Origin of the sequence: Shewanella sp. SW1 (assembly GCF_025653545.1) — a bacterium.
In the GTDB taxonomy this organism is placed as follows: Bacteria; Pseudomonadota; Gammaproteobacteria; order Enterobacterales; family Shewanellaceae; genus Shewanella; species Shewanella oncorhynchi.
The window spans coordinates 1-50,323 of record NZ_JAKKSG010000032.1; the positions used below are offsets into that span (position 1 = coordinate 1).

Sequence of the window (50,323 nt, forward strand, 5' to 3'; positions counted from 1 at the left end):
GCAGACCAGCTTTGAGCGCGACCAGCTTTGAGCGCCTGAGATGACGGCACTAAGCACAAGAAAACAGATGTCAATGACATCATGTTCTTGATTTATATGGGAACGGCAATCAGCAATGTTATCGAGATGTTTGAGCATATATAGGTCAAAAGACAAAGAAAAAGTGACCTATTTGATCACATTGGCGGGATCAATCAAGCTATTTCTTATCTCATTGTTTTTAAGGGTTATGCATAAAAAGCGATCGAGTATGATCAGCCCCTGATTTTATATTGGATTGATTGTTATCATATTTTTTATTTTAAAATGTTATTTTTATTTTCATTTAATTATGTTTTTCAAATAAATTTTCATTGCTAAATGCAGTATTTTTCACTACTATTATTTGATAATCATTGGAGATATATTTTGCGTAGAATCCACTTAATCATGATGTTTGTTTTACTGACGTTTGTCGGTCAAACTTTTGCGTCTGTGATTATGCCTGGTACTATGCCAATGAATTCAATGACGACTTCAAATATGCCTGCTGAAAATGGCAAAGCATGTCATGACGCTAGTATGCAAATGAACATGAACATGGATATGAGTGATGGTGCGGATGATAGTTGCTGCGCCCAAGCGTGCCATTGTCCTGTCGGATCATGTTTATCAGTCGCTTTAACGATGGCGATGCCAACGCTTAAATCAGAAGTCAATTTAGTTAATGCTGCAACAATGTTTACCTCAGCACTAATGCCTCAGTATCGTTCTTCTTTATACCGTCCTCCAATATTTGCCTAACATAGGCACAGTTACGCCTTTTTTTTGCTAGCTGTCCTAGCCAATCATGTAGTTTCAATTTTTTAACCTTTTGGTTAATAAACTGACATTAAACCGCGTTGTTTAATGTGACGAAATTTGATTTGGAGGCAATATTATGTCTGCTCTATATCGCAATTCTATTAGTTTTTTTCGTGTCATAGGTACTATTTTTATTCTGCAAACTATGGGAGGGATATTAATTGCCCGTGCAGCAGAGCCCGGCACTACGGAGCCATTACTCACCGTTTATAAAGATGCTAATTGCGGCTGTTGTGAGAAATGGCTAACGCATATTAGTGAGCGTGGATTTAGTGTTAGTGCCCACAATATTAACAACCTTTATGAGTTTAAACAGTCAAAGGGCATTCCTGCTTCAATGCAATCTTGCCATACCGCTGTGTCATCTCAAGGTTATGTGTTTGAAGGGCATGTCCCTGCAAAATTCATTAGTCGTTTTTTAGCCACCCCTCCTAAAGATGCTATCGGCTTAACCGTACCCGCTATGCCAGTGGGCAGCCCTGGCATGGAGTACCAAGATAAATTTATGCCATATCAAGTCTTACTGTTGAAAAAAGATGGCAGTAGTGAAGTTTACGCCCAAGTGAACTCGCTTGAGGAGTCTGTACAATGAAATCGCAATACATGATAAAACCCATGATTCAAATGACAAACAGTGAACTCAACAACAGCCGACGCCGGTTTGTGTTTGGTGCATCCGCCATGTTGGCATTGATGTCGATCCCTTTCCCTAAAAATGCCGTTGCCAATGCGTTAAGCCAATCGTTGAGCCAGCTCTCTGGCAAAGTGTTTGACTTATCAATTGACTATAAAATGGTTAATTTTACCGGGAAATCTGCTCGAGCTACTGTGGTAAACCAATTACTGCCCGCGCCGTTATTACGTTGGAAAGAAGGTGAAACAGTCACCTTAAGAGTAAAAAATAATCTCGACCATGATAGCTCTATTCACTGGCACGGTATTATTTTACCCACCGAAATGGACGGTGTGCCTGGCTTTAGCTTTGATGGCATTAAACCCGGTGAAACATTTGAGTATCAATTTACCGTCCAGCAAAGTGGCACATATTGGTATCACAGTCATTCAGGCTATCAAGAACAAACCGGTTTATTCGGCGCTATTGTGATTGATCCAGCGACCCCCGATCCGGTTATATATGACCGTGACTATGTGATCATGCTGTCTGATTGGTCTGACGAAGCCCCTGAAAACATTTATGCCAAATTAAAGAAACAAGCCGATTACTATAATTACCGTGAGCGTACGGTAATGGATTTTTTCTCTGACGTGAATAAAAATGGCTTAGCCAATACGTGGAACGCTCGTTCGATGTGGAATAACGCGCGCATGAGTGACAGAGACATATCTGATGTTACGGGTTCAACTTACACCTATTTAATGAATGGCAATCCTCCGCAACAGGGCTGGCAAGGGTTGTTTGAACAAGGTGAGAAGGTGCGCTTACGCTTTATAAATAGTTCTGCTATGACCATATTTGATGTACGTATACCGGGTCTCAAAATGAGTGTTGTCGCCAGTGATGGTCAGAACATTCAACCGGTATCTGTGGATGAATTTCGAATCGGTGTTGCTGAAACCTATGATGTGGTTATTGAGCCAGAGGTTGATAATGCCTATTGTATTTTCGCTCAAAGTATTGACCGCACCGGCTTTACGGTAGGTAACCTTACCTCAGATGCCAGTTTACATGCTCCTATTCCCCCAATGGATCCAAGGCCAGTCCTTGGCCACAGTGATATGGGCATGGATATGAGTGATATGGATATGAGCGGTATGGATCATAGCAAAATGGACATGGGCGCTGGTGATATGTCAGGCATGGATCACAGCAAGATGGCTATGGGTGGCGGTGATATGTCAGGCATGGATCACAGCAAGATGGCTATGGACGGCGGTGATATGTCAGGCATGGTTCATAGCAAGATGGCTATGGGCAGCGGTGATATGTCAGGCATGGATCACAGCAAGATGGCTATGGGTGGCGGTGATATGTCAGGCATGGATCACAGCAAAATGGCCATGGACGCTGCGAAAGCGACAGTCTCAGGACTAGGGCTTGCAGGCTTTGGCAGTAACAATGAAATTAAACACATTGACACCGAGTTCGGCCCACAAGTGGATATGCGTGCAGATGCGCCAAAAAGTGGTTTACACGATCCCGGGATTGGATTGCGTGACCATCAACAACAATTTAATCGCAAAGTATTAACTTATGGCGATATTAAAGGCTTACATCCTACCTACGACACGCGCCAACCTAGCCGCGAAATTCAACTGCATTTAACCGGCAATATGAACCGATATATGTGGTCTGTGAATGGGGTGAAATTTATGGACGCCGCGCCATTAGAGTTTGAATACGGAGAAAGACTGCGGATCACCTTAGTGAACGACACGATGATGACTCACCCTATGCATTTGCATGGTATGTGGAGTGAGTTAGAGACAGGCGACCCTGATTTTATTCCCCGTAAGCACACGGTATTAGTTCAGCCGGGTTCTAAGATCAGTTACTTAGTCACCGCCGATGCAAAAGGGCAATGGGCATATCATTGCCACTTGTTATTCCACATGCCAGGCATGTTCAGAAAAGTCGTGGTGAAATAAGGGGAATACAGATGAATAAAACGAATTTAGTGGCATTGGGACTGTTGAGTCTGAGCGCCTCATTGGCTAGCTCAGCTGTGTTTGCCGGCGGTAATGATGATCCTCTATTAACAAAAGTCATGCTGGATCAATTTGAAAAAGGCGTGGATCCGCAAGATCCTACCCAGTTTAGTGCACAAGCCTGGTTAGGTTACGATTTGAATAAGTTGTGGCTTAAAACCGAAGGTGAATATTCAAATAGTGATAAGCAAGACCTTGAAATTCAGGCTCTTTACAGTAAGCCCATCGCACCATACTGGGATGTACAATTCGGTATTAAAACCGATATCAAACCGACGCCGAACCGTAATTGGGCTGTGATTGGGGTTCAAGGGTTAGCGCCATATTTTTTTGATATTGACGCGGCCTTATTCATCGGTGAACAAGGCCGTACGGCTATGCGGTTGAGTGCGGAATATGAACTGTTAATCACTCAAAAATTGATACTCACACCTGAAGTAGAAGTTAATTTATTTGGTAAGGACGATGCTGAACTTGGAATAGGCTCAGGCTTATCTGACGTCAGTGCAGGGCTGCGATTGAGATACGAGATTGTTCGAGAGTTCGCACCCTATATCGGTGTTGATTGGCGTCAGAAGCTCGGTAATACCGCCGATTACGCCCGAAGTGAAGGGGAAGATACACAAGAAACCCAGTTTGTTATTGGTTTTAGCGCGTGGTTCTAAGACCTCGTTCGTACACTGAGTTATAAGCTTGGCGCCAAGATGTTAGCTAAGCCAATATTAAATCATTTATGTAAACCGTTTTTCGATCGTTAAAAACAATATAAAAGGAAATATCATGAAATTATTTAACAACGTTTTAGTCGTAACAAGTCTATTCCTGAGTGCTTCAGCATTTGCTCATGTCGGACTGGGCAGTTCTATGCCCACTAACGGTGCCATGCTAAGTCAAGCACCAACAACGCTTGAACTGACCTTTACGGCTCCGGTACGTTTGGTCAAATTAACAATGCAAGATGAGAAGCAGCAAAGCGTACCGCTAACATTACCTTCAAGTGCGACCAGCCAAGCAGCATTTTCATTCGCTCTACCAGCATTAAGCGCAGCTAATTACACGGTTAACTGGATGATCATGGGTGATGACGGTCATAAGATGAAAGGCAACATGAGCTTTATGCTTCACGACTCTGGCATGAACACTCGCAGTGCACCGCCTATGACAATGGAGCATGAGACTAGCGAGCACACTGCACATCAATAAGTGGATGAGTAAACATGATATTAACCGTATTTGAAATATCGGTGTTGATATCTAAATGGGTTATCTATCTGAGTGTTGCCGCTGTTATTGGCGGCACATTGATGCAATACCTCATTAAGGGTCAACTTAATCTGAGCATTAGCGTTGCAAAATATACCGGCCTAGGTGCCGTATTGGGATTGATTGCCGTTAGTATCAATTATTTTGCGCAAGTAGGGGCTTTTGCTGAAAACGGCTTGATGGGAATATTTGATGCGCAGATGCATGCTTTTCTGTGGCCAACCCAGGTAGGGCAAACGGTGCTTTGGCGCTTAATCGGTTTTGGGTTAATGCTAGTGGCTAGTGGTTTACTGTTACATAAGAACCGTTATATCAAAACGTTTTCTGCGGTATTAGCGATTCTCAGTTGTCTGTTAATTGCTGTCACGTTTACTTTTATTGGCCATAGCACTGAACTGGGATTGCTTGCTCAAGGCTTAATATTGATACACGTGTTGATCATTGGCAGTTGGATAGGCGCTTTTTATCCATTATGGAAATTATGCTGCACCGATGACCACATCGTCATAAAAAATGTCATGGATACATTTGGTCGTTTAGGCATAGTGATTGTCATTCTAGTGTTGCTTTCAGGCATGGGAATGGTGTGGATGTTGTTTGATAGTCCCACTGAATTAATCAGTTCCGATTATGGTATTGCGGTCACCATCAAGCTCTGTTTGGTGGCTATCATTTTGCTTATAGCAGCATGGCATAAATTGGTTTTAGTACCTAAATTAACGATTGCGAACACATTACTCGCAAAACAAAAACTACAAAAATCGATTGGATTAGAAGCATTAATAGCAGTACTGATATTAGCGACAACAGCGGTACTTTCGAGCGTGCTAGGTCCTATGAGCCTTGGATAATCACTATAAATTAACAGAGAGATAAAAATGAAAAATAGCCCTTTAACAATACTCATAACGACCGGGATATTACTGATGTCCGCAGGACAAAGCTCATTGAGCTTCGCCCATGGTGATGAAACTCACCCTATAGAACAAAAAGCGTTTATCGGTGTTGATTCCGCCGCGGGTAATGTCGTCAAACAATTTCATGCTGCATTACAAACGGGCAATGAGGCTATTGTTAGGCAGTCATTAGCAGCCAATGTGCAAATTTATGAAGGTGGAAAAGTAGAACGTTCACTTACGGATTATGCCAATCATCATATGCTTGCGGATATGGCTTACTTAAAAGGGTTAACCATAACGCCAAAAGAACACCAAATAACGATTACGGGTGACATTGCTATTTCAACGTCAATAAGTCACGCCCAAGGTGAATATAAGGGTAAAAGTATTGACTCGATGACCATGGAAACGCTTGTGTTAATTAAACAAGTGGATGGTAGTTGGAAAATAACCCACGTGCACTGGTCGTAACTAATAAGAATTTCATCAACCAGATAAAGGATTATCTTGAGTTCCTTTGTAGGTAGTGTTCCCAAGAAAACCACAAAGACTCACGTCATGTTAATGCATGATATTTTATGGAAAAGGATTTCCATTTTTTATATAAAAAAGACCGGAGTAATTCCAGTCCTTTTACAAGCCATATTTAAATGTTAATTTTAAATAAGTTTCATAGTTGTAATGCAAGTTCTATCGTTATTGAAAGTAGACAATACTTCTCTCGCCACTCTTTTGCTTCCGTCTTTTGCTTCATAGTAAATATTAAATGCTAAATTTTTATCTTTTGGAACCCAAAAGTCTATAAATCCATCACGTTGTGTCGTCATTTTTTTGTCTATTAATGTTTCACCTGTGTCAGTATCAATCATGACAACTTTCATTGTTTGATTTCTTATCTCTCCGGTACAACCTGTTAAAACATGATTCGTACATGGATGAGAACTATTAATGTACGGAGCTATTGAAAGAAAGAATTGATCTTTTGGTATTGCTACAGAACTACTTTTACCATCTGAAAAAGTTGCAACTATTCTATTTGGTAGAACTTGTATCATTATCCCTTCATTATTTTTGTATAGTGTATGTGCTGTTGTAACAGCACTCTTATAGTCTAAATTTTTAAACGTTTCTGCATTTATTATTGTGGCATATGATTGACTTGAATATGCAACTATAAGTGCTAATAGAATGTGTTTTTTAATCATGGTCTGAGTTTTCCTATATAGTTTATAAAATATTTTTATTTAAACGTGCCTCGCTTATTTTTATTGTAACGATTGTGGTTTTATATATATTGATCTAATTAACATTATTGATATTGGCCTGATGTTTTTGGTCGTTTGTTTTTTTGTTTTTTTGTTTTTTAAATATATGCTTTAACGCTCTATTCTCCTAGGTTTTTAGCTCAGGTTTTAAACTTGCGTCTTCATTTAATTTTTCTACCTAAGTTTTTAAACTTGGGTTTTAAACCTATGTTTATTTTAAATTAATATTTATGTCGGTTTGATATTTTTTTTGCGAAATAGATCACTGTTAAAAATGCTCTAGTTTGTATTATCGATTGGGTTTGTAATTTATTTGTTTATCTTTGATTTTAGTTTTACTTAATATAGTTTCTTATTTGTAACTTAACGTTAATAAGGTTTGTATGTTTAAATATAATAAATATGTTTTGGTGCTATTAGCAATGAGTAATAATGCACTCTCTAATGATGATATTGAGAGTTTTTCTGAATGGATACACAATGGTAATGTTGGAGGTACAGCGAGATCGTACTATTTCGAACAAGATTTTGACGATTCAAATACAGAGAATAGCTCGATTTGGGTGAATGGTGGTAATGTTACTTTTAATACATCAGAGTTTAATGGGTTTAAATTGGGAGGAGAGGTACAGGGGTCATACGTTAGTAATATCAATGATGATGATGATACAACTGCGGGAGATATGAACGCACAAGGTCTTGTATTATCGGAAGCTTTTTTGAAGTATCAGTTTGGTGATACTGTGTTTTCTGGAGGTAGACAACACTTTTCATCACCCCTTATCGCTAACTCAGGTACAAGATTGATAAATGAATCTTTTGAAATGTATCAGGTGTCTTCAAGTCATTTTGATGGTACTGATATTTCGATTGGATATGTGACTAAATATCAGACTCGAACAGATAAATCGTTTTATGTTGATAATGAATTTGTTGATTTTGATTTTAATGGTTCTGGCTCTCCTGGCGATTTTTATAAAATAGGTAATGATGGCGTTTTTTTCGTACAAGTTAACAAGCGAATTGCTAAAAAATTCAAAGTTAACTCACAGTACGCAAATGTAATAAATGAAGTCCAAGCACTTTATGCGGATGTCGAATATACATTGCCAACTAACTTTAACAGTTATATTGCAATGCAATATTACAAAACTAAGTGGGATAAAAATGAACTAGTCGATAATGATCTTTTGGGCTTTAAAGTAGGTTTCAGTCAGGGAGGAGTAGATTTTTTTGCTGGTTATACATTAGCTGGAGGAAATGAAGGAGAAAATAGAGTTTTTAGAGGCATTGGTCAAGGAGCTTATTATCAGTTTACTGCCACTACTAAAACTGCGGGTGTTGGGGCATTTGAATCTGGAACAAATTCGTATCAATTGGGGTTAGGTTCTGCTATCTCTAATCTTAAAGGTAAAATATTTTATACATCTTTTGACAATCCCATAGTGGGAAAAGATTTAAATGAATGGACGGTTAATCTTGCATATCAATTTGATGGTAAACTCGAAAATATCGGTATATCAATTGATTTTTCAATATTGGATTATGAAAACAATCAAAAAGACGCTACAGATTTAAGAACGAAATTCATTTACAGCTTTTAAAGGTTGTAAATGTTTTTGACAAATGTTAATTCCCTAATAATTATATTGTAATTGTAAATTCAGGTCGTGTTAATGGGTGTGCTTGGGTTTACAATTTTATATGAAAAATACGTCTAGATGATTAAAGTTGAAAAACTTGTTATTTGATAATTTATCAATATCTACGTTTACAAAAAAATTCATCTTGAATGTATTTTAGAACCAGGGGGTTACACAGGGTGAGATTATGCTTTGTAAATTCTGTTAACATTTAGCTATTTTGTTCTTAAGTCGACTTAATGCGAGATTATTGATTGATATAAATCATCCATAATCGAATGAAATTCGTTCGACTGGATAGGTTTGTTAACCAATTTAACAATGTATAATCCGGCCCTGGGGGGTTACAAACATAAGCAGGGCGAGATCGTGAATATATTTTAACCGTTTTGAGCTAAATTTGACGGACGGCATCGATTATGATCTTATGCTCTCTTTTTCTTATAGAGAGCATAAGAGCATGTACCTTGAAGCCTTCACATCACATTTCAACTCGATTGCTGACAGCCGACAATCTGCCAAAGTGACTTACCCGTTGCATGATGTATTGTTCGTCACTCTGTGTGGTGTGATTGCTGGCGCCGAAGGTTGGTCTGAGATCCACGATTATGCTGTCGGGCACCATAATTGGTTTAAAGAAAAGGGAATTCTGACCGAAGGTGTCCCTGTCCGGGGGAAGCACAACCTATATTTTCATTTCCATAACTGAAACAAGTCCGGCAGTGTTTATTTCTCCGGGAGTTGGCTGGATATTCATTTCCTGGCGTACTCTGACGCCGGGTATTGATGAAGCAATCCAGCCTTCCTGATAAGTATCGAATGGCTTCTGTTTGCTGCATGACAGGCTAATGACATCTTTGTCATTTAAATCTTTATTCTCAGTGTTGGGGCTCCGGAATCCTTTGCTCCAGTCTGGGCACGGATAAGATAAAACGAGTTGAGCGTACGTCCGATTCCACCTGCACTCTTCCGTGATGTGCTTCCACGATTGACTTCACAATTGCAAGGCCGATGCCGCTGCCTTCTCCTTTTCGTTGTCTGGACGGATCCACCCGATAAAAACGGTCAAAAAGCCTTGATAAATGCTCTTCAGGGATTGGTTTCCCCGGATTTTCAATCACCAGGTCAAAAAAGCTCTCTTGCTCTCTTATTGAGACGGTGATTGCCTGTCCCTCCGGGGTATAACGCAGGGCATTGGATAACAGATTATTGATCGCTCTTCTGAACATTTGTGGATCTCCCTCAACCAGGCAGGGCATCCCGTTAAATTTGAGCGTGATATTGCGTTCTTCGGCCCAGGCTTCGAAAAACTCGAAGACTTTCATGACTTCTGCTCTGAGGTCAAACCGGACCCTGTCAGGTATAAGCTGATTATTGTCCGCCTGCGCCAGGAACAGCATGTCGCTGACCATTTTGGTCATCCGGTTATACTCTTCAAGACTGGAGTAGAGGACATCCTCAAGTTCCTTCTGGGTTCGATCCTGACTCAGTGCGATTTCAGTCTGCGTCACCAGATTGGTGATGGGCGTTCTGATCTCGTGCGCGATATCGGCAGAGAAATTGGCCTGGCGGGTAAAGACATCCTCAATCTTTCCAATCATATGATTGAACGAGATAACCAGCTGTTCCAGCTCAATGGGAACGCGTGTCGGTTCCAGCCGCGTATCAAGATTCTCGGAGGTGATGCTTTTAATGGCATTGCTGACATTACGAAGGGGCAGGTGCCCCTGACGGACAGCGATGCGAATGATCAGAACAATCAGCAGGCTTATCACGACGGCAATCGCAATCAGATTTTTTTTCAGCGCATCGAGGTAATGGAGATGGAAATTAATGGAGAGGCCAGTCAGCATGACATAGTTCTGCTGTTTGCCCTGAAATATCGCCTGGCCAGAGGAGGCGATAATCCGGTATGTTTCCATCTTCATTTCAGACCCGGTATCCATCGGTCTCGCAGGATCCTCCACCGTCCAGAGAAAGACATCCCGTGCGTGGCTGTGCTCGCTAAAATCTGCTGAATTCACGGCCGGGCGTAGTGCTGCCCCCTGCGCTGAACTAAAGAGCACCTCACCCCTGGGATTGAGGAGCAAAAGGGCAACGTTGCGGTAGCTGGCAATCGATTCCTTTATTTTGCTTACTTTTTTTTCATCTGGATCTTCCGGGGACTGGAGTATACGGTTCAGTGTGGTGCTGATTTGTTGAAGATCGCTGACATCCTGCTCGGCAAAATGATTTTCAACAGAATGCAGCATAAACCAGGTGAAGGCGATAAAAGCCAGTATCGTGGACAGGCTGATAAAAAAGGTCAGCCGCAGGGAGAGTGAGAAAGGGTGCCTGGAAGGTTTGCTATGCATCCGGGACCTCCAGCATATAGCCCACGCCCCGGACTGTCTGGATCAGCTTTGTCTCGTAATCGTTGTCTATTTTAGCGCGGAGTCGCTTTACGGCGACATCAATCGCGTTAGTGTCGCTGTCAAAATTCATGTCCCAGACCTGAGAGGCAATCAGGGAACGGGGAAGAACCTCTCCCTGATGGCGAATGAAAAATTCCAGCAGGCTGAACTCTTTACTGGTGAGCACAATGCGGTTTCCGGCGCGACTGACTTTTCTGGATACGAGATCAATCGAGAGACCAGCCACCCTAAACTGGCTTTCCGTGATCATCGTGTTTCCCCGCCTCAGAAGGGTTTTCACCCGGGCTAGCAGTTCGGCAAACGCAAAGGGTTTAACCAGATAATCGTCCGCACCCAGTTCCAGTCCTTTGACCCTGTGTTCGATCGTGCCGAGGGCCGTCAGCAGTAAGACCGGCATACCCTTTCCGGCAGTGCGCAGCATCCGGATGATATCCCAGCCGTTCATATCAGGCAGCATGATGTCCAGAATGACTAAATCATACTCGGCTGTCATGGCGAGATGATATCCGGTAAGACCATTATCAGCGTGATCCACTACGAACCCTGCCTCTCTAAGCCCTTTGCTGAGATATTCACCTGTTTTAATTTCGTCTTCGACGATCAATATTTTCATCTTGCTCCCCGGCTGGCTGCTAAGGTCATTCTATTGCGCCCACGATCATTATCAACGGATTACAGCAAAAATGACAACATTGTCATTATCCTGTCACCCGACAAACAGAGAGCGTTCGGTAAAGTACCCCTATCAATACTCTGGACTTCATTTGAACCATTTACCAGGTCTGCCTGGACGAGAAGCGTTATGTTCAAATTAAAATTACTCAGCATTAGCACGATATTCATCCTGACCGGTTGTGTCTCTCTGGCACCTGAATATCAGCGCCCGGCAGCACCGGTACCCCAGCAGTTTTCACTGTCCCGAAACAGCCTTACGCCAGCAGTGAATGGTTATCAGGATACGGGCTGGCGTAACTTTTTTGTCGATCCCCAGGTTACCCGGCTGATCGGGGAAGCCCTTGCTAATAACCGTAATTTGAGAATGGCTGCCCTGAAGGTTGAAGAGGCCCGGGCCCAGTTCAACGTCACGGATGCAGATCGTTATCCCCAGCTGAATGCCTCATCCGGGATCACCTACAGCGGTGGTCTGAAAGGCGACAAGCCGACCACACAGGAGTACGACGCGGGTCTGGAACTCCGCTATGAGCTCGATTTTTTCGGCAAGCTCAAGAACATGAGTGACGCTGATCGCCAGAACTACTTTGCCAGCGAAGAAGCCCGTCGGGCTGTACATATCCTGCTGGTCTCCAGCGTTTCACAAAGCTATTTCAGCCAGCAACTGGCGTATGAACAACTCCGTATCGCGCGGGAAACGCTGAAAAATTACGAACAGTCCTATGCTTTCGTTGAGCAACAGCTCGTGACCGGGAGTACGAATGTGCTGGCGCTTGAACAGGCCAGGGGACAAATCGAAAGTACCCGCGCTGAGATAGCCAAACGAGAAGGCGATCTGGCTCAGGCAAACAATGCCCTGCAACTGGTGCTGGGAACGTACCGTGCACTGCCGCCAGAAAAAGGGATGAAAGGCGGTGAGATCGCGCCAGTTAAACTGCCATCAAACCTGTCGTCACAAATTTTGCTGCAGCGACCGGATATTATGGAGGCGGAATACCAGCTGAAAGCGGCTGATGCGAATATTGGCGCAGCGCGGGCGGCCTTTTTCCCGTCCATTACCCTGACCAGTGGCCTTTCCGCAAGCAGTACGGAGCTGTCCAGTCTCTTCACGCCAGGAAGCGGAATGTGGAATTTTATCCCTAAAATTGACATTCCTGTTTTTAATGCCGGCAGGAACAAAGCCTATCTCAAACTGGCAGAAATTCGCCAGCAACAGTCGGTGGTTAATTACGAACAAAAAATTCAGTCCGCCTTTAAGGATGTTTCCGACACGTTTGCGCTGCGCGACAGCCTTAGCCAGCAACTTGAGTCACAGCAGCGTTATCTTGATTCACTTCAGATAACTCTCCAGCGAGCCAGAGGATTGTATGCAAGTGGTGCTGTCAGTTACATCGAAGTGCTGGATGCAGAACGTTCCCTCTTCGCTACGCAGCAAACCATTCTCGATCTTACCTATTCCCGACAGGTTAACGAAATTAATCTGTTTACTGCGCTGGGTGGCGGTTGGGTAGAATAAATTTATTTAATTAATCAGGAAATTAAAAATGCGTAATTCACTTAAAGCTGTTTTATTTGGTGCCTTCTCTGTCATGTTTTCTGCCGGTCTTCATGCTGAAACACATCAGCATGGCGATATGAATGCTGCCAGTGATGCTTCGGTACAGCAGGTTATCAAGGGCACCGGTGTCGTTAAAGACATTGATATGAATAGTAAAAAGATCACCATTTCGCACGAAGCAATCCCTGCGGTGGGCTGGCCTGCAATGACCATGCGCTTCACTTTTGTTAATGCAGACGACGCTATCAATGCCCTGAAAACCGGCAACCATGTCGATTTCTCGTTTATTCAGCAGGGCAATATCTCCTTACTCAAAAGCATTAACGTTACGCAATCCTGATTGACTGTCCGGAGCGAATACATCCAGTGCGCCTGAACATTCATTAAGGGATTACTGTGAATGAATGATCGGGCGCATATGCCAGGTGTTTTGATTTTTCAGCGAGAAATTGTATGGCTTCTTTAAAGATAAAATATGCTGCAATAATTATCAGCAGCCTCCTAGCAGGAGGGCTGATATCGGTTACTGCCTGGCAGTATGTAAACTCATCACAAAAAACAGTACAAACAGAACAAAAGGCACCGGAGAAAAAGGTACTTTTCTGGTATGACCCGATGAAACCGGGTACCAAATTTGATAAACCCGGAAAATCTCCCTTTATGGATATGGACCTTGTGCCTAAATATGCTGATGAAAGCGACGAGAAAAGCAATGGCGGGATCCGTATTGACCCAACGCAGGTTCAGAACCTGGGATTAAAAACGCAAAAAGTCACGCGCGGAATGCTGAATTATTCTCAGACGATCCCGGCGAATGTCAGTTACAACGAGTATCAGTTTGTCATTTTGCAGGCACGCTCTGACGGTTTTGTCGAAAAAGTGTATCCCCTGACGATTGGCGATCATGTGAAGAAAGGCACTCCGCTTATCGATATCACCATTCCTGAATGGGTTGAGGCACAAAGTGAGTTCCTGCTGCTATCCGGTACAGGCGGTACGCCAACCCAGATAAAAGGGGTTCTGGAGCGACTTCGTCTGGCTGGTATGCCGGAAGAGGATATTCAAAGACTGCGTTCAACCCGCACAATCCAGACCCGTTTTACCATTAAAGCACCTATTGATGGTGTCATTACTGCATTTGACCTGCGCACCGGCATGAATATTTCGAAAGATAAGGTGGTGGCTCAGATTCAGGGGATGGACCCGGTCTGGATCAGCGCTGCAGTGCCAGAATCTATCGCCTATCTGCTGAAAGATACGTCGCAGTTTGAAATTTCGGTACCGGCTTATCCGGATAAAACATTCCATGTCGAAAAATGGAACATTCTTCCCAGCGTGGATCAGACAACCCGTACGCTTCAGGTCCGTCTCCAGGTTTCTAATAAGGATGAGTTTCTCAAACCGGGCATGAATGCCTATCTCAAACTGAATACCAAGAGCCAGGAGATGCTGCTGATACCAAGCCAGGCCGTTATTGATACCGGCAAAGAACAGCGCGTGATTACTGTTGATGATGAAGGCAAGTTTGTGCCGAAACAGATCCACGTTCTGCATGAATCACAGCAACAGTCCGGCATCGGCTCCGGCCTGAATGAAGGCGATACCGTGGTGGTCAGTGGCCTGTTCCTCATTGACTCCGAAGCCAATATTACGGGCGCGCTGGAACGTATGCGCCACCCTGAAAAAACAGAAAGCAGTATGCCAGCAATGTCTGACCAGCCTGTAAATATGCATTCAGGGCACTGAGGAGACGACGATGATTGAATGGATTATCCGGCGCTCTGTCGCCAACCGTTTCCTGGTCATGATGGGGGCCCTGTTTCTCAGCATCTGGGGAACATGGACGATTATTAACACGCCGGTAGATGCCTTGCCTGACCTGTCAGATGTGCAGGTCATTATCAAAACCAGCTATCCCGGCCAGGCCCCGCAGCTTGTAGAAAACCAGGTCACCTATCCGCTTACCACCACCATGCTGTCCGTGCCTGGCGCAAAAACCGTGCGTGGTTTTTCACAGTTCGGGGATTCGTATGTGTATGTCATTTTTGAAGACGGCACCGATCTGTACTGGGCGCGCTCTCGCGTGCTGGAGTATCTGAATCAGGTTCAGGGAAAACTGCCTGCTGGTGTGAGTTCTGAAATCGGTCCTGATGCCACGGGTGTGGGCTGGATTTTTGAATATGCCCTTGTCGATCGCAGCGGAAAACACGACCTTTCAGAACTGCGTTCTCTGCAGGACTGGTTCCTGAAGTTTGAGCTGAAAACCATTCCTAATGTCGCTGAAGTTGCATCCGTAGGCGGCGTGGTTAAGCAGTATCAGATCCAGCTTGACCCGGTAAAACTGACGCAGTACGGCATCAGTCTGCCAGAAGTAAAACAAGCTCTTAGCTCATCTAACCAGGAAGCCGGTGGCTCATCTGTTGAAATTGCTGAGTCAGAGTATATGGTCCGGGCCAGCGGTTATCTTCAGACTATTGATGATTTCAAAAATATCGTCCTGAAAACGGGGGAAAATGGAGTACCTGTTTACCTGCGTGATGTTGCCCGCATACAAATGGGACCGGAAATGCGGCGTGGTATCGCTGAGCTTAACGGTCAGGGCGAAGTCGCTGGCGGAGTGGTGATCCTGCGTTCGGGCAAAAATGCACGCGAAGTCATTACGGCGGTGAGGGATAAACTGGACACGCTGAAGGCAAGCCTGCCTGAAGGAGTGGAGATCGTAACGACATACGATCGCAGCCAGTTAATCGATCGTGCGATTGACAACCTCAGTTACAAGCTTCTTGAAGAGTTTATCGTTGTTGCTGTCGTTTGCGCACTGTTCCTCTGGCATGTCCGTTCTGCCCTGGTGGCGATTATTTCTCTGCCACTTGGCCTGTGTATCGCCTTTATCGTCATGCACTTCCAGGGGCTGAATGCCAACATTATGTCGCTGGGAGGGATTGCAATAGCCGTCGGAGCGATGGTGGATGCCGCCATCGTCATGATCGAAAACGCGCATAAACGGCTTGAGGAGTGGGACCATCAGCATCCCGGGGAACAGATTGATAATGCCACCCGCTGGAAGGTTATCACTGACGCCTCCGTTGAAGTGGGTCCAGCGCTGTTTATCAGCCTGCTGATTATCACATTATCGTTCATTCCTATTTTTACCCTGGAAGGGCAGGAAGGGCGTCTGTTTGGTCCGCTGGCCTTTACAAAAACGTATTCCATGGCGGGTGCAGCCATACTGGCAATCATTGTTATCCCTATTCTGATGGGGTTCTGGATCCGCGGGAAAATTCCTGCTGAGACCAGTAACCCACTGAACCGGTTGCTGATTAAAGCGTATCACCCGTTACTGCTCAGGGTACTACACTGGCCAAAAACAACCCTGCTGGTTGCGGCTTTATCCATTTTCACTGTTATATGGCCACTGAGTCAGGTGGGCGGCGAGTTTTTACCGAAGATTAACGAAGGTGACCTGTTGTATATGCCGTCAACGTTACCTGGCGTGTCTCCTGGAGAAGCTGCTGCGCTCTTACAGACCACGGACAAACTAATCAAAACGGTGCCTGAAGTGGCCTCAGTTTTTGGCAAGACCGGTAAGGCTGAGACCGCCACGGATTCTGCTCCGCTCGAAATGATGGAAACCACCATCCAACTGAAACCTGAGGATCAGTGGCGTCCAGGCATGACGATTGACAAGATTATTGAAGAACTCGACAGGACCGTCCGTTTACCGGGTCTGGCCAACCTCTGGGTACCGCCTATCCGTAACCGTATTGATATGCTCTCAACCGGCATTAAAAGTCCGATAGGTATTAAGGTATCGGGTACTGTTCTGTCGGATATCGATGTAACAGCACAGAGTATCGAAGCAGTCGCTAAAACCGTACCTGGTGTGGTTTCCGTACTGGCTGAACGACTGGAAGGTGGACGTTATATTGATGTGGACATTAACCGGGAAAAAGCTTCCCGGTACGGGATGACTGTGGGCGACGTCCAGCTGTTCGTCTCTTCAGCAATCGGTGGGGCTATGGTGGGTGAGACGGTTGAAGGCGTGGCCCGGTACCCTATTAACATTCGCTATCCGCAGGATTACCGTAACAGTCCGCAGGCGTTGAGAGAGATGCCAATCCTGACCCCAATGAAGCAGCAAATTACGCTGGGCGATGTTGCCGATATTAAGGTCGTTTACGGACCAACCATGCTGAAAACCGAAAATGCCCGGCCAGCCAGCTGGATTTATGTTGATGCCCGCGGCAGGGACATGGTGTCGGTGGTGAACGATATTAAGACGGCCATCAGTGAGAAAGTGAAACTGAGACCGGGGACCAGTGTGGCATTCTCAGGACAGTTTGAATTACTCGAGCACGCCAATAAGAAATTAAAACTGATGGTACCGATGACGGTGATGATCATCTTCATCCTGTTATATCTGGCATTCCGCAGGGTTGATGAAGCCCTGTTGATCCTGATGAGCCTGCCGTTTGCCCTGGTTGGCGGGATATGGTTCCTGTACTGGCAGGGCTTCCATATGTCAGTGGCGACCGGAACCGGGTTTATCGCCCTGGCCGGGGTGGCAGCAGAGTTTGGCGTGGTCATGCTGATATATCTGCGTCATGCCATTGAAGCGCACCCGGAATTGTCCCGTAAAGAGACGTTCACACCGGAAGGCCTTGATGAAGCCCTCTATCATGGTGCCGTACTGCGTGTCCGGCCGAAAGCCATGACCGTGGCGGTGATCATTGCGGGTCTGCTGCCAATACTCTGGGGAACCGGTGCAGGTTCAGAAGTCATGAGCCGTATCGCGGCACCCATGATTGGTGGGATGATCACGGCTCCGCTGCTGTCCCTGTTCATTATTCCTGCCGCCTACAAATTAATCTGGCTGCGCAGACATAAAAAAAGCGTGTCCTGAACCTGAAAGGGCACCCCCTGTGGGTGTCCTTCTTTACTGATTCACCCTGACGTCAGGGTTTATATCGATAATATACAGAGGTGAGTATGAAAAAAGTGGTTCTAATGGCGCTGGCTCTCGGCCTTTCACTACCCGCGATGGCGAGTGAAAAAGTGATTGATATGTACAAATCTGAAAACTGTGGCTGTTGTTCCCTGTGGGGCAAAGCGATGGAAAAAGACGGGTTTGAAGTACGAACTCACGTCATGAATGATCAGGCGCTGTCAGCCCTGAAAGAAAAGCATGCTATTCCTGCAGGACTACGAAGTTGTCATACCGCGGTTGCCGGTAATTTGATCATTGAAGGCCATGTGCCTGCGACAACGATACATAAGGCAATGCAGTCTGGTTCGGGTATATACGGTCTCGCCACCCCCGGTATGCCAGCAGGAAGTCCTGGAATGGAGATGGGAGCCCGAAAAGAGGCTTACGATGTTATCGCATTCTCACCGGATGGAAGTAAAAAAGTCTTCCAGCGAATCGAATAGTCAGCGGAACGGCTGATAACGGGACGCCGGTAGCAGGCACTCCTGTGCCGGCGATATTCGTGGTAATCGCATCCATGACATACCCTGAAGACAGAAGATGCTTCGGTATGCATAAGGAGAGTTACTGTGAAAAATGACAATGCAGTGCAACACAACAACCAGACTGCTTCTGAGCAGACATTATCCCCGGACGAGGGCCACGTATTGCATAAGGTGAGAGATCCCGTGTGCGGGATGGCCATCCTGCCCGACAGGGCGCACAGCAGCATTCGATACCAGGACCATCAACTTTATTTCTGCTCCGCCAGCTGTGAGAGTAAATTTAAAGCCCATCCCGATCGTTATCTTACCGAAGATGCCAGTGAACATTCCCATCACCATCACCACGATCATCACGAAGTCAGCCCTGATCAGATAAAACAGCCTCACCACCAGGCGGAAAAAGAGAATTCTGAAGGTGTGTGGACATGTCCGATGCACCCGGAGATACGCCGCAGTGGTCCCGGAAGCTGTCCTGTCTGTGGAATGGCACTGGAGCCGCTTGTAGCTACGGCATCCACGGGGCCGAGTGATGAACTTCACGACATGACAAGACGCTTCTGGCTGGGGTTGTTGCTGGCGTTTCCGGTTCTGGTACTCGAAATGGGATCTCATCTGTTTCCCGACTTGAGGAATACAGTACCGCCACAGTACAACACATGGCTGCAGCTGCTTCTGGCCTCCCCTGTCGTGTTGTGGTGTGGCTGGCCATTCTTCGCCCGGGCCGGAATGTCGTTACGTAACCGCTCCCTGAATATGTTTACCCTTGTTGCAATGGGGACCGGCGTAGCCTGGGTTTACAGCGTCATTGCAACCGTCTTCCCCTCCTGGTTTCCTGCATCGTTCAGAAACATGGATGGCCTGGTGGCCGTTTATTTTGAAGCCGCAGCAGTTATTACGGTGCTTGTTCTGCTGGGACAGGTTCTTGAGCTGCGGGCACGGGAACAAACCTCAGGCGCCATTACTGCGCTTCTGAACCTTGCCCCCAAAACCGCCAGACGGCTGGATCATGACGGTCATGAAACGGATATTAATGCGGAAGATGTCCTGCCTGGCGATAAGCTCCGCATCAGACCTGGAGAGAGTATTCCGGTCGACGGTATCGTGATCGAAGGCAAAACAACCGTTGATGAATCGATGGTGACCGGGGAGTCTATGCCGGTTACCAAAACGAAGGGTGACCCTGTCATTGGGGGGACGATTAATCAGACAGGTAGTCTTATCATCCGTGCAGAGAAAGTCGGTGATGAAACGATGCTCTCACGAATTGTTCAGATGGTCGCTGATGCACAGCGTTCGCGTGCCCCCATCCAGAGAATGGCTGACAGCGTTTCAGGCTGGTTTGTTCCTCTGGTGATACTTATCGCGGTTGTTGCTTTCGTGATCTGGTCTGTCTGGGGGCCCGAGCCCAGGATGGCGCACGGTCTGATTGCGGCTGTGTCGGTCCTGATTATTGCCTGCCCCTGCGCACTGGGGCTGGCCACACCGATGTCGATAATGGTGGGGGTAGGCAAAGGAGCCCAGGCCGGGGTGTTAATCAGGAATGCCGAAGCCCTTGAGCGTCTTGAAAAAGTGGACACGCTGGTTGTCGACAAAACAGGCACGCTCACGGAAGGTTCGCCTACGGTGACAGGGATTATCAGTCTCAATCCGGGTGGGGAAGCATCTCTTTTACGTGTAGCGGCCGCAGTGGAAAAAGGCTCGCAGCATCCGCTGGGTATGGCTGTAGTCCGGGCAGCCCAGCACAGGGGGATCATGATACCCGCAGTCAGTGATTTCAATGCTCCGTCGGGGAAAGGTGTTTCAGGCGATGTTGAAGGTCAACGGGTTGTTATTGGTAATGAACTGGCTATGCAGGAAAACAGTATCGTTATTGATAATCAAAAGGCCGTTGCGGATACGTTGCGGATGGAAGGCGCTACCGTTATCTATGTGGCCACAGATGGGTACCTTGCAGGCCTGATAGCTATCTCGGATCCCGTGAAAGCAACCACGCCGGATGCGCTTAAAGCTTTGCGTCAGGCGGGGATCCGCATTGTTATGCTCACCGGGGATAACCAGCTTGCTGCTGAAGCAGTCGCACGGAAACTGGGAATAGATGAGGTTGAAGCCGGGGTTCTGCCTGACGGCAAAAAAGCAGTGATAACCCGACTGAAAGCGTCTGGTCATGTGGTTGCGATGGCGGGGGACGGTGTAAATGATGCCCCGGCGCTGGCAGCGGCTGACGTGGGCATAGCTATGGGAACGGGTACAGATGTGGCAATTGAAAGTGCCGGAGTCACCCTTCTCAAAGGCGACTTGATGATACTGAACAGGGCCCGTCATCTGTCAGAGATCACCATGAAAAATATCCGACAGAATCTGTTTTTTGCATTTATCTACAACGCACTTGGCGTGCCTGTGGCTGCAGGTCTGCTTTATCCTGTGTATGGAATACTGCTGTCGCCAGTTATTGCGGCGGCGGCCATGGCTCTTTCCTCCGTCAGCGTCATTGTGAATGCGTTGCGTCTGAAAAGTGTCAGGCTCGGGAAATAACACTGAGTGAAGGGTCAGTTACGAACAGAAGGAGTCCAGTATGAAAAGTACCACCTATGCGCTTATTGCTGTCGCCGCGATCGCGGCATTTGCCCTCCTGCGCGAACACTGGTCACATGTGGCAGGTTACTGGCCATATCTGTTATTGCTGGTCTGCCCGCTAATGCATCTTTTCCACGGCCACGGAGGGCATGGAGATCATCAACATCACGGAAGTGAAAACGATAAAAAAAATTAATCCGGCAGACGGGGCCGCGTCGCGGTCCCGTTATCAGTCCAGGTATCGTTCGTAGTCTCTGGCATGCGCAAAGGCATGCTGTTCGAGTTTGTTATCAGCGGGTGCCGCTGCCCGGAACGCCAGAGAGTTAACAGGGTTGTTATTGATGACCAGCTCGTAATGCAGATGAGGACCGGATGAACGTCCGCTGTTACCGGATAACGCAATAGCACCTCCCCGTGTAACCCTGGCCCCTTTAGTAACGAGTATTTTATTGAGGTGGAGATAGCGAGTTTTAACACCGGCTTTTCCCGTTACTTCAACAAAATATCCCATGGTACTGTTGTATTCGGCCCGGGTGATTTTTCCGTCGATGACGCTGACTATTTTCGTGTTCATGGGCATGGAATAATCAATGCCATTATGGGGACTCACTTTTCCGGATACCGGGTTAAGTCTTGCAGGATTGAAAGGCGAACTGAGTCTTGCTGTGGCCGGTAACGGATAATCGAGACTGCCTTTCCCGGAAGTATCGGAAAGGTTATAGAACTTTTTATCTGATATACGATACGCCGTGTAATTAAATGAACCGGACGTAAATTTATAGGCCACGACACGTGATTTTCCCGCTTTCTTTTGCAGTACGAGTTTTAATGATTCATTTTTTTTCAAATGCCGCAGATTAAACCGGGAAGGCAAGGAGCGCTGAAGAGTAGCGATCTCGTTCGATTCCAGCCCCGAGCGGGTGGCTGAAAGGCAGGCATTTTCTTTTACGACATCGGTAGAATACATTTACTGGAATTCGCCGTTAGCATGAACACTGCGGCGTATGCTAGGGGTTTTCAGGAGGCGTGTCATCTGTCAGTTAATCGGGAGCACCGTTGATGGTCGTCATTTTTGTAACATATCTTGTTTCCCGTTTGCTCCTGAAGCTCTGGGAACTGTATGACCAGCCCGACGGTGATGATTAACGGGACTGATACAGGTTACGGCAGAGCAATATGGGGCTCATGTCCTGCTACGTAACCCGTCAGTAAAGCCCTGCTGCGCACCTGACGCTAAGCACTAACCCGCCTGCAGTTACCTGGACGAATACAGGCCGCGAAGCTTTCTTGCCTGCGTCTGATGAGCTTCCGCACCGGCATTATTGACCTGCTCATGCACGAGGGCGGCTTTCTCTCCGGCATTCAGTTCGTTAAAAGAAGAAGAGAAGGTCTTTGAATTTTCACCACTCTCGGACAGCATTTTTTTATGTTCCTCAATCATTTTCTGATGTGCATAGGACGGGCTGTTGTTCATAAATGAATGAGCAACAATGGCCCTTTCATGTTCATTCATTTCAGAGAATGAGGGCGTGCTGTTTTTATTAATCCTGTCCGGCAAATTTTCATGCGTCGAGGAATTCACATGACTGACGGCTGAGGCATTATTAACAAATCGATGTGCTTCATGGGCAATATCACTGGACTGAGCAAAAGCTGCCCCACAAAATAAAGCTGTAAACGCAGTGGTCGTGATTAATATATTCATGTGTAATTACCTTCTGAGGTACATAAAAGATGTCCTTATGATCATATATAAAAATAATCAACCTGTGGGGAAGATGACGTAAATGTAATACAGCTATGTACATTACACGATTGTAATGAATTTGTTTCTTAAGGTGTGCTAGCTTCATTTCATTGTAAGTGGATGAACCAGTAATTTAATTTAAATCGGTTCTCGAATTCTGTCAGTAACCATACTTTAAATAAGGGAATGCGCATGCTGTTGAAAACGTCTCGACGAACTTTCCTGAAGGGGTTAACCCTCTCTGGCGTAGCCGGAAGTCTTGGCGTATGGAGTTTCAATGCGCGTTCCAGTCTGAGCCTGCCAGTTGCCGCATCCCTGCAGGGTACTCAGTTTGACCTGACCATTGGTGAAACGGCCGTCAATATCCAGAGGTTGAGCGCCTGCTCGTCTATCCAAAAAGTCAGTGAGCCTCGGTTGGTCAACGCCTTGTTATATTCCGGCCAATTGGTAATGCGAGATTTAGATTTGCCCATCTGATAGCGGTTCCTGCGTGGTATTCACAGGATCTGATCGCATCTGAGACGGAAGGTTCATTCATTTAGGCAACAACGCCATTATCTACTCCAGTTAATCTTAGGTTTCTGACAACTAAAGTCGCTTCTTTAACGCCCGGTCTATGTTCAAAATCACTCATAATGTCTCTCTTAATCATTAACTCATCATTTTTCTGATGATTTAGGTAAAAAGTAATTAACAAAAAATGGCCAATTTTCTAACCTAGACCGTAAACAGCTTAGGTTAGAACCAAGATATTGATTGCAAAGTTCAAAAAGGCTCATTTTAATACTGCTATTATCTTCATCATTGATACCAACATATTGAAAAATACGCATGGATATCTAGTGTTTACTCAACAATCAATACACCTTTATACATTTGCATCTGACAATGAAATGGATACTCACCCTTTTCCAGAGCTGGTAATGATATCGTCGTGGGCTTATCCAGCGCTAAATCCTGGCTAATCTCCAAGTCGGGTAGCAGGACTGTGGCTGAACATCCGGATTTATCTTGGCGTAAAAAAGTTATCTCTGTTGGTGTATTAGCCGAAATTTTAATTCGTGCAGGCGTATACACACCGTCTTTAACCAGTATCAATGTACTAGCGTCAACACTAGAATCCTTTGTCGGTTTATATAGCCAAAACCACCAAATGATAAAACCGATTAATGCGATACACAGTAAATTAATTAACATATTGAAGCTCCTAGTGTTCTTTGGCTTTAAACAAACGTAAACGGTTAGCGTTACTCACTACGGTAAGTGATGAAAAGGCCATCGCAGCCCCGGCAATCACTGGATTTAGCAAAATACCAAAAACAGGGAAAAGCACACCTGCTGCTAAGGGAATACCCGCGACGTTGTAAATAAACGCGCCAAACAAGTTTTGTTTAATGTTGCGCAGCGTTGCTTTACTAATGGCTATCGCATCGGCTAAGCCATGAAGTGATCCGCGCATTAAGGTAATATCAGCGCTTTCTATCGCCACATCAGTGCCTGTTCCAATAGCAAAGCCAACATCGGCTAACGCTAATGCGGGGGCGTCATTAATCCCATCGCCGGTCATACCAACCACTTCATTTTGTTGCTGAAGTTCAGCCACTTTATTGGCTTTATCTTCTGGCATGACTTCTGCGAAAAAATCATCAATACCGACTTTTTTAGCCACTGCGGCGGCGGTCGCTTTATTGTCCCCGGTTAACATTATCACTTTGATGCCACTGCGTTTCAGTCTCGCAATCGCTTCGATTGAATCAGGCTTTATCGGATCTGATACCGCAATAATGGCCAGTAATTGCCCTGCAAGCGCTAAATACATTGGTGTTTTAGCATTTTCAGCTAACACTTGGGCCTTAGCTTCATTGAATCCAATATCAATATTTTTGTCTTGCATTAATTTTAGATTACCAAATAATAATATCTGGCCATCCACTTCAGCTTCTACACCTTTACCTGAAATGGCATTGAAGTGCTCAGTGTTAATGGCTTCAATACCTCTATCATTCGCACTTTCAACAATCGCTTGCGCGAGTGGATGTTCGGAGTGACTTTCAATTCCAGCAGACAAGGCAAGTACCTGCTCTTCACTGTCTGTATTAACCAAAATAATATCGGTAACTTGCGGTTTACCTTCGGTAATGGTGCCGGTTTTATCCAATACCATGGCGGTTATTTTAGACGCGGTTTGCAATGCTTCACCGTTCCGAATAAGCACTCCCGATTCAGCCGCCTTACCAACGCCGACCATCACTGACATTGGCGTTGCGAGTCCTAACGCACAAGGACAAGCAATAATTAATACTGTTGTTGCAGACACGATGGCAAATACACTCGACGGCTCAGGGCCAAAGTTAAACCACACCATGGCACTGACTGTAGCGATGATCATAATGGCGGGCACAAAGTAAGCGGCTATAACATCAGCTAAACGTCCAATCGGCGGCTTAGAGTTTTGCGCCCGTTTGACCATACTAATAATGCGCGCCAGTGCAGTATCTTTACCTACACGAGTGGCTTTAAATATGATCGAGCCTGATTTATTCAAGGTGCCAGTGACCACATCGTCACCGATCACTTTTTCAACAGGCATTGGCTCACCAGTCAACATTGATTCATCAATGGTGCTGTTACCTTCAATAACCACCCCATCAACTGGGATTTTTTCGCCAGGGCGAACTTTAACGTGATCATTAAGTAATACATGAGCAATATCGATGTCGAGGTCTTTTCCATCACGGATAACCCGAGCAGTTTTAGCTTGCAAACCAATGAGACGCTTAATCGCTTCAGAGGTTTTACCGCGCGCTTTAACTTCTAGTGCTAAACCAAGATTTATTAAACCAATAATCATTGCGGTCGCTTCAAAGTAAACATGCCTTGCCATCTCGGGAAATAATTGTGGAAATGCAACTATCAACATAGAGTAAACCCAAGCAGTACCGGTACCTAAGGCAATGAGGGTATCCATATTGGCGTTATGGTTTAAAAATGATTTCCATGCACCGATATAAAAATGCCTACCTGATATCAGCATAATCGCAAGAGTCACCACACCAACCAGTCCCCACACCACTTGTTCTAATAGGGTTGATACCGTCATTTCGCCAATAAACAGTCCATAAATCATCAACGGAATACCGACGGACAGAGCGATAATGGTATGGCGTAATAAACTTTTATAATGTTGCAAATCAGCCTGTTCTTTCTCGTTCATGACATCTTCTGCCGACTCCGCCTTTATTTGAGAGGCATTGTAACCAGCGCTTTCGACCGCTTTTATAATCAACTCGGCAGATGCTTTACCGTTAACTAATACCGTTCTGTCCGCAAAATTCATCTCGGCCGAATCAACGCCTTCTACGTTGTTAATCGCTTTTTCAATTTTGCCAACACAACTCGCGCAGCCTGCGCCGAGAATATTGAGTTGTATGGGTGAGTGTGTAGTGTGATCCATTACTTAACCTCCGTTGAAGTTTCATTAACACAATGGGGAACATCTAATTCCTCTGAAACTATATCCTCTTGATTTGTATTTTCTATTAAATGGCAAATCATGTTTCCTGTAGGTATGTTGTCAGGCATTTGAGACCAATCTTGTATCGCCTTAGAAAGCTTACTTCTTAATTTCACCATTTCGTTGAACTGTTGCTCTGTTTCAAGCAGCTTTACTTTAATTAATTCGCGTACAAGTTGACATGCACTATCCCCAAGATCAGTCTTAGAAAAAATAACTTTAATATCTTCGACAGAAAAGCCTAAATTTCGAGCACTCAAAATAAATTGCATCCTCACCATATCTTTATGGTTGAATGTTTTATAACCATTATTGGGAGATTTGCTTGGATTGAGTAATCCAATTCGAGTATAAAAACGCACAGTATCAGCGGATACACCCAATTTATTAGCGAGTTGAGTCACTTTCATACGACCTCCAAACCAACGTAAGTAACTACGATAGTTCTACTATAACTCTGTGTGTTACACACAGCTCAAGAAGTATATTAGATATAAATAGGGCGCTATGATAGCGCCCTATTTATCCAATTAATGTTTCATCATTTTGCCGTGTTGTTTCATAATGATAGACATTAATTCTTCATGGTTAACCAGCTTCACTGATTCACCTTTTAAGCTAACAGAATCTATTGTGATCTGAGGGGCGTCGATAAATTTACGAGCAGATTTTGTAGTGAAAATATCCTTAGCTCTAACCTGAATATCTTCGTTCTTAGTTAAATTCAAACTCCAATATAATGCATCAGATTTTACAAAATTAGTGTCATCTGCTCCCGTTGAGTAATCATCATAAAACTGAAGTTCAAGCAAATGCTGACCAGGTTCAATGTCAATCTGTCCCTTATTAGCCACAGACTGGCCATCAACGGAAGTAAAAATAAGATAATCAGGTAATGTAATAGTAGCAGCCATTGAAACTGTGCTAGCTAAAGATAAAAGTGTAATTGCGATAAATTTTTTCATAAGAAACTCCAGAAGCTTTATGATGCTCATAAGTAAACGAGCAACGAAAATCTTTATAAATTAATAGTAAGTGATTAATTAAAATAAAGAATTAAGCAATTGGAGGGGGATTTTGACTTCCAAGCGAAGCCGGAGTTGATATCCATAAAGTTGAGTTAACTTTAGAACTTGTGAATAGAGCATTAACTAAATTTGAATCTGATAACAAAACAAATACATTAGCGACTGCATGGCAATGGCTAATACAGTGGCTTGAATCTTCGGGACAACAGTTATCAGTATCATCACAATCATTGTCCATCATAACTGAATGTGACATAGAGCTAGTTTGCATACTTGATTCAGACATTTCGCTAGACATAGCATTATTTGGCATTAATAACTGTATTATTAATGCTAATATAACTGCTAAATTTAACAAAATATTAGTCATGCAATTGTATCCAGTTGAATTATGCGATTAACCATAGCAAATTTTAAAATCAAATTCCATGACATAAGTCACAATCCTAGGTCTATTAAGATATTCAACTTACAATTATTAAACTATTCAATGAATCCTTACCCTGACATAACACTGGGGAGATGCAGACCTGGGCGGGATATGTGCTCTGTACTATGTAGATATGCCCAAGGGATATTGCAGAGAGCACAGGACTCAGGGCCACCGCATGAGTATTTTATTTGTAACCGAGCTACTAAATCCAGTCTTTAATACTACTTTAAGCATCGATGGATTCATCATGCATCGCTTTTGTTTTCTAACAATGCTTATCTTCGTCGGCTCTGCTCCTAACATATTCAAGCTCATATGATGCAGGCATGATAGATTTTCCGCCCCGTGAGCATTGTATATCAGACATACATCCTCACTCATACTGACATCAAGCACCCAGCGCATCGATTCTATGCCCTAATGTTCTCGAACGACTATCGCTGCTTGTTCGGCAATTAACGCCTCAGAACTAATATAATAACGATACTCCAGCTCGATTGGTTTTCCTTTCTCAAGGCGACAACTTTCAACCATAACGTTTTTTTAACCTTTTCCACTTTGAAAAGTCACCGACTAAGTTTTTACTATCAATAACATAGCGCTGGCGACATTCAGTTCCCCCATGACCGTGCTCAATTGCGGATTTGTCCGTATTGTTGGTTTACTTGAAACTGTTTGCTGGAACGGTATATGTACTGGCTCTGTACAAAGTTTTAAGTAAATGCAGCATTTTTAAAAAAAATACTCACATACAAGATCTTAACGTATCATCATTCCGTTTCAAAAACTTGATTTTGTTACTTTATCAAAATAAATACTGTCCATTAATCTGAGCTGAAGTAAGTGCAACAGTTTCTCTTATAGAGATTTCTGGTATATCGAGCTTGAGTAAGCCAACTTAATCACATCATACCGGATTGCAGCTAACGATCATCATTAGCTAGCTCATTATTGAAGAATATTACAGTGACTGGAACAAATTTTTATTATTACATTATTCACGTAAGTTAACTTAAACACGAAGCAATCTTTTAGCAGTGAAGGACTACTGATTACACATTAAAATTCATGTTATTAATAAACGCTCCAATATAATACATGTTGTTATTGGACCATATGTATTGTAGAAGTCCTTAAAATCAATACTCATAGCATATATGTACATAAATAACTCCTCCTAAGCCGTGCACATAGCCTGTTAAACAGTGAGGATGAAAAGTCTTTTATTTATCAGAATAAATAAACAGAGCGTTCTATTTTGCGCAGCAAAATACCATGTTGAAAATAAAATCCCATAAAGCGAATGATACTCTGCAGGGCCGGATTATACATGGGGTCCGCTTGGAAAACGGAAATTATCCCACGCTAAGACTATATTTTGTACAGCAGTGGAGAAGGATGAGAGACCAGCAGTTCATTAACAGGGACTCCTTTTTGCTTAAGCGGCTCAATGGTTCTTTCTATATAAACCGTATTCCAGAGTGTTATCGCCGCCGTATGTAGTGTCAGCGCCGGTGGCGTGGTAACGCTGATCCTCCCACCCCCAGATCCCTGATTTCATTCAGCCGGTGCATGAAGGATGCTCGCCCAAGGGCCTCACCCTTATTCAGCCCTGCCTGTATGCATCGGCCTAAGCCTTTATCGCAAAATCAGTCCAGCATAAACAGCGTCCGATCTCTGCAGAAAATCGCCCTCTGCGCTACGAGTTTGAACGCATTTACTCTGTTTATAGGTAACATTCGCTCCACGATATAATGATATCGGCAACGTATTCAGCATCCTGAGCATGAGTCAGAAGGTGATCCGCCTTACCCAACGAAATGAAACTCTTGGGATGCTTTGCTGCTTTGAATATTTTTTCGGCCTGCTCAATTAACACAGTATCATCTTCAGTCGCATGAAAAATAAGCAGAGGCTTGTTCATGGCGAACACCTTATGAGCGATTTTGTGTTCCTGAATATTGTCCAGCATCTGTTTCTTTAAGGTAAATACCCGCCCGGCCAGCTCAACGGGATAGGCTCCATGCTGGTTAATGTTTTCAACATCATCCTTAAAAAGACGTTTTACGTGTGTCAGTTCTCCGGGTGATCCTATGGTGACAACGGCCTTTGCCTCAGGAACTTCGCCGGCAATAGACAGAATGGCCGATCCCCCCAGGCTATGGCCGATGAGCAAAGAAGGCGCTTCGTACTGTCGGCGGAGATAATCTACCGCGCAAAGCAGGTCCGAAATATTGGATGAGAAGTTGGTGTTGGAAAAATCCCCTTCGCTGTTTCCCAGACCAGTAAAATCAAACCGGAGAACGGCGATAGCATTCTCTGTCAGTTTCCGCGCAATACGCGCCGCGCCTTTGAGGTCTTTGCCACACGTAAAACAATGAGCTAACAGGGGTCGCCTCAGAAAACGGAAAATAAAGCACGCTAAGCCCTTACTTACCCAGATGTTTGACTGTTCGTGGCACTTTCACCATGGCAATTGCAATTGCCCAACCCTTGCAAAATGCCGCACGCCTCTACAGATCGAGAGCCAGAACACTTCTCGCGCAAATCAACCAAGTGCCGTTTTAACTGCAACAGCGCGGATACACGCATTTCCACCTGTTGAATATGGGCCTCCAGCAGCGTGTTGACCTCCCCACAGTCCTGCATCGGGTTGTCTCGCAGACCCAGCAATGCGCGAATCTCGCTCAACGTCATCTCGAGCGAACGGCAATGACGGATGAATTGCAAGCGCTCAATGTGCGCCTCACCGTACAGCCGGAAGTTGCCACCGCTTCGCGCTGGCTTCGGCAGTAGCCCTTCCTTCTCGTAGTAGCGGATGGTCACGACCTCGCACCCAGAGCGCTTGGCGAGGTCGCCAATTCTGATTTCCATGCATCAATCTCCAATTATCACTTGACTCTATAGTGACTATAGAGATTTTAATGGAGGCTGAATAGAAGATTTTCAGGAGTTACTCATGAGCGAATGCGCTTCAAAGGGGTGTGGCTGCACGACTGAGCCGATCATCCAACCCACGGCACCGGCCCCGCTGGCAACCGGATCGGCTCAAGCGGTGTACCGCATCGAGAACATGGATTGCCCGACCGAAGAGGCGCTGATCCGAAGCAAACTGGCCGGTCTGGCGGGGGTGGCGGGTCTTGAATTCAACCTGATGCAACGTACCTTGGCCGTGCGACACGAATTGCCTTCGTTGTCTCCCGTCGAGCAGGCGCTGAAGGCCATCGGCATGCAAGCTGTGCGCATGGATCAGGCGTCGGCCGAGCAGACGACCAAGCTGTCCATTGCCAAGATGGATTGCCCGACCGAAGAGACGTTGATCCGCAACAAGCTCGGCACCGTGGCCGGTGTTGCTGATCTCGATTTCAACCTGATGCAGCGCACGCTGTCGGTACGCCATGCGAACCAGGTTCTGCCAGACGTGCTCGTGGCACTGCAAGCGCTTGGATTCGAGGCGCAGGTCGTGGACACGGCAGAGGTCGCATCTCCATCCGCCGCCCCTGTGACCACGCCGACCAACTGGTGGCCGCTGGGCATCTCCTTGGTCACTGCATCGGCGGCCGAGGCGGTCTACTGGCTCCACAACGGCAATCACTGGTCGGTTGTCGTTCTGGCGCTTGTCGCGGTCTTCACGGGTGGCCTCTCCACCTACAAGAAGGGGTGGATTGCGCTCAAGAACCGTAATCTCAACATGAACGCCCTCATGTCGATTGCGGTCACGGGTGCCATGTTGATCGGCCACTGGCCCGAAGCGGCAATGGTGATGGTACTGTTCGCGCTGGCCGAGGTAATCGAAGCCAAATCGCTGGATCGCGCTCGTAACGCTATCCGTGGCCTGCTCGACCTGACCCCGGAACAGGCCACGGTACAGCAGGCTGACGGCACATGGCGCGAGGTGGGCGCCAAGCAAATCACCATCGGCGCCCGCGTCCGGGTCAAACCAGGTGAGCGCATCGCCCTTGATGGTGAGGTGCTGGAAGGCCGCTCTGCCGTCAACCAAGCCCCGATCACGGGTGAAAGCCTCCCGGTCGAAAAATCCCCCGGTGATTCGGTGTTCGCTGGCACGATCAACGAATCCGGCTCGTTCGAGTACCGCGTCACCGCCTTGGCCAACAACTCCACTTTGGCCCGGATCATTCACGCGGTAGAGGCTGCGCAAGGTAGTCGTGCGCCGACTCAGCGTTTTGTCGATCAGTTCGCCCGCTGGTACACCCCCGTTGTATTCGGCGTTGCCATCGCCGTCGCGTTGTTGCCGCCGCTGTTCATGGGTGCGGCATGGCTCGACTGGATCTACCGTGCATTGGTTCTGCTGGTGGTCGCCTGCCCGTGCGCACTGGTGATCTCTACACCGGTCAGCATCGTCAGCGGCCTGGCCGCCGCCGCCCGCCACGGCATTCTCATCAAAGGTGGCGTCTATCTGGAAGAAGGCCGCAAGCTGCGCTGGCTGGCTCTGGACAAGACCGGCACGATCACGCACGGCAAGCCCGCACAGACCGACTTTGTCACATGGGGCAATGCACTCGCCTCGGACAGCCGCAGCATCGCTGCCAGTCTGGCGGCCCGCTCGGACCATCCTGTATCCAAGGCGGTGGCACTGGCCGCGCAGACGGACGGGGTTGCCTTGCTCGACGTGGCCGAATTCAACGCGCTGCCCGGTCGGGGTGTGCAGGGCCAAATCAACGGTGAAACCTACCATCTTGGCAACCAGCGGATGCTAGAAGAGCTGGGGCAGCGTACTCCCGAGCTGGAACAGCGCATCGCGGCGCTGGAAACCATGGGTAAAACTGTCGTGATGTTGGTCAGCGCAAAAGGGGTTCATGCCTTATTTGCCGTAGCGGACACCATCAAGGAAAGCAGCAGGAGCGCCATTGCCGAGCTTCATGCACTGGGCATCAACACCATGATGCTGACCGGCGACAACCCCCACACGGCACAGGCCATTGCCGCACAAGCCGGGATCGACCGTGCGCAAGGCAATCTGCTCCCAGACGACAAACTGCGCGAAGTTGAGCTACTGGCCATAAAGGGCAAGGTCGGCATGGTCGGTGATGGCATCAACGATGCCCCGGCCTTGGCGCGTGCGGACATCGGCTTTGCCATGGGAGCGGCTGGCACAGATACGGCCATCGAGACCGCTGACGTGGCCCTGATGGACGACAACCTGGGCAAGATTCCGACCTTCGTGCGCCTGTCGCGTGCGACGGCGCAGGTGCTGATGCAAAACATTGTGCTGGCCCTTGGCATCAAGGCAGTATTTCTGGTGCTGACCTTCACGGGTCAAGCGACCATGTGGATGGCGGTGTTTGCTGATATGGGGGCCAGCTTGCTCGTCGTTGGCAATGGCTTGAGGCTGTTGCGCAAATGAGCTGGAAATTCTTTCTCTACGACTGGGGTGGTCTGAACATCGCGTTGTTCCAAGCCATCAACATGAGCACACCTGCAGCGCTGGAACCGCTGGCATCGTTCTTCAACCTTGTGATAGGCAACTACTGGACTGCACCACTGATGCTCTTGGCGATGTGGGGATGGTCAAAGTCGGCACCTGACCCAACGCGGGCCGATGCCATCCGGTACAGACTCAGAGTCTTTAGCGTGGCCTTTGCGTTGGCATTTCTCGTCGCCACCATCTTGAAGCTATGGATCGACTTTCCACGCCCGCCTGCCGTTTTTGGCGACATGGTGCGCGTTATCGGGGGCATCGAACGACACTACAGCCTGCCCAGCGGGCATGCCACCTATGCCGCGCTGGTGGTCGGCGCGCTCTGGCCTTTGATAGGCCGTCGTGGCCGCATCGGCTTGGTGTTGTACGCCGCATTGGTCGGTTGGTCACGCATCGCAGCCGGAATGCACTTTCCTGCCGATGTGCTGGCGGGGTGGGTACTTGGATTGAGTTGCACGGCGCTCGCCGGGTGGCTGATGCCGCTGGCCGCCCCTGTGTGGCAATCGGCTCGCCGCACATCGACTTGGGTCTGGTTCGCAGTGGCCGCCAGTGCTGTCATGACCGATCAGCTCGCAAAGTTCGCCATCACCCGCACGTTTGCCTACGGTGAACAGGTCGAAGTCACGCCCTTCTTCAACTTCGTCCATGTCCTGAATCCCGGCGCGGCATTCAGCTTTCTGGCGAACGCTGGCGGCTGGCAACGTTACTTTTTCATCACGCTGGGCCTGGTCGTTTCTGCTTGGCTGGGACGCATGCTGTGCCAGCAATTGCCCCGTCTCGAAGCGATGGGATACAGCCTGATCCTCGGCGGTGCGCTGGGCAATGTCGCGGATCGTGTGCTGCGTGGACAGGTTGTTGATTTCCTTGACTTCCATTGGCGACTTGCGCACTGGCCCGCCTTCAACCTCGCTGATGTGGCGATAACTATCGGAGCGCTCTGCCTGTTCTTGACGGTTGTACCGAAAAGCAGTAAAGGCACAGAGGCCGAGGTGTCCGGTTAAGCTATACCCTAACCTGATGTCAGATGCCATGTGTAAATTGCGTCAGGATAGGATTGAATTTTGAATTTATTGACATATCTCGTTGAAGGTCATAGAGTCTTCCCTGACATTTTGCAGGGAATTCCATGACTGGACAGCGCATTGGGTATATCAGGGTCAGCACCTTCGACCAGAACCCGGAACGGCAACTGGAAGGCGTCAAGGTTGATCGCGCTTTTAGCGACAAGGCATCCGGCAAGGATGTCAAGCGTCCGCAACTGGAAGCGCTGATAAGCTTCGCCCGCACCGGCGACACCGTGGTGGTGCATAGCATGGATCGCCTGGCGCGCAATCTCGATGATTTGCGCCGGATCGTGCAAACGCTGACACAACGCGGCGTGCATATCGAATTCGTCAAGGAACACCTCAGTTTTACTGGCGAAGACTCTCCGATGGCGAACCTGATGCTCTCGGTGATGGGCGCGTTCGCCGAGTTCGAGCGCGCCCTGATCCGCGAGCGTCAGCGCGAGGGTATTGCGCTCGCCAAGCAACGCGGGGCTTACCGTGGCAGGAAGAAATCCCTGTCGTCTGAGCGTATTGCCGAACTGCGCCAACGTGTCGAGGCTGGCGAGCAAAAGACCAAGCTTGCTCGTGAATTCGGAATCAGTCGCGAAACCCTGTATCAATACTTGAGAACGGATCAGTAAATATGCCACGTCGTTCCATCCTGTCCGCCGCCGAGCGGGAAAGCCTGCTGGCGTTGCCGGACTCCAAGGACGACCTGATCCGACATTACACATTCAACGATACCGACCTCTCGATCATCCGACAGCGGCGCGGGCCAGCCAATCGGCTGGGCTTCGCGGTGCAGCTCTGTTACCTGCGCTTTCCCGGCGTCATCCTGGGCGTCGATGAACTACCGTTCCCGCCCTTGTTGAAGCTGGTCGCCGACCAGCTCAAGGTCGGCGTCGAAAGCTGGAACGAGTACGGCCAGCGGGAGCAGACCCGGCGCGAGCACCTGAGCGAGCTGCAAACCGTGTTCGGTTTCCGGCCCTTCACCATGAGCCATTACCGGCAGGCCGTCCAGATGCTGACCGAGCTGGCGATGCAAACCGACAAAGGCATCGTGCTGGCCAGCGCCTTGATCGGGCACCTGCGGCGGCAGTCGGTCATTCTGCCCGCCCTCAACGCCGTCGAGCGGGCGAGTGCCGAGGCGATCACCCGTGCTAACCGGCGCATCGCCGCCGCCTCGACGATCTGCTCAAGCGCCGGGACAACGGCAAGACGACCTGGTTGGCTTGGTTGCGCCAGTCTCCGGCCAAGCCAAATTCGCGGCATATGCTGGAACACATCGAACGCCTCAAGGCATGGCAGGCACTCGATCTGCCTACCGGCATCGAGCGGCTGGTTCACCAGAACCGCCTGCTCAAGATTGCCCGCGAGGGCGGCCAGATGACACCCGCCGACCTGGCCAAATTCGAGCCGCAACGGCGCTACGCCACTCTCGTGGCGCTGGCCACCGAGGGCATGGCCACCGTCACCGACGAAATCATCGACCTGCACGACCGCATCCTGGGTAAGCTGTTTAACGCTGCCAAGAATAAGCATCAGCAGCAGTTCCAGGCGTCAGGCAAGGCCATCAACGCCAAGGTACGTCTGTACGGGCGCATCGGTCAGGCGCTGATCGACGCCAAGCAATCAGGCCGCGATGCGTTTGCCGCCATCGAGGCCGTCATGTCCTGGGATTCCTTTGCCGAGAGCGTCACCGAGGCGCAGAAGCTCGCGCAACCCGATGACTTCGATTTCCTGCATCGCATCGGCGAGAGCTACGCCACCCTGCGCCGCTATGCACCGGAATTCCTTGCCGTGCTCAAGCTGCGGGCCGCGCCCGCCGCCAAAAACGTGCTTGATGCCATTGAGGTGCTGCGCGGCATGAACACCGACAACGCCCGCAAGCTGCCAGCCGATGCACCGACCGGCTTCATCAAGCCGCGCTGGCAGAAACTGGTGATGACCGACGCCGGCATCGACCGGCGCTACTACGAACTGTGCGCGCTGTCCGAGTTGAAGAACTCCCTGCGCTCGGGCGACATCTGGGTGCAGGGTTCACGCCAGTTCAAGGACTTCGAGGACTACCTGGTACCGCCCGAGAAGTTCACCAGCCTCAAGCAGTCCAGCGAATTGCCGCTGGCCGTGGCCACCGACTGCGAACAATATCTGCATGAGCGGCTGACGCTGCTGGAAGCACAACTTGCCACCGTCAACCGCATGGCGGCAGCCAACGACCTGCCGGATGCCATCATCACCGAGTCGGGCTTGAAGATCACGCCGCTGGATGCGGCGGTGCCCGACACCGCGCAGGCGCTGATAGACCAGACAGCCATGGTCCTGCCGCACGTCAAGATCACCGAACTGCTGCTCGAAGTCGATGAGTGGACGGGCTTCACCCGGCACTTCACGCACTTGAAATCGGGCGATCTGGCCAAGGACAAGAACCTGTTGTTGACCACGATCCTGGCCGACGCGATCAACCTGGGCCTGACCAAGATGGCCGAGTCCTGCCCCGGCACGACCTACGCGAAGCTCGCTTGGCTGCAAGCCTGGCATACCCGCGACGAAACGTACTCGACAGCGTTGGCTGAACTGGTCAACGCTCAGTTTCGGCATCCCTTTGCCGGGCACTGGGGCGATGGCACCACATCATCATCGGACGGACAGAATTTCCGAACCGCTAGCAAGGCAAAGAGCACGGGGCACATCAACCCAAAATATGGCAGCAGCCCAGGACGGACTTTCTACACCCACATCTCCGACCAATACGCGCCATTCCACACCAAGGTGGTCAATGTCGGCCTGCGCGACTCAACCTACGTGCTCGACGGCCTGCTGTACCACGAATCCGACCTGCGGATCGAGGAGCACTACACCGACACGGCGGGCTTCACCGATCACGTCTTCGCCCTGATGCACCTCTTGGGCTTCCGCTTCGCGCCGCGCATCCGCGACCTGGGCGACACCAAGCTCTACATCCCGAAGGGCGATGCCGCCTATGACGCGCTCAAGCCGATGATCGGCGGCACGCTCAACATCAAGCACGTCCGCGCCCATTGGGACAAAATCCTGCGGCTGGCCACCTCGATCAAGCAGGGCACGGTGACGGCCTCGCTGATGCTCAGGAAACTCGGCAGCTACCCGCGCCAGAACGGCTTGGCCGTCGCGCTGCGCGAGTTGGGCCGCATCGAGCGCACGCTGTTCATCCTCGACTGGCTGCAAAGCGTCGAGCTACGCCGCCGCGTGCATGCCGGGCTGAACAAGGGCGAGGCGCGCAATGCGCTGGCCCGTGCCGTGTTCTTCAACCGCCTTGGTGAAATCCGTGACCGCAGTTTCGAGCAGCAGCGCTACCGGGCCAGCGGCCTCAACCTGGTGACGGCGGCCATCGTGCTGTGGAACACGGTCTACCTGGAGCGTGCGGCGCATGCGTTGCGCGGCAATGGTCATGCCGTCGATGACTCGCTATTGCAGTACCTGTCGCCACTCGGCTGGGAGCACATCAACCTGACCGGTGATTACCTATGGCGCAGCAGCGCCAAGATCGGCGCGGGGAAGTTCAGGCCGCTACGGCCTCTGCAACCGGCTTAGCGTGCTTTATTTTCCGTTTTCTGAGACGACCCCTACACGCATTATTACCTGCATGTCCTCGAGTAAAACATTCAATCTGGCCGGGAATTTGTTGGCAAATATTATTATTCCGGATCCCGGTGTCAGAAGCGAGTGGCGTCTCAGACACGACGAGTTCATCTCTCCACTGAGCCTGGCAGCAAACAAAGCGGCGTGGAGTGAATGTGATGACTGGCTTGTCCATCTGAGGGAATATATTGACGGCAATTTCCAGTACCTGCACGACTATCTCAAAAGCTATTTACCCGAAACCAGGTTCTCGATCCCCGAAGGGACATATCTGGCCTGGATAGATATTAGCCGCTACCTGCCCGACACCGCAGGTGAGGATTTATCGCTGTATTTTGCCCGGGAGTCAGGGGTCCTTCTTGAAGGGGGCTTGCTGTTTGTCGACAATGGGGACGGATATATCCGGTTAAATCTGGCCTGCCCACGGAGTATGCTGACAGCAGGGATGAAAAGAATTTCACAGGTACTGCGGATACCGGCTCCTCATCGTGTATAACCCCTTTCTCTCTGGCCGTTTTGTCCTGTCAGGATGTCGTCAGAACCCGGCATAACACCCTGTGCCGGGAACACAAAAGGCACGGATGAACAGGTCGTGAATATTCTTAGTGAAGCCTGCTGATGACATGTCTGGCGACAAAAAAATGCCGCCCTTAAGGGGCGGCTTATGCCAGCGTCACGGGGTTATCGTCTGACCGCCATGATGCCCGCATCGACATCCCAGATAGCGCCCGTCACCCATGAGGTTTTGTCAGACAACAGGAAGAGAATAGTGTTTGCCACATCTTCGGCAGTTCCGACGCGTCCCAGCGGGTGGAAATCGTTCAGCGACTTCATAGCATCTGCGATATCCGCTTTGTCCATGAAGCCTTCGTATATCGGCGTATGAACAATCCCGGGAGACACCGCGTTGACACGAATACCCGCGCTGGCCAGCTCAATCGCCAGATTACGCGTCAGGGCATGCAGACCCGCTTTTGCCATTGAATAGGCCGAGGCCGGCGAGTCACCCAGTGCAGCCTGAGCACCAATCGAACCGACGTTGACGATAGACCCTTCGAGCTTCGCGGCGAGCATGTTCTTCACGACATCCTGTGTAATAAAGAACGTGGCTCGGTTCAGCGAAAGATACATGTCATAATCGGCAAAGCTGTGCTCGGTAAATCCTTTGGGCATGAAGATACCGGCGGCATTCACCATCAGGCTGATATCGCGATGGTGAGCATTAATTTCCTGACGGATAGTTTCCATACCTTCTTCGGTCATCAGGTTCGCCGCGATGACCGCAACCGGTCCCAGAGGGCTCAGTTCTTTTTGCACCGCTTCGGCTTTGTCTTTTTTATTCCCGGTCAGCACGACACTGCCGCCCGCTTCCAGTACCATGCGTGCCACGGCCAGGCCCATGCCGCTGGTACCGCCGACGACGAGCAGTTTTTTACCTTTGAAAAAAGTGTTCATTTTCTGACTCCATTACTGGTGGGTAAGACGTTGCCGGCAGCGTGAAACTGCCGGCGGTTGACGGATTAAATACTGCAGCCATCCGTTCCGCAGGTCTGACCCGCAGTGGCTGAAAATTCGGTTTGCTGTTCATCCCAGACCTGACGCAGGGCATTCAAAAAGTTATCTGCTGCCTGAGCCCCGCTGATGGCATATTTTTCGTTCATCACAAAAACCGGAACGCCGCTGAGGCCAATAGACTGTGCGTGGGCTTCATCGTCGGAAACGGTGGCGCGAAAATCGTCATTTTCCAGGGCGGCTTCAGCGTCAGCTTTAGGCATACCGGCTTCTACGGCCATGGCAACGAGCTGCTGACGGTCAAAGAGAGAGCGACCTTCGGTGATACTGCCATGATAAAAACGTTCTTCCACCGCGTCCGCAATTCCGGCCTTACGCGCGGCAACCAGCAGGGTGTGTGCATCTTCTGTATCACCAAACATCATGCCGTCGAAGTTGTAGATCAGACCTTCAGATTTACCGGCGGTGCCCACCTGATTCATCATCAGCTCCGCTGAATGCTGACTGCCCAGCTTTTTAACGATGGCATCCTTAAAAGGCATCGCGGGAGTACCACCGGCCAGACGGTAGCTGTGATGGCGGATCACCACCTGGTCGCGAAATTCAAAGCGATTCAGACCCTGTTCAAATCTTTTTTTAGCAATCCAGCACCACGGGCAGACCAAATCTGACCAGATATCGATGGTAAGGGTGGGTTTCAGCGTTTGCATAATGATTCCTCAAAGACGTTGGGCGGTCGGATCTCACTTATCAGAGAACCGCGACCGTATGGGATTTATTGCGCCTGCCAGACCGGGTAATCGGTATAGCCTTTTTCCGGGGAACCACTGACGCCGTAGTAGGTGGCGCGGTCACTTTCTGCCAGTGGCCAGCCGTTTTGCATTCTTTCAACCAGATCCGGGTTAGCGATGTAGGGCACACCAAATGCCACCAGATCCAGCTCATCATCTTCCAGAGCCTGCTCTGCGATATCACGGGTAAAACCGCCGGCAGCGATGATGGTGCCTTTAAACGTGTTGCGAAAACGGCGGCGGAAGCCTTCCGGAAGTGGCGCTTTGGTGTACACCGGCTGATAGTAAAGGTGTACGTAGGCCAGTTCCCGCTGACCGAGCGCGTCGGTGATGGCTGACCAGGTTTGCTCTTCACCTTCATACGGCGCGAGGTCATAAATGCGGCCGAACGGTGACAGGCGCACGGCAACGTGGCTGTTACCCACGGCTTCCGCCACGGCGTCAATGGTCTCCAGCAGGAAACGCTGACGATTTTCCACCGAGCCGCCGTATTCGTCGGTGCGGGTGTTCAGTTCGCTACTGAGGAACTGGTCAAAGATGAATCCGTTTGCCGCCATGATTTCCACGCCGTCAAAGCCGGCTTCCATCGCCAGGCGTGCGGAGTGCACGAAGTCTGCAGTGATGCGTTTAACTTCATGCGTTTCCAGCGCGCGTGGCTGGCTTGGTACAACCGGGCCCGGTTCTCCGGATTCGGTCAGCGCAAAAACGGTGGTATTGACCGCCTGAACGGTGCCCGCTGAAACCGGCGCTATGTGGCCTGGCTGAAGAGAGACGTGAGACATACGGCCGACGTGCCAGAGCTGCGCGAAAATACGGCCACCTTTGGCGTGAACCGCTTGTGTCACCTTACGCCAGCCCTGGACGTGTTCGTCGTTGTAGATACCAGGGGTATAAAGGTAACCCCGGCCTTCTTCTGAAACCGGCATCCCTTCGGTGATGAGCAGGCCAGCAGAAGCACGCTGTGCATAGTACAAAGCCACGACCTCATCCGGCACGTCATTCATGGTGCGGGTGCGGGTCATCGGTGCCATGACTACACGGTTTTTTAACGCCAGGCCAGACAGATTGTAGGGGGTGAAAAGCTTACTCATCGTATACCTCACAAAAAACAAAAAGGAGTATCCCGGCAGGGATTTGCACAGCCCGGCAGTATCATCGACTGGACGTCGCGCACTGGAGTTGCATAAACATCTGATGGGTGGCAATATACCACCCATCTAGTAGGTAGGTCAATGGGTGTGTCGTATTTTTTTGTCATAACGCAGCCATTTCTGAATTGTCACTCATTTTGCGAGGTCATCACCATGTGTACATTAACAGCTTATAACGAAGATAATTTCCGCCAGATAGAGCAGTACAAAGGAATATCGGTGGTACGTTTCTCTGCACCCTGGTGTCCGCCCTGTCAGGCCAGCGAAGAAATGTTCAGTCAGTTTGCAGACCGGCTCGATAGAGATATTCAGGTGGGGAAAGTCAATGTAGATCAGGCGCCGGTGCTGACAACCAAATACGAGATCTGGGGGCTGCCGTCTGTGCTGATATTTCATGAAGGGCAATTAGTTAAACGCATACCGGGTGTGAAACCTGCATCGGTATATGCTCAGGCTATTGCGGACATAAAAAAAGGGCAGTAATGCCCTTTTAACGTGGAATTTATTAATGCTTAACCGCGTGCCTGACCGACGGCATCCAGAGTGCGGGCTGAATAAATGACCGCCGCGCCAGCGTTGAGGTTAATCGCCACGCCCAGCGCTTCAGCAATTTCAGCGTCGGTTGCACCGGCTTTCACAGCGGCGTCGGCGTGAAAAGCAATACAGCCGTCGCAGCGGGTTGTGACTGCGCACGCCAGGGCAATGAGTTCACGCACTTTTGCGCCCAAAAGGTCAGTTTTGTTACCTGCGTTGCCCAGGGCAACCACGCCTTTCATGGTCTCGGGGGTCAGTTTGCCCAACTCGCCTAAACGTTGCATTAACTCTGAGCGATAGTTGTTCCAGTCCAGCATAGTGTCATTCTCCTGAATGAGGGGTATTAAGAAGCAGTTTTATATACTTAAGGCTGTTGGCGAAGACTTCGGGTCTGGCCGTTGCATGCGCCACTACGCTTGAGCCTTCACAGACATTAATGATCATCAAAGCAATATCTGATGGTTCGGCATGGGATGAAAACTCACCTGACTCCATGCCCGCCCTGACGACTTTTGTGAGCCACTCGATTTGCATATCGAAATAAAGTGATGTCTGTACAGTAATTGCCTGAGGCAGATTGGCGGTCTCTGCTGACAACGCACAACACAGTGGCAGTAGCGAAGCTTTATGACTTTGCGTGAAGATATCGATGTAAGCCACAATTCTTCTCTCCGCGCTTTTCTCAGTCGCCTCTATCTGCTCAAATATGCGTTGTGTATCAGAGAACGCCTGTATTACCACCTGCTCACCCAGAATATCTTTGGTCGGGAAATGGTGATGAATACTGGCCTTGGTGATACCCACTATTTTTGATAAATCAGCATAGCTGAATGCTGAATACCCTTTTTCGCGCATCAGGTGTTCTGCTTCGCTGAGCAGCCGTTCCCGTGTCATGGTTGTCATAATTACTCCATATAATCTACTAGTTGATAGATTATATTGTTGCTATTTTTCCGTAGCAAGTTGTATCACTGACTCAGTATCGTGCAGAGCTGAACGTCACTGCCATCCTGCATTCTGAATGGCAGCATTACATCTCTGACATCACGCCAGGCGTGTAATCATTTCAACCGGATTAGCCAGAGTATCGTGGATTGGCGAATTCTTTTGCATTTCGCTGACCAGCGCTTCTAACTCCTCGCGACTGGCGGTCTTGCTCGTAAGGTGAACATCGACGCGAATAGATTTCGCACCTTTACGCACGTTGCTGTCCAGCCCAAGGAAGCCGTTGAGGTTGATATCGAAATTAAGATCCAGCTCGATACCGTCCAGGTCGATCCCTTTTTCAGCAGCCATCATGGTAAGGGTGGCGGTATAACAGCCAGCCAGCGCCTGCATGATGTATTCAGTCGGGCTCATGCCGGTATCGGTGCCGAGTAAACCTGCGGGTTCATCACCGATATTAGAAAATTTCCCCACACGGCTGGTATCGATAACGCCGTTCTGGATTGTGGCGCCGGTCTCGGTGCGAACGGTTAATCCGCCGCTGGAACGGGCTTTCATCTGGAAAGTCAGGTTACCCAGGCCAGGCTGGCTGCGAACTGCTTCACGGGTATTGTGGATCGCAGCTGCGTCTGCAGAAGGTTTAACGGTAGTAGACATAATGGCTCCTGTAATTTCTTGATAAAAGGTATAGCTGGTGCAATCAGTACAAACCATCTAGTTGGTAGATTAATATCGCGAACCTCTTTTGTCTACTCTTTTATAAAAAATAGGGGGAAAAGAACCCAGCAGGCTGTTTTATTTCATAATAACCATTTGATTTTTTTATAATCTTCCCAGCCGCTCACTCTTGCAGCAATCCAGCCTTTACCCGAAGGATAGTCTGGCGGGTGGTATTAAATTCCCGGGCAATAGCACTGATACTGATGCCAGCATTTAGGCGCTCTGTCACTGTTTGCTTTTGTTCCTCGCTCAGGATGGGGGGGCGACCGAAGCGTTTTCCAGCCGCTTTTGCCCTCGCAATACCTGAATACGTTCGCTCAAGCAGCAAATCCCGCTCAAACTCCGCTACAGCAGAAATTACCTGCATAGTCATTTTTCCGGCCGGACTGGTCAAGTCAACGCCTCCGAGTGCGAGACAATGAACGCGAATATCTAAAGCCGCCAGTTGCTCTACTGTTTTTCGGATATCCATCGCATTACGACCCAGACGGTCAAGTTTGGTGACAATCAGTACATCCCCATTTTCCATGCGATCTAGCAACCGGATAAATCCGGGGCGTTCGCTGGCAGCAACCGAGCCACTGATATGCTCCTCAATAAGTCGTTGGGATCTGATGGCAAAACCCGCCGCTTCAATTTCACGACGCTGGTTTTCTGTGGTCTGTTCCAGAGTTGAGACCCTGCAGTAGGCAAAAACACGTGACATGGGAAACTTTCCGTACGAAATGGATGTCCGAATTATAACGTGTGTCCGAAATTAATTTCACTAAGTTTCGGACATGTGCTGTAAGTGGTGTACGAAACCGACCGGTTTCGGTCACAGCGAACAAATAACAGATGAAAACTATACGCGAGGGAGGCATTTATGCCACGGCGACAGATACTGAGCAGCGAAGAGCAGGAACGCTTACTGGTTATACCAGATGATGAAATTATTCTGACCCGAATGTGTTTTCTGAACGAACTGGATATTGCGCTCATTAATAAGCACCGAAGGCCAGCGAATCGCCTGGGCTTTGCTGTATTACTCTGTTATCTGCGTGGACCTGGATTTATTCCGGACAAAAGCAGTGCTCCTCACAATGGCGTTGTATCCAGGGTTGCTTCCCGACTGAAACTTCAGCCTGATTTATGGCCGGAATATGCATCCAGAGAGCAAACCCGCTGGGAACATCTGACCGAACTTTATCGCTACCTGGAACTATCCCCGTTCAGCCGGTCAATGCAAAAAGACTGTATCCGTCATCTGCACCCCTATGCCATGCGAACTGACAAAGGATTTATGCTGGCGGAAGAAATGCTCAGCTGGCTACATAACAATAATGTTATTTTCCCTTCTGTTGAAGTGATCGAACGGACGCTTGCCGAAGTCGTCACGCTCGCTAACAGATCGGTATTTTCGACACTTACCGCGCAACTGGAAAAGCAGCATAAATCAGCACTCGACAGCCTGCTCATATCAGAGGGTGAACAACCTTCCCGTCTGGCATGGCTGCTACAGCCTCCGGGTAAAATAAACGGTAAAAATGTGCTGCAACATATCGACCGGCTTAATTCCATCGCTGCGCTGGGGTTGCCTGATGGTATTGCACTTTCCGTTCACCAGAACAGGTTGCTTAAACTGGCGCGTGAGGGCCGGAAAATGAGCAGCAGGGACCTGGCAAAATTCACCGATGTCAGACGTTACGCTACGCTGGTTTGTATAATAACAGAGGCCAGGGCCACCCTGACTGACGAAGTGATTGATCTGCACGAGCGTATCCTGGGTAGTCTGTTCAGCAGGGCAAAACGCACGCAGGCCGAACGGCTCCAGCAAACGGGAAAGCTTATTCAGAGCAAGCTGAAGCAGTACGTTACCGTCGGGCAGGCGTTACTTAACGCCAGACAATCCGGGGAAGATCCCTGGACTGCAATAGAAGATGTCCTTCCCTGGCAGGAATTCATCAACAGCGTGGAAGAAACGCGGTTTCTTTCCCGTAAGGGCAATTTCGACGCGCTTCATCTGATCACCGAAAAATACAGTACGTTGCGTAAATATGCCCCGCGTATGCTGTCAGCATTGCAGTTCATGGCGACACCTGCGGCGCAGGCGCTCAGCGATGCGCTGGACACCATAACGGAAATGTACCGTAAACAACTTCGTAAAGTGCCGCCATCAGCGCCAACAGGGTTTATCCCTGAAAGCTGGCGAAAACTGGTGCTCACGCCTTCAGGCATCGACCGCAAGTACTACGAGTTTTGCGTACTGAATGAACTCAAGGGTGCATTACGTTCCGGTGATATCTGGGTAAAAGGATCGCGCCGCTACAAAAATTTTGATGATTATCTCATCCCGACTGCTGAGTTTGAGAAATCCCGACATAATGACCAGTTACAGTTGGCCGTTCAGACCGATAGCCAGGCATACCTTCAGGCCCGTATGACTCTTCTTGCATCTCGGCTGGAAGAAGTTAACGCGATGGCGCTTGCCGGTGATTTGCCCGATGTAGATATCTCAGATAAAGGCGTAAAAATCACTCCACTGGAGAACAGCGTTCCTTCAGGTGTTTCGCCCTTTGCAGATTTGGTCTATGGCATGCTTCCCCATCCGAAAATTACGGAGATACTGGAAGAAGTTGATAGCTGGACGGGATTTACGCGTCACTTCGCGCACCTCAAAAATAATAACGTCAGACCAAAAGACGGAAGACTGTTGCTGACCACCATTCTGGCTGACGGCATCAACCTTGGGCTGACAAAAATGGCGGAATCCTGCCCTGGGGCCACAAGATCGTCACTCGAAGGTATTCAGGCATGGTACATCAGGGATGAAACTTATTCAGCGGCACTGGCCGAGCTGGTCAACGCACAGAAAGAGCGGCCTCTGGCCGCATTCTGGGGCGACGGGACAACATCGTCGTCAGACGGGCAGAACTTTCGGGTAGGCAGTCACGGACGTTATGCCGGTCAGGTCAATCTTAAATATGGTCAGGAGCCGGGCGTGCAGATTTATACGCATATCTCAGACCAATACAGCCCGTTCTACGCCAAAGTGATCAGCCGGGTGCGCGACTCAACCCACGTGCTTGATGGCCTGCTGTACCATGAAAGCGATCTGGAAATTACCGAGCATTACACCGATACCGCAGGCTTCACTGAACATGTTTTCGCCCTGATGCACCTGCTGGGATTCGCTTTTGCGCCAAGGATCCGTGATCTTCATGACAAGCGGCTGTTTATTCATGGAAAGGCCGAGCGCTATCCGGGGCTTCAGTCTGTCATATCAACAACCTGCCTGAATATCAAAGACATTGAGTCGCACTGGGATGAGGTATTGCGCCTGGCAACCTCGATTAAGCAGGGGACAGTCACCGCATCACTGATGATGAAAAAGTTAGCCAGTTACCCAAAACAGAATGGACTTGCCAAAGCGCTGAGAGAGATTGGCCGCATCGAACGGACACTATTTATGCTGGACTGGTTCCGTGATCCCGGTCTGCGCCGACGCGTGCAGGCGGGGCTGAATAAGGGTGAGGCCCGTAATGCCCTTGCGCGAGCGGTCTTTTTGCACCGTCTGGGTGAAATAAGGGATCGTGGGCTGGAGAATCAGAGTTATCGCGCCAGCGGGCTGACATTACTGACAGCAGCGATCACGTTGTGGAACACGGTATATATAGAAAGAGCTATTGAGTCACTAAAACGAAAGGGTATCCCGATAAATGAGCAACTGGTCTCTCATCTTTCTCCCCTGGGCTGGGAACATATCAATCTGAGTGGAGATTACGTCTGGCGTAATAATCTTAAGCTGGGATCCGGAAAATACCGCTCATTACGTACAGTCGATACCGCTTTGTACAAAAAACAGTCTTAGCGTGGGATAATTTCCGTTTTCCAAGCGGACCCCTACATTGTTAAATTGGTTAACAAACCTATCCAGTCGAACGAATTTCATTCGATTATGGATGATTTATATCAATCAATAATCTCGCATTAAGTCGACTTAAGAACAAAATAGCTAAATGTTAACAGAATTTACAAAGCATAATCTCACCCTGTGATACTCTGTGAGTTAGGGAGATATTTATGCCCGAACATGGATAAATGCAGCGTGTAACAACATCGGTGCAAAGGCAGCTTGCTAGCCACCTTTGGTTGACGAGCTAAGCGTGTAGCGAGATGTTATCACGTGAACCAGACTAGGCAAGTCTGATTCACTGAGCTAAAAAAATAATGATACAGGCACACCAAAGCGCTGACTGAGTGCTTCTATGTGGTGTCTATTAAGCTTCTTTCCTTCTGCGGGGCGTTGTTGCCTAAATGAATGAACCTTCCGTCTCAGATGCGATCAGATCCTGTGAATACCACGCAGGAACCGCTATCAGATGGGCAAATCTAAATCTCGCATTACCAATTGGCCGGAATATAACAAGGCGTTGACCAACCGAGGCTCACTGACTTTTTGGATAGACGAGCACGCGCTCAACCTCTGGTGTCACACTGAACACCATGGTGGTCGAGGTCGGGGATTTCAATACAGTGACACGGCGATAGAAACCGCCTTAATGCTCAAAGGTTTGTTTAATCTCCCCTTGCGAGCACTAGAAGGTTTTCTCAACTCAGTGTTTAGTTTGATGAGTCTGCAATTAACTTCACCTGGTTACAGCTGCATCAGCAAGCGGGCAAAGACAGTCAAAGTTAACTACCGCCCCCCTTGCCGAGGCGCGATTGCTCACTTAGTTGTCGATGCCACAGGACTGAAAGTATATGGCGAAGGTGAATGGAAAATGCGTAAACATGGTAAGGAAAAACGCCGAACTTGGCGTAAGTTGCACCTTGCGATAGATGCGGCCACACATGAAGTCATCGCAGCCGAAGTCAGTTTAGAGAGTGTGGCAGATAGTGAGGTTCTCCCAACGTTATTAAACCCACTAAGGCGCAAGGTAAAACAAGTGTCAGCTGACGGTGCTTATGACACCAAAAAATGTCATAAGCTGCTGAAACGCAGAGGGTGTAAACCTACGATACCGCCGCGAAAAAATGCAGGTTATTGGGAAGAAGGTCATCCCAGAAACGAGGCCGTCAGCGCTCTGAAAAGTGATGAACTCAAACAATGGAAACAAGAGAATGACTATCACCAACGCTCCCTGTCAGAAACAGCTATGTATCGTTACAAGCAACTGATTAGCCCGAAATTGAGCCTGCAGGACTACAACGGCCAAGTCGGCGAGGCACTGGCTGGTGTGAAAGTGATGAACAAAGTCATAGGACTGGGTATGCCTATTCGCCAGAGGGTCAATTAATACCAGGAACCCTTTTAGGAAAAGGCATACCTAAGATTGATTTAGGCAACAACGCCCTTATCAGATGTTGCTCTTCACTTCTAATATTTCAAATAAAAACTGTGCCTTCCCTTTTTGACCGCTCGCCGCGGGATACACCGAAAATTTAACGACTCCCGAAGTAGCCACCGGGTTTAACGTTACCGTTTGACCTGGCTTTACCACTTGACCAAGTACCTGAACACTTATTTCTGCGTCAGTGCGTAACGTAAATAAAGCATCTTGCGGTCCCGAAGCGAGCTGGCTTTCAACTGTTCTCAGATCATTAATGACGACTTCACTGACAGGTTTGTCTGCAGAGCTAGCTAAATCCCTAGATACTGCAAGAGTGGTTAATGAGCCTACATTTACTATGTTAGGCGGCTGATAAGTAAAGCTCTTGCTACTAACGCCTTGGTTGCCAAAAACGTCGGTAGCTTTCACCGTTAAAGTATAAATCTCACCGGATGTAAGTGATGGGAAAAGCCTTGGATATTGCAATGAATACACGTTATTGCCTTTACTTACAGTGGCCAAATAAACCGTGTCGTTAGCTGAACCGCCGGAGATAATAACACTATCGATGGTGTAGCTTGATTCATCTGCAATGGACACTACCAAGTCATCTAGCCCGACAATTTCATTGAATACTGCACTACCGGAATTGGTAATGCTTATTGTTGGTGTGGCGTTTTCTACTTTGAATGTTTGAAGCGGGGACACAGTGGTAGGCCCGTGATTCTCGACCATCTCTAATTCTAGTGAATGGTTTCCAGTCGGCAGAGAATTTAAGTTAAAGACGTATTCCCAATTAACACCGTTGCGAATTGAACTAATAGGGTTTAAATATTTTGTACCATATTTAATTCTAGCGGCCTTCATGACTAACCTTTCAAACCAACTGCCTGCACCCGGTAGATAAACAAATGCAGTAAGAGTGTTAGTTGTCGTATCAACTTTAAAACTGGTCATTTGCGGGTATTGAGCATCGTTATAGGTTGATTCGCCGTAGCTGTAATTCGCGTAAAGTGTTCCCATCGGCAGCAGGGGCTGATCATACTCGATCGCTTTTTATGCATAACCCTTAAAAACAATGAGATAAGAAATAGCTTGATTGATCCCGCCAATGTGATCAAATAGGTCACTTTTTCTTTGTCTTTTGACCTATATATGCTCAAACATCTCGATAACATTGCTGATTGCCGTTCCCATATAAATCAAGAACATGATGTCATTGACATCTGTTTTCTTGTGCTTAGTGCCGTCATCTCAGG

Annotated in this window: 42 protein-coding genes and 7 pseudogenes; 25 read left to right on the forward strand and 24 right to left on the reverse strand. The window is 48.4% G+C overall.

Annotated elements, in window-relative coordinates:
* A partial coding sequence (locus tag L5M71_RS21430; protein ID WP_263220680.1) for a transposase family protein occupies positions 1 to 138 on the reverse strand: 138 nt, incomplete at its 3' end.
* A gap of 291 nt (positions 139 to 429) precedes the next feature.
* On the opposite strand from L5M71_RS21430, the gene L5M71_RS21435 reads away from it, so the two are divergent.
* From L5M71_RS21435 to L5M71_RS21465, 7 genes are all read left to right on the forward strand, one after another.
* Entirely contained in the window at positions 430 to 783 is a 354-nt protein-coding gene (locus L5M71_RS21435) for a hypothetical protein (RefSeq protein ID WP_239642731.1), read from the forward strand.
* A 136-nt stretch (positions 784 to 919) separates the two neighbouring features.
* On the forward strand, positions 920 to 1,435 hold the full coding sequence (locus L5M71_RS21440) for a DUF411 domain-containing protein (RefSeq protein WP_011711622.1): 516 nt from the start codon (positions 920 to 922) through the stop codon (positions 1,433 to 1,435).
* The gene (locus L5M71_RS21445) at positions 1,432 to 3,450 is read left to right on the forward strand and encodes a copper resistance system multicopper oxidase (protein ID WP_263209691.1); all 2,019 of its coding nucleotides are present in this window, start codon (positions 1,432 to 1,434) and stop codon (positions 3,448 to 3,450) included. The genes L5M71_RS21440 and L5M71_RS21445 overlap by 4 nt, the downstream gene beginning before the upstream one ends.
* Before the next feature lie 11 nt (positions 3,451 to 3,461).
* Entirely contained in the window at positions 3,462 to 4,175 is a 714-nt protein-coding gene (locus tag L5M71_RS21450) for a copper resistance protein B (RefSeq protein ID WP_011711624.1), read from the forward strand.
* A 115-nt stretch (positions 4,176 to 4,290) separates the two neighbouring features.
* Entirely contained in the window at positions 4,291 to 4,713 is a 423-nt protein-coding gene (locus L5M71_RS21455) for a copper resistance protein CopC (RefSeq protein ID WP_037425940.1), read from the forward strand.
* Positions 4,714 to 4,727: 14 nt separating this feature from the next.
* Positions 4,728 to 5,624 (forward strand): copper resistance D family protein, encoded by an 897-nt coding sequence (locus L5M71_RS21460; protein WP_011711626.1) that lies wholly within the window; start codon positions 4,728 to 4,730, stop codon positions 5,622 to 5,624.
* Positions 5,625 to 5,699: 75 nt separating this feature from the next.
* Positions 5,700 to 6,143 carry a YybH family protein gene (locus L5M71_RS21465; protein ID WP_037426042.1) on the forward strand — a complete coding sequence of 148 codons (444 nt, stop codon included), beginning with the start codon at positions 5,700 to 5,702 and terminating at the stop codon, positions 6,141 to 6,143.
* 188 nt (positions 6,144 to 6,331) lie between these two features.
* On the opposite strand, the gene L5M71_RS21470 is transcribed toward L5M71_RS21465, so the two are convergent.
* A complete protein-coding gene (locus L5M71_RS21470; RefSeq protein ID WP_259527414.1) occupies positions 6,332 to 6,877 on the reverse strand; it encodes a CueP family metal-binding protein in 546 nt (181 codons plus the stop codon).
* A gap of 443 nt (positions 6,878 to 7,320) precedes the next feature.
* Between L5M71_RS21470 and L5M71_RS21475 the strand changes: the two genes are divergently transcribed.
* Together L5M71_RS21475 and L5M71_RS21480 are read left to right on the forward strand one after the other, a co-directional pair.
* Positions 7,321 to 8,541, forward strand: a complete 1,221-nt coding sequence (locus tag L5M71_RS21475) for an OprD family outer membrane porin (protein ID WP_011918409.1) — start codon at positions 7,321 to 7,323, stop codon at positions 8,539 to 8,541.
* A gap of 499 nt (positions 8,542 to 9,040) precedes the next feature.
* Positions 9,041 to 9,250 (forward strand): annotated as a pseudogene (locus L5M71_RS21480) (transposase family protein); the annotation flags it as partial.
* Positions 9,251 to 9,458: 208 nt separating this feature from the next.
* Here the strand turns inward: L5M71_RS21480 and silS are convergent.
* Positions 9,459 to 10,934: a copper/silver sensor histidine kinase SilS gene (silS, locus tag L5M71_RS21485; RefSeq protein ID WP_011711631.1), complete on the reverse strand. Its 1,476-nt coding sequence runs from the start codon at positions 10,932 to 10,934 to the stop codon at positions 9,459 to 9,461.
* The gene (silR, locus tag L5M71_RS21490) at positions 10,927 to 11,607 is read right to left on the reverse strand and encodes a copper/silver response regulator transcription factor SilR (protein WP_011711632.1); all 681 of its coding nucleotides are present in this window, start codon (positions 11,605 to 11,607) and stop codon (positions 10,927 to 10,929) included. The genes silS and silR overlap by 8 nt, the downstream gene beginning before the upstream one ends.
* Before the next feature lie 189 nt (positions 11,608 to 11,796).
* Between silR and silC the strand changes: the two genes are divergently transcribed.
* The 7 genes and pseudogenes from silC to L5M71_RS21525 all read left to right on the forward strand — a co-directional run bounded on the left by silC (position 11,797) and on the right by L5M71_RS21525 (position 21,521).
* Complete coding sequence (silC, locus tag L5M71_RS21495) at positions 11,797 to 13,182, forward strand: Cu(+)/Ag(+) efflux RND transporter outer membrane channel SilC (protein ID WP_259560926.1); 1,386 nt, start codon at positions 11,797 to 11,799, stop codon at positions 13,180 to 13,182.
* A gap of 28 nt (positions 13,183 to 13,210) precedes the next feature.
* Positions 13,211 to 13,564, forward strand: coding sequence for a cation efflux system protein CusF (gene cusF, locus L5M71_RS21500; protein ID WP_001246153.1), 354 nt, complete (start codon positions 13,211 to 13,213; stop codon positions 13,562 to 13,564).
* 113 nt (positions 13,565 to 13,677) lie between these two features.
* Positions 13,678 to 14,970 (forward strand): Cu(+)/Ag(+) efflux RND transporter periplasmic adaptor subunit SilB, encoded by a 1,293-nt coding sequence (silB, locus tag L5M71_RS21505; protein ID WP_259560931.1) that lies wholly within the window; start codon positions 13,678 to 13,680, stop codon positions 14,968 to 14,970.
* Positions 14,971 to 14,980: 10 nt separating this feature from the next.
* Positions 14,981 to 18,127, forward strand: coding sequence for a Cu(+)/Ag(+) efflux RND transporter permease subunit SilA (gene silA / locus L5M71_RS21510; protein ID WP_259560933.1), 3,147 nt, complete (start codon positions 14,981 to 14,983; stop codon positions 18,125 to 18,127).
* 86 nt (positions 18,128 to 18,213) lie between these two features.
* Positions 18,214 to 18,654 (forward strand): DUF411 domain-containing protein, encoded by a 441-nt coding sequence (locus tag L5M71_RS21515; protein ID WP_000758228.1) that lies wholly within the window; start codon positions 18,214 to 18,216, stop codon positions 18,652 to 18,654.
* 126 nt (positions 18,655 to 18,780) lie between these two features.
* A complete protein-coding gene (silP, locus tag L5M71_RS21520) occupies positions 18,781 to 21,228 on the forward strand; it encodes an Ag(+)-translocating P-type ATPase SilP (RefSeq protein WP_263209695.1) in 2,448 nt (815 codons plus the stop codon).
* 40 nt (positions 21,229 to 21,268) lie between these two features.
* A pseudogene (locus L5M71_RS21525) lies at positions 21,269 to 21,521 on the forward strand (DUF2933 domain-containing protein).
* Here L5M71_RS21525 and L5M71_RS21530 read toward each other — a convergent pair.
* Positions 21,500 to 22,237 (reverse strand): peptidoglycan DD-metalloendopeptidase family protein, encoded by a 738-nt coding sequence (locus L5M71_RS21530; RefSeq protein WP_011918416.1) that lies wholly within the window; start codon positions 22,235 to 22,237, stop codon positions 21,500 to 21,502. The pseudogene L5M71_RS21525 and the gene L5M71_RS21530 overlap by 22 nt on opposite strands.
* 288 nt (positions 22,238 to 22,525) lie before the next feature.
* Positions 22,526 to 22,975: a hypothetical protein gene (locus L5M71_RS21535; protein ID WP_011918417.1), complete on the reverse strand. Its 450-nt coding sequence runs from the start codon at positions 22,973 to 22,975 to the stop codon at positions 22,526 to 22,528.
* A 234-nt stretch (positions 22,976 to 23,209) separates the two neighbouring features.
* Between L5M71_RS21535 and L5M71_RS23155 the strand changes: the two are divergent.
* A pseudogene (locus L5M71_RS23155) lies at positions 23,210 to 23,383 on the forward strand (twin-arginine translocation signal domain-containing protein); the annotation flags it as partial.
* Here the strand turns inward: L5M71_RS23155 and L5M71_RS21545 are convergent.
* The 10 genes and pseudogenes from L5M71_RS21545 to cadR all read right to left on the reverse strand — a co-directional run.
* Positions 23,383 to 23,490: pseudogene (locus L5M71_RS21545) on the reverse strand (IS5/IS1182 family transposase); the annotation flags it as partial. The pseudogenes L5M71_RS23155 and L5M71_RS21545 overlap by 1 nt on opposite strands.
* Before the next feature lie 373 nt (positions 23,491 to 23,863).
* Positions 23,864 to 24,214, reverse strand: a complete 351-nt coding sequence (locus L5M71_RS21550; protein ID WP_037425971.1) for a cupredoxin domain-containing protein — start codon at positions 24,212 to 24,214, stop codon at positions 23,864 to 23,866.
* 10 nt (positions 24,215 to 24,224) lie between these two features.
* Positions 24,225 to 26,471, reverse strand: coding sequence for a heavy metal translocating P-type ATPase (locus tag L5M71_RS21555; protein WP_037425974.1), 2,247 nt, complete (start codon positions 26,469 to 26,471; stop codon positions 24,225 to 24,227).
* The gene (locus L5M71_RS21560) at positions 26,471 to 26,941 is read right to left on the reverse strand and encodes a MerR family transcriptional regulator (protein WP_037425976.1); all 471 of its coding nucleotides are present in this window, start codon (positions 26,939 to 26,941) and stop codon (positions 26,471 to 26,473) included. Before L5M71_RS21560 ends, L5M71_RS21555 begins: the two co-directional genes overlap by 1 nt.
* Positions 26,942 to 27,061: 120 nt before the next feature.
* Positions 27,062 to 27,496, reverse strand: a complete 435-nt coding sequence (locus L5M71_RS21565) for a DUF2057 family protein (protein ID WP_037425979.1) — start codon at positions 27,494 to 27,496, stop codon at positions 27,062 to 27,064.
* A gap of 91 nt (positions 27,497 to 27,587) precedes the next feature.
* On the reverse strand, positions 27,588 to 27,929 hold the full coding sequence (locus tag L5M71_RS21570) for a hypothetical protein (protein WP_083848295.1): 342 nt from the start codon (positions 27,927 to 27,929) through the stop codon (positions 27,588 to 27,590).
* 225 nt (positions 27,930 to 28,154) lie between these two features.
* Positions 28,155 to 28,626: pseudogene (locus tag L5M71_RS21575) on the reverse strand (ISAs1 family transposase); the annotation flags it as partial.
* Positions 28,627 to 29,378: 752 nt separating this feature from the next.
* Positions 29,379 to 29,692, reverse strand: a pseudogene (locus L5M71_RS21580) (Tn3 family transposase); the annotation flags it as partial.
* 26 nt (positions 29,693 to 29,718) lie between these two features.
* A complete protein-coding gene (locus tag L5M71_RS21585; RefSeq protein ID WP_317630059.1) occupies positions 29,719 to 30,435 on the reverse strand; it encodes an alpha/beta hydrolase in 717 nt (238 codons plus the stop codon).
* On the reverse strand, positions 30,426 to 30,866 hold the full coding sequence (gene cadR / locus L5M71_RS21590) for a Cd(II)/Pb(II)-responsive transcriptional regulator (RefSeq protein ID WP_011638890.1): 441 nt from the start codon (positions 30,864 to 30,866) through the stop codon (positions 30,426 to 30,428). The genes L5M71_RS21585 and cadR overlap by 10 nt, the downstream gene beginning before the upstream one ends.
* 85 nt (positions 30,867 to 30,951) lie before the next feature.
* Between cadR and L5M71_RS21595 the strand changes: the two genes are divergently transcribed.
* The 5 genes and pseudogenes from L5M71_RS21595 (at position 30,952) to L5M71_RS21615 (ending at position 38,595) form a co-directional block, all read left to right on the forward strand.
* Positions 30,952 to 33,357 (forward strand): heavy metal translocating P-type ATPase, encoded by a 2,406-nt coding sequence (locus tag L5M71_RS21595; RefSeq protein WP_037427629.1) that lies wholly within the window; start codon positions 30,952 to 30,954, stop codon positions 33,355 to 33,357.
* Positions 33,354 to 34,433 carry a signal peptidase II gene (gene lspA, locus L5M71_RS21600; RefSeq protein ID WP_011638892.1) on the forward strand — a complete coding sequence of 360 codons (1,080 nt, stop codon included), beginning with the start codon at positions 33,354 to 33,356 and terminating at the stop codon, positions 34,431 to 34,433. The genes L5M71_RS21595 and lspA overlap by 4 nt, the downstream gene beginning before the upstream one ends.
* A 125-nt stretch (positions 34,434 to 34,558) precedes the next feature.
* Entirely contained in the window at positions 34,559 to 35,119 is a 561-nt protein-coding gene (locus tag L5M71_RS21605; protein ID WP_000147567.1) for a recombinase family protein, read from the forward strand.
* 2 nt (positions 35,120 to 35,121) lie between these two features.
* Positions 35,122 to 38,051: pseudogene (locus L5M71_RS21610) on the forward strand (Tn3-like element TnAs3 family transposase).
* A gap of 1 nt (position 38,052) precedes the next feature.
* On the forward strand, positions 38,053 to 38,595 hold the full coding sequence (locus tag L5M71_RS21615; RefSeq protein WP_263209702.1) for an aminotransferase class I/II-fold pyridoxal phosphate-dependent enzyme: 543 nt from the start codon (positions 38,053 to 38,055) through the stop codon (positions 38,593 to 38,595).
* Between the two features lie 185 nt (positions 38,596 to 38,780).
* Here the strand turns inward: L5M71_RS21615 and L5M71_RS21620 are convergent, their stop codons facing one another.
* The 3 genes from L5M71_RS21620 to L5M71_RS21630 form a co-directional block, all read right to left on the reverse strand.
* Positions 38,781 to 39,554 carry an SDR family NAD(P)-dependent oxidoreductase gene (locus tag L5M71_RS21620; RefSeq protein ID WP_004729618.1) on the reverse strand — a complete coding sequence of 258 codons (774 nt, stop codon included), beginning with the start codon at positions 39,552 to 39,554 and terminating at the stop codon, positions 38,781 to 38,783.
* 65 nt (positions 39,555 to 39,619) lie between these two features.
* Complete coding sequence (locus tag L5M71_RS21625; RefSeq protein ID WP_001194072.1) at positions 39,620 to 40,321, reverse strand: DsbA family oxidoreductase; 702 nt, start codon at positions 40,319 to 40,321, stop codon at positions 39,620 to 39,622.
* 65 nt (positions 40,322 to 40,386) lie between these two features.
* Positions 40,387 to 41,493, reverse strand: coding sequence for an alkene reductase (locus tag L5M71_RS21630; protein WP_006687059.1), 1,107 nt, complete (start codon positions 41,491 to 41,493; stop codon positions 40,387 to 40,389).
* Between the two features lie 213 nt (positions 41,494 to 41,706).
* Between L5M71_RS21630 and L5M71_RS21635 the strand changes: the two genes are divergently transcribed.
* Complete coding sequence (locus tag L5M71_RS21635; protein WP_263209705.1) at positions 41,707 to 42,036, forward strand: thioredoxin family protein; 330 nt, start codon at positions 41,707 to 41,709, stop codon at positions 42,034 to 42,036.
* Between the two features lie 29 nt (positions 42,037 to 42,065).
* On the opposite strand, the gene L5M71_RS21640 is transcribed toward L5M71_RS21635, so the two are convergent.
* From L5M71_RS21640 to L5M71_RS21655, 4 genes are all read right to left on the reverse strand, one after another.
* Positions 42,066 to 42,404: a carboxymuconolactone decarboxylase family protein gene (locus tag L5M71_RS21640; protein ID WP_000888080.1), complete on the reverse strand. Its 339-nt coding sequence runs from the start codon at positions 42,402 to 42,404 to the stop codon at positions 42,066 to 42,068.
* A gap of 4 nt (positions 42,405 to 42,408) precedes the next feature.
* A complete protein-coding gene (locus L5M71_RS21645) occupies positions 42,409 to 42,990 on the reverse strand; it encodes a TetR/AcrR family transcriptional regulator (protein ID WP_263209708.1) in 582 nt (193 codons plus the stop codon).
* A 141-nt stretch (positions 42,991 to 43,131) separates the two neighbouring features.
* Complete coding sequence (locus L5M71_RS21650) at positions 43,132 to 43,689, reverse strand: OsmC family protein (RefSeq protein ID WP_000108589.1); 558 nt, start codon at positions 43,687 to 43,689, stop codon at positions 43,132 to 43,134.
* A gap of 184 nt (positions 43,690 to 43,873) precedes the next feature.
* Entirely contained in the window at positions 43,874 to 44,458 is a 585-nt protein-coding gene (locus L5M71_RS21655; protein WP_012695450.1) for a recombinase family protein, read from the reverse strand.
* A 159-nt stretch (positions 44,459 to 44,617) separates the two neighbouring features.
* Between L5M71_RS21655 and L5M71_RS21660 the strand changes: the two genes are divergently transcribed.
* Positions 44,618 to 47,602: a Tn3 family transposase gene (locus L5M71_RS21660; protein ID WP_263209711.1), complete on the forward strand. Its 2,985-nt coding sequence runs from the start codon at positions 44,618 to 44,620 to the stop codon at positions 47,600 to 47,602.
* A gap of 511 nt (positions 47,603 to 48,113) precedes the next feature.
* Positions 48,114 to 49,031: an IS5-like element ISSpu16 family transposase gene (locus tag L5M71_RS21665; RefSeq protein WP_263209713.1), complete on the forward strand. Its 918-nt coding sequence runs from the start codon at positions 48,114 to 48,116 to the stop codon at positions 49,029 to 49,031.
* A gap of 60 nt (positions 49,032 to 49,091) precedes the next feature.
* Here the strand turns inward: L5M71_RS21665 and L5M71_RS21670 are convergent, their stop codons facing one another.
* Complete coding sequence (locus L5M71_RS21670) at positions 49,092 to 50,087, reverse strand: Ig-like domain-containing protein (RefSeq protein ID WP_263209715.1); 996 nt, start codon at positions 50,085 to 50,087, stop codon at positions 49,092 to 49,094.
* Positions 50,088 to 50,323: the final 236 nt, after the last annotated feature.

Bases quoted from the DNA above. Each gene is read 5' to 3' on its own strand.
- L5M71_RS21670 (WP_263209715.1), bottom strand. From the start codon at position 50,087: ATGGGAACACTTTACGCGAATTACAGCTACGGCGAATCAACCTATAAC.
- L5M71_RS21470 (WP_259527414.1), bottom strand. From the start codon at position 6,877: ATGATTAAAAAACACATTCTATTAGCACTTATAGTTGCATATTCAAGT.
- L5M71_RS21550 (WP_037425971.1), bottom strand. From the start codon at position 24,214: ATGTTAATTAATTTACTGTGTATCGCATTAATCGGTTTTATCATTTGG.
- L5M71_RS21530 (WP_011918416.1), bottom strand. From the start codon at position 22,237: ATGTATTCTACCGATGTCGTAAAAGAAAATGCCTGCCTTTCAGCCACC.
- L5M71_RS21570 (WP_083848295.1), bottom strand. From the start codon at position 27,929: ATGACTAATATTTTGTTAAATTTAGCAGTTATATTAGCATTAATAATA.
- L5M71_RS21620 (WP_004729618.1), bottom strand. From the start codon at position 39,554: ATGAACACTTTTTTCAAAGGTAAAAAACTGCTCGTCGTCGGCGGTACC.
- L5M71_RS21455 (WP_037425940.1), top strand. From the start codon at position 4,291: ATGAAATTATTTAACAACGTTTTAGTCGTAACAAGTCTATTCCTGAGT.
- silA (WP_259560933.1), top strand. From the start codon at position 14,981: ATGATTGAATGGATTATCCGGCGCTCTGTCGCCAACCGTTTCCTGGTC.
- L5M71_RS21640 (WP_000888080.1), bottom strand. From the start codon at position 42,404: ATGCTGGACTGGAACAACTATCGCTCAGAGTTAATGCAACGTTTAGGC.
- L5M71_RS21630 (WP_006687059.1), bottom strand. From the start codon at position 41,493: ATGAGTAAGCTTTTCACCCCCTACAATCTGTCTGGCCTGGCGTTAAAA.
- lspA (WP_011638892.1), top strand. From the start codon at position 33,354: ATGAGCTGGAAATTCTTTCTCTACGACTGGGGTGGTCTGAACATCGCG.
- L5M71_RS21440 (WP_011711622.1), top strand. From the start codon at position 920: ATGTCTGCTCTATATCGCAATTCTATTAGTTTTTTTCGTGTCATAGGT.
- silS (WP_011711631.1), bottom strand. From the start codon at position 10,934: ATGCATAGCAAACCTTCCAGGCACCCTTTCTCACTCTCCCTGCGGCTG.
- L5M71_RS21450 (WP_011711624.1), top strand. From the start codon at position 3,462: ATGAATAAAACGAATTTAGTGGCATTGGGACTGTTGAGTCTGAGCGCC.
- L5M71_RS21445 (WP_263209691.1), top strand. From the start codon at position 1,432: ATGAAATCGCAATACATGATAAAACCCATGATTCAAATGACAAACAGT.
- L5M71_RS21595 (WP_037427629.1), top strand. From the start codon at position 30,952: ATGAGCGAATGCGCTTCAAAGGGGTGTGGCTGCACGACTGAGCCGATC.
- L5M71_RS21605 (WP_000147567.1), top strand. From the start codon at position 34,559: ATGACTGGACAGCGCATTGGGTATATCAGGGTCAGCACCTTCGACCAG.
- L5M71_RS21635 (WP_263209705.1), top strand. From the start codon at position 41,707: ATGTGTACATTAACAGCTTATAACGAAGATAATTTCCGCCAGATAGAG.
- L5M71_RS21660 (WP_263209711.1), top strand. From the start codon at position 44,618: ATGCCACGGCGACAGATACTGAGCAGCGAAGAGCAGGAACGCTTACTG.
- L5M71_RS21535 (WP_011918417.1), bottom strand. From the start codon at position 22,975: ATGAATATATTAATCACGACCACTGCGTTTACAGCTTTATTTTGTGGG.
- L5M71_RS21475 (WP_011918409.1), top strand. From the start codon at position 7,321: ATGTTTAAATATAATAAATATGTTTTGGTGCTATTAGCAATGAGTAAT.
- L5M71_RS21650 (WP_000108589.1), bottom strand. From the start codon at position 43,689: ATGTCTACTACCGTTAAACCTTCTGCAGACGCAGCTGCGATCCACAAT.
- L5M71_RS21665 (WP_263209713.1), top strand. From the start codon at position 48,114: ATGGGCAAATCTAAATCTCGCATTACCAATTGGCCGGAATATAACAAG.
- silB (WP_259560931.1), top strand. From the start codon at position 13,678: ATGGCTTCTTTAAAGATAAAATATGCTGCAATAATTATCAGCAGCCTC.
- L5M71_RS21435 (WP_239642731.1), top strand. From the start codon at position 430: ATGATGTTTGTTTTACTGACGTTTGTCGGTCAAACTTTTGCGTCTGTG.
- L5M71_RS21645 (WP_263209708.1), bottom strand. From the start codon at position 42,990: ATGACAACCATGACACGGGAACGGCTGCTCAGCGAAGCAGAACACCTG.
- L5M71_RS21465 (WP_037426042.1), top strand. From the start codon at position 5,700: ATGTCCGCAGGACAAAGCTCATTGAGCTTCGCCCATGGTGATGAAACT.
- silR (WP_011711632.1), bottom strand. From the start codon at position 11,607: ATGAAAATATTGATCGTCGAAGACGAAATTAAAACAGGTGAATATCTC.
- L5M71_RS21555 (WP_037425974.1), bottom strand. From the start codon at position 26,471: ATGGATCACACTACACACTCACCCATACAACTCAATATTCTCGGCGCA.
- L5M71_RS21565 (WP_037425979.1), bottom strand. From the start codon at position 27,496: ATGAAAAAATTTATCGCAATTACACTTTTATCTTTAGCTAGCACAGTT.
- L5M71_RS21460 (WP_011711626.1), top strand. From the start codon at position 4,728: ATGATATTAACCGTATTTGAAATATCGGTGTTGATATCTAAATGGGTT.
- L5M71_RS21625 (WP_001194072.1), bottom strand. From the start codon at position 40,321: ATGCAAACGCTGAAACCCACCCTTACCATCGATATCTGGTCAGATTTG.
- L5M71_RS21560 (WP_037425976.1), bottom strand. From the start codon at position 26,941: ATGAAAGTGACTCAACTCGCTAATAAATTGGGTGTATCCGCTGATACT.
- L5M71_RS21515 (WP_000758228.1), top strand. From the start codon at position 18,214: ATGAAAAAAGTGGTTCTAATGGCGCTGGCTCTCGGCCTTTCACTACCC.
- cadR (WP_011638890.1), bottom strand. From the start codon at position 30,866: ATGGAAATCAGAATTGGCGACCTCGCCAAGCGCTCTGGGTGCGAGGTC.
- cusF (WP_001246153.1), top strand. From the start codon at position 13,211: ATGCGTAATTCACTTAAAGCTGTTTTATTTGGTGCCTTCTCTGTCATG.
- L5M71_RS21655 (WP_012695450.1), bottom strand. From the start codon at position 44,458: ATGTCACGTGTTTTTGCCTACTGCAGGGTCTCAACTCTGGAACAGACC.
- silC (WP_259560926.1), top strand. From the start codon at position 11,797: ATGTTCAAATTAAAATTACTCAGCATTAGCACGATATTCATCCTGACC.